Annotated in this window: 58 protein-coding genes (1 of these 58 cut by a window edge); 21 read left to right on the forward strand and 37 right to left on the reverse strand. The window is 71.4% G+C overall.

Annotated features, from left to right (window positions below):
* Both VNE60_11905 and rnz read left to right on the forward strand, forming a co-directional pair.
* Positions 1 to 585, forward strand: a 585-nt coding sequence (locus tag VNE60_11905) for a pyridoxal-phosphate dependent enzyme (protein HVB32224.1), incomplete at its 5' end; no start/stop codon positions are given.
* A 101-nt stretch (positions 586 to 686) separates the two neighbouring features.
* Positions 687 to 1,637, forward strand: coding sequence for a ribonuclease Z (gene rnz / locus VNE60_11910; protein ID HVB32225.1), 951 nt, complete (start codon positions 687 to 689; stop codon positions 1,635 to 1,637).
* On the opposite strand, the gene VNE60_11915 is transcribed toward rnz, so the two are convergent.
* From VNE60_11915 to VNE60_11940, 6 genes are read right to left on the reverse strand one after another with little or no spacing between them, the layout of a single operon-like run.
* Positions 1,617 to 1,925: a hypothetical protein gene (locus VNE60_11915; GenBank protein ID HVB32226.1), complete on the reverse strand. Its 309-nt coding sequence runs from the start codon at positions 1,923 to 1,925 to the stop codon at positions 1,617 to 1,619. The two genes, rnz and VNE60_11915, sit on opposite strands and share 21 nt — an antisense overlap.
* Positions 1,926 to 1,960: 35 nt before the next feature.
* Positions 1,961 to 2,362: a DUF2203 domain-containing protein gene (locus tag VNE60_11920; GenBank protein ID HVB32227.1), complete on the reverse strand. Its 402-nt coding sequence runs from the start codon at positions 2,360 to 2,362 to the stop codon at positions 1,961 to 1,963.
* A gap of 52 nt (positions 2,363 to 2,414) precedes the next feature.
* A complete protein-coding gene (locus tag VNE60_11925) occupies positions 2,415 to 2,918 on the reverse strand; it encodes an acyl-CoA thioesterase (GenBank protein HVB32228.1) in 504 nt (167 codons plus the stop codon).
* Positions 2,915 to 4,126, reverse strand: a complete 1,212-nt coding sequence (locus tag VNE60_11930; protein HVB32229.1) for a hypothetical protein — start codon at positions 4,124 to 4,126, stop codon at positions 2,915 to 2,917. The genes VNE60_11925 and VNE60_11930 overlap by 4 nt, the downstream gene beginning before the upstream one ends.
* A 28-nt stretch (positions 4,127 to 4,154) precedes the next feature.
* On the reverse strand, positions 4,155 to 5,399 hold the full coding sequence (locus tag VNE60_11935) for a cysteine desulfurase-like protein (protein ID HVB32230.1): 1,245 nt from the start codon (positions 5,397 to 5,399) through the stop codon (positions 4,155 to 4,157).
* A 13-nt stretch (positions 5,400 to 5,412) separates the two neighbouring features.
* Positions 5,413 to 6,303, reverse strand: coding sequence for an NAD(P)-dependent oxidoreductase (locus tag VNE60_11940; protein ID HVB32231.1), 891 nt, complete (start codon positions 6,301 to 6,303; stop codon positions 5,413 to 5,415).
* An 82-nt stretch (positions 6,304 to 6,385) separates the two neighbouring features.
* Between VNE60_11940 and VNE60_11945 the strand changes: the two genes are divergently transcribed.
* From VNE60_11945 to VNE60_11955, 3 genes are all read left to right on the forward strand, one after another.
* Complete coding sequence (locus tag VNE60_11945) at positions 6,386 to 6,610, forward strand: heavy metal-associated domain-containing protein (protein HVB32232.1); 225 nt, start codon at positions 6,386 to 6,388, stop codon at positions 6,608 to 6,610.
* Between the two features lie 250 nt (positions 6,611 to 6,860).
* Positions 6,861 to 7,775: a DMT family transporter gene (locus tag VNE60_11950; protein HVB32233.1), complete on the forward strand. Its 915-nt coding sequence runs from the start codon at positions 6,861 to 6,863 to the stop codon at positions 7,773 to 7,775.
* 71 nt (positions 7,776 to 7,846) lie between these two features.
* Complete coding sequence (locus VNE60_11955; protein ID HVB32234.1) at positions 7,847 to 8,053, forward strand: cation transporter; 207 nt, start codon at positions 7,847 to 7,849, stop codon at positions 8,051 to 8,053.
* Positions 8,054 to 8,098: 45 nt separating this feature from the next.
* Here the strand turns inward: VNE60_11955 and VNE60_11960 are convergent, their stop codons facing one another.
* From VNE60_11960 to VNE60_12005, 10 genes are all read right to left on the reverse strand, one after another.
* Positions 8,099 to 9,949 carry an acyl-CoA dehydrogenase family protein gene (locus VNE60_11960; protein ID HVB32235.1) on the reverse strand — a complete coding sequence of 617 codons (1,851 nt, stop codon included), beginning with the start codon at positions 9,947 to 9,949 and terminating at the stop codon, positions 8,099 to 8,101.
* Between the two features lies 1 nt (position 9,950).
* The gene (locus VNE60_11965) at positions 9,951 to 10,676 is read right to left on the reverse strand and encodes an SURF1 family protein (protein HVB32236.1); all 726 of its coding nucleotides are present in this window, start codon (positions 10,674 to 10,676) and stop codon (positions 9,951 to 9,953) included.
* Between the two features lie 62 nt (positions 10,677 to 10,738).
* Positions 10,739 to 11,545 carry a DUF72 domain-containing protein gene (locus VNE60_11970; protein HVB32237.1) on the reverse strand — a complete coding sequence of 269 codons (807 nt, stop codon included), beginning with the start codon at positions 11,543 to 11,545 and terminating at the stop codon, positions 10,739 to 10,741.
* A gap of 42 nt (positions 11,546 to 11,587) precedes the next feature.
* Positions 11,588 to 13,150 carry a hypothetical protein gene (locus tag VNE60_11975; protein ID HVB32238.1) on the reverse strand — a complete coding sequence of 521 codons (1,563 nt, stop codon included), beginning with the start codon at positions 13,148 to 13,150 and terminating at the stop codon, positions 11,588 to 11,590.
* 3 nt (positions 13,151 to 13,153) lie between these two features.
* A complete protein-coding gene (locus tag VNE60_11980) occupies positions 13,154 to 13,849 on the reverse strand; it encodes an ABC transporter ATP-binding protein (GenBank protein HVB32239.1) in 696 nt (231 codons plus the stop codon).
* Positions 13,846 to 15,030 carry an FtsX-like permease family protein gene (locus VNE60_11985; GenBank protein ID HVB32240.1) on the reverse strand — a complete coding sequence of 395 codons (1,185 nt, stop codon included), beginning with the start codon at positions 15,028 to 15,030 and terminating at the stop codon, positions 13,846 to 13,848. The genes VNE60_11980 and VNE60_11985 overlap by 4 nt, the downstream gene beginning before the upstream one ends.
* A 4-nt stretch (positions 15,031 to 15,034) precedes the next feature.
* The gene (locus VNE60_11990; GenBank protein ID HVB32241.1) at positions 15,035 to 15,877 is read right to left on the reverse strand and encodes an FtsX-like permease family protein; all 843 of its coding nucleotides are present in this window, start codon (positions 15,875 to 15,877) and stop codon (positions 15,035 to 15,037) included.
* Positions 15,774 to 16,574 (reverse strand): metal-dependent transcriptional regulator, encoded by an 801-nt coding sequence (locus VNE60_11995; GenBank protein HVB32242.1) that lies wholly within the window; start codon positions 16,572 to 16,574, stop codon positions 15,774 to 15,776. Before VNE60_11995 ends, VNE60_11990 begins: the two co-directional genes overlap by 104 nt.
* Positions 16,571 to 17,026: a universal stress protein gene (locus VNE60_12000; protein ID HVB32243.1), complete on the reverse strand. Its 456-nt coding sequence runs from the start codon at positions 17,024 to 17,026 to the stop codon at positions 16,571 to 16,573. Before VNE60_12000 ends, VNE60_11995 begins: the two co-directional genes overlap by 4 nt.
* Positions 17,026 to 18,375, reverse strand: a complete 1,350-nt coding sequence (locus VNE60_12005; protein ID HVB32244.1) for an Nramp family divalent metal transporter — start codon at positions 18,373 to 18,375, stop codon at positions 17,026 to 17,028. The genes VNE60_12000 and VNE60_12005 overlap by 1 nt, the downstream gene beginning before the upstream one ends.
* Positions 18,376 to 18,612: 237 nt before the next feature.
* Between VNE60_12005 and VNE60_12010 the strand changes: the two genes are divergently transcribed.
* Entirely contained in the window at positions 18,613 to 19,014 is a 402-nt protein-coding gene (locus VNE60_12010) for a VOC family protein (protein ID HVB32245.1), read from the forward strand.
* Positions 19,015 to 19,029: 15 nt separating this feature from the next.
* On the opposite strand, the gene VNE60_12015 is transcribed toward VNE60_12010, so the two are convergent.
* The 3 genes from VNE60_12015 to VNE60_12025 form a co-directional block, all read right to left on the reverse strand.
* Entirely contained in the window at positions 19,030 to 19,644 is a 615-nt protein-coding gene (locus VNE60_12015) for a CoA pyrophosphatase (protein HVB32246.1), read from the reverse strand.
* 19 nt (positions 19,645 to 19,663) lie between these two features.
* On the reverse strand, positions 19,664 to 20,020 hold the full coding sequence (locus VNE60_12020; GenBank protein HVB32247.1) for a rhodanese-like domain-containing protein: 357 nt from the start codon (positions 20,018 to 20,020) through the stop codon (positions 19,664 to 19,666).
* A 138-nt stretch (positions 20,021 to 20,158) separates the two neighbouring features.
* A complete protein-coding gene (locus VNE60_12025) occupies positions 20,159 to 21,061 on the reverse strand; it encodes an LD-carboxypeptidase (protein HVB32248.1) in 903 nt (300 codons plus the stop codon).
* Positions 21,062 to 21,142: 81 nt separating this feature from the next.
* On the opposite strand from VNE60_12025, the gene VNE60_12030 reads away from it, so the two are divergent.
* The 4 genes from VNE60_12030 to VNE60_12045 all read left to right on the forward strand — a co-directional run bounded on the left by VNE60_12030 (position 21,143) and on the right by VNE60_12045 (position 30,057).
* A complete protein-coding gene (locus VNE60_12030; GenBank protein HVB32249.1) occupies positions 21,143 to 22,321 on the forward strand; it encodes a glycosyltransferase in 1,179 nt (392 codons plus the stop codon).
* An 86-nt stretch (positions 22,322 to 22,407) separates the two neighbouring features.
* Positions 22,408 to 24,525, forward strand: a complete 2,118-nt coding sequence (locus tag VNE60_12035) for a TonB-dependent receptor (GenBank protein ID HVB32250.1) — start codon at positions 22,408 to 22,410, stop codon at positions 24,523 to 24,525.
* A gap of 100 nt (positions 24,526 to 24,625) precedes the next feature.
* Complete coding sequence (locus tag VNE60_12040; protein HVB32251.1) at positions 24,626 to 27,835, forward strand: DNA methyltransferase; 3,210 nt, start codon at positions 24,626 to 24,628, stop codon at positions 27,833 to 27,835.
* Positions 27,832 to 30,057, forward strand: a complete 2,226-nt coding sequence (locus VNE60_12045; GenBank protein HVB32252.1) for a DEAD/DEAH box helicase — start codon at positions 27,832 to 27,834, stop codon at positions 30,055 to 30,057. The genes VNE60_12040 and VNE60_12045 overlap by 4 nt, the downstream gene beginning before the upstream one ends.
* On the opposite strand, the gene VNE60_12050 is transcribed toward VNE60_12045, so the two are convergent.
* The 11 genes from VNE60_12050 to VNE60_12100 form a co-directional block, all read right to left on the reverse strand.
* Positions 30,017 to 30,550 carry a hypothetical protein gene (locus tag VNE60_12050; GenBank protein HVB32253.1) on the reverse strand — a complete coding sequence of 178 codons (534 nt, stop codon included), beginning with the start codon at positions 30,548 to 30,550 and terminating at the stop codon, positions 30,017 to 30,019. The genes VNE60_12045 and VNE60_12050 overlap by 41 nt on opposite strands.
* 55 nt (positions 30,551 to 30,605) lie before the next feature.
* Positions 30,606 to 31,367: a phenylalanine 4-monooxygenase gene (locus VNE60_12055; GenBank protein HVB32254.1), complete on the reverse strand. Its 762-nt coding sequence runs from the start codon at positions 31,365 to 31,367 to the stop codon at positions 30,606 to 30,608.
* Between the two features lie 203 nt (positions 31,368 to 31,570).
* Positions 31,571 to 31,969, reverse strand: coding sequence for a hypothetical protein (locus tag VNE60_12060; GenBank protein ID HVB32255.1), 399 nt, complete (start codon positions 31,967 to 31,969; stop codon positions 31,571 to 31,573).
* Positions 31,970 to 31,979: 10 nt separating this feature from the next.
* Positions 31,980 to 32,459 carry a DinB family protein gene (locus VNE60_12065; GenBank protein HVB32256.1) on the reverse strand — a complete coding sequence of 160 codons (480 nt, stop codon included), beginning with the start codon at positions 32,457 to 32,459 and terminating at the stop codon, positions 31,980 to 31,982.
* Positions 32,460 to 32,502: 43 nt separating this feature from the next.
* On the reverse strand, positions 32,503 to 32,859 hold the full coding sequence (locus VNE60_12070; GenBank protein HVB32257.1) for an MGMT family protein: 357 nt from the start codon (positions 32,857 to 32,859) through the stop codon (positions 32,503 to 32,505).
* A gap of 18 nt (positions 32,860 to 32,877) precedes the next feature.
* Positions 32,878 to 33,264 (reverse strand): MscL family protein, encoded by a 387-nt coding sequence (locus VNE60_12075; GenBank protein HVB32258.1) that lies wholly within the window; start codon positions 33,262 to 33,264, stop codon positions 32,878 to 32,880.
* Between the two features lie 7 nt (positions 33,265 to 33,271).
* A complete protein-coding gene (locus VNE60_12080) occupies positions 33,272 to 34,630 on the reverse strand; it encodes a galactokinase family protein (GenBank protein HVB32259.1) in 1,359 nt (452 codons plus the stop codon).
* Complete coding sequence (locus tag VNE60_12085; GenBank protein ID HVB32260.1) at positions 34,627 to 35,457, reverse strand: sugar phosphate nucleotidyltransferase; 831 nt, start codon at positions 35,455 to 35,457, stop codon at positions 34,627 to 34,629. The genes VNE60_12080 and VNE60_12085 overlap by 4 nt, the downstream gene beginning before the upstream one ends.
* The gene (locus VNE60_12090; protein HVB32261.1) at positions 35,454 to 37,241 is read right to left on the reverse strand and encodes a sodium:solute symporter family protein; all 1,788 of its coding nucleotides are present in this window, start codon (positions 37,239 to 37,241) and stop codon (positions 35,454 to 35,456) included. Before VNE60_12090 ends, VNE60_12085 begins: the two co-directional genes overlap by 4 nt.
* A gap of 96 nt (positions 37,242 to 37,337) precedes the next feature.
* Positions 37,338 to 38,432, reverse strand: coding sequence for a DUF2156 domain-containing protein (locus tag VNE60_12095; GenBank protein ID HVB32262.1), 1,095 nt, complete (start codon positions 38,430 to 38,432; stop codon positions 37,338 to 37,340).
* A complete protein-coding gene (locus VNE60_12100; protein ID HVB32263.1) occupies positions 38,429 to 38,740 on the reverse strand; it encodes a hypothetical protein in 312 nt (103 codons plus the stop codon). Before VNE60_12100 ends, VNE60_12095 begins: the two co-directional genes overlap by 4 nt.
* 575 nt (positions 38,741 to 39,315) lie before the next feature.
* Here VNE60_12100 and VNE60_12105 point away from each other — a divergent pair.
* From VNE60_12105 to VNE60_12140, 8 genes are all read left to right on the forward strand, one after another.
* Entirely contained in the window at positions 39,316 to 39,528 is a 213-nt protein-coding gene (locus tag VNE60_12105) for a cold-shock protein (GenBank protein ID HVB32264.1), read from the forward strand.
* A gap of 143 nt (positions 39,529 to 39,671) precedes the next feature.
* Entirely contained in the window at positions 39,672 to 40,349 is a 678-nt protein-coding gene (locus VNE60_12110) for an HAD-IA family hydrolase (GenBank protein ID HVB32265.1), read from the forward strand.
* Between the two features lie 102 nt (positions 40,350 to 40,451).
* A complete protein-coding gene (locus VNE60_12115; protein HVB32266.1) occupies positions 40,452 to 41,021 on the forward strand; it encodes an RNA polymerase sigma factor in 570 nt (189 codons plus the stop codon).
* The gene (locus VNE60_12120) at positions 41,018 to 41,764 is read left to right on the forward strand and encodes a zf-HC2 domain-containing protein (GenBank protein HVB32267.1); all 747 of its coding nucleotides are present in this window, start codon (positions 41,018 to 41,020) and stop codon (positions 41,762 to 41,764) included. The genes VNE60_12115 and VNE60_12120 overlap by 4 nt, the downstream gene beginning before the upstream one ends.
* A 9-nt stretch (positions 41,765 to 41,773) precedes the next feature.
* Positions 41,774 to 42,697, forward strand: a complete 924-nt coding sequence (locus VNE60_12125; protein HVB32268.1) for a DUF4097 family beta strand repeat-containing protein — start codon at positions 41,774 to 41,776, stop codon at positions 42,695 to 42,697.
* A 38-nt stretch (positions 42,698 to 42,735) separates the two neighbouring features.
* Positions 42,736 to 43,506 (forward strand): DUF4097 family beta strand repeat-containing protein, encoded by a 771-nt coding sequence (locus VNE60_12130; GenBank protein ID HVB32269.1) that lies wholly within the window; start codon positions 42,736 to 42,738, stop codon positions 43,504 to 43,506.
* A 32-nt stretch (positions 43,507 to 43,538) separates the two neighbouring features.
* Positions 43,539 to 44,339: a hypothetical protein gene (locus VNE60_12135; GenBank protein ID HVB32270.1), complete on the forward strand. Its 801-nt coding sequence runs from the start codon at positions 43,539 to 43,541 to the stop codon at positions 44,337 to 44,339.
* 89 nt (positions 44,340 to 44,428) lie between these two features.
* The gene (locus VNE60_12140) at positions 44,429 to 45,112 is read left to right on the forward strand and encodes a Bax inhibitor-1/YccA family protein (GenBank protein HVB32271.1); all 684 of its coding nucleotides are present in this window, start codon (positions 44,429 to 44,431) and stop codon (positions 45,110 to 45,112) included.
* 77 nt (positions 45,113 to 45,189) lie between these two features.
* Here the strand turns inward: VNE60_12140 and VNE60_12145 are convergent, their stop codons facing one another.
* Together VNE60_12145 and VNE60_12150 are read right to left on the reverse strand one after the other, a co-directional pair.
* Entirely contained in the window at positions 45,190 to 45,477 is a 288-nt protein-coding gene (locus VNE60_12145) for a 4a-hydroxytetrahydrobiopterin dehydratase (protein ID HVB32272.1), read from the reverse strand.
* A gap of 107 nt (positions 45,478 to 45,584) precedes the next feature.
* A complete protein-coding gene (locus VNE60_12150) occupies positions 45,585 to 47,171 on the reverse strand; it encodes a glycosyltransferase family 39 protein (protein HVB32273.1) in 1,587 nt (528 codons plus the stop codon).
* Between the two features lie 99 nt (positions 47,172 to 47,270).
* Here VNE60_12150 and VNE60_12155 point away from each other — a divergent pair, with 99 nt between their 5' ends.
* Positions 47,271 to 48,389, forward strand: coding sequence for a radical SAM protein (locus VNE60_12155; GenBank protein ID HVB32274.1), 1,119 nt, complete (start codon positions 47,271 to 47,273; stop codon positions 48,387 to 48,389).
* Here the strand turns inward: VNE60_12155 and VNE60_12160 are convergent.
* The 3 genes from VNE60_12160 to VNE60_12170 all read right to left on the reverse strand — a co-directional run bounded on the left by VNE60_12160 (position 48,293) and on the right by VNE60_12170 (position 50,068).
* Complete coding sequence (locus tag VNE60_12160) at positions 48,293 to 48,709, reverse strand: hypothetical protein (protein ID HVB32275.1); 417 nt, start codon at positions 48,707 to 48,709, stop codon at positions 48,293 to 48,295. The two genes, VNE60_12155 and VNE60_12160, sit on opposite strands and share 97 nt — an antisense overlap.
* Positions 48,706 to 49,413: an energy transducer TonB gene (locus tag VNE60_12165; GenBank protein HVB32276.1), complete on the reverse strand. Its 708-nt coding sequence runs from the start codon at positions 49,411 to 49,413 to the stop codon at positions 48,706 to 48,708. Before VNE60_12165 ends, VNE60_12160 begins: the two co-directional genes overlap by 4 nt.
* Before the next feature lie 133 nt (positions 49,414 to 49,546).
* Positions 49,547 to 50,068 (reverse strand): DinB family protein, encoded by a 522-nt coding sequence (locus VNE60_12170; GenBank protein HVB32277.1) that lies wholly within the window; start codon positions 50,066 to 50,068, stop codon positions 49,547 to 49,549.
* 152 nt (positions 50,069 to 50,220) lie between these two features.
* Between VNE60_12170 and VNE60_12175 the strand changes: the two genes are divergently transcribed.
* The gene (locus tag VNE60_12175; GenBank protein HVB32278.1) at positions 50,221 to 51,882 is read left to right on the forward strand and encodes an amidase; all 1,662 of its coding nucleotides are present in this window, start codon (positions 50,221 to 50,223) and stop codon (positions 51,880 to 51,882) included.
* A 62-nt stretch (positions 51,883 to 51,944) separates the two neighbouring features.
* Complete coding sequence (locus VNE60_12180) at positions 51,945 to 52,352, forward strand: hypothetical protein (GenBank protein HVB32279.1); 408 nt, start codon at positions 51,945 to 51,947, stop codon at positions 52,350 to 52,352.
* Between the two features lie 27 nt (positions 52,353 to 52,379).
* Here VNE60_12180 and VNE60_12185 read toward each other — a convergent pair whose 3' ends face one another.
* Both VNE60_12185 and VNE60_12190 read right to left on the reverse strand, forming a co-directional pair.
* Positions 52,380 to 53,474, reverse strand: a complete 1,095-nt coding sequence (locus VNE60_12185) for an ion channel (GenBank protein ID HVB32280.1) — start codon at positions 53,472 to 53,474, stop codon at positions 52,380 to 52,382.
* A gap of 22 nt (positions 53,475 to 53,496) precedes the next feature.
* A protein-coding gene (locus VNE60_12190; protein HVB32281.1) for a prolyl oligopeptidase family serine peptidase crosses the window boundary here: on the reverse strand, positions 53,497 to 56,308 show its 3' portion. The gene runs 194 nt beyond the window's last position; only the last 2,812 of its 3,006 coding nucleotides appear in the window; its start codon lies beyond the right edge, outside the window; its stop codon occupies positions 53,497 to 53,499.

Consider the following 56,308-nt stretch of genomic DNA (forward strand, 5'->3'; position numbering starts at 1 on the left):
CCCGACTACGACGCGGCCATGGACGTGGCCAAGCAGTTCGGCGAGGCGCACGGCATGGCGTTCATCAATCCCTGCCTGGGCGACATGCTGCTGGCGGGACAGGGCACGGTGGCGCTGGAGATCCTGCAGGACCTGCCCGATCTGCGCACCCTCGTGGTGTGCGTGGGCGGCGGCGGCCTGCTGGGAGGGTGCGCGTCGCTGGTGCGACACGACGCGCCACACGTGCGCATCGTGGGCGCGCAGAGCGATCAGACGGCGGCCATGGCCCGCTCCATCGCGGCCGACCGTGTGGTGGAGATTCCCGTGACGCCCACGCTGGCCGATGGGCTTGCCGGCCAGATCGACGAGGCCGCGCTCGACATCGGCCGCCACGCGCTGGACGACATCGTGCTGCTCACCGAAGACGAGATCGCCCGCGCCATGGCCTGGCTGTACCGCGAGCACGGCGTGAAGGCCGAGGGCGCGGGCGCCGTGGCCACGGGCGCGGTGCTGTTCGGGAAGACGCCGATCGGGTTTCCCGCGGGCGTGATCGTGAGCGGGGGCAATGTGGACGATGCGAGGGTGAGATCCGTGCTTGACCGATAGTAGGGTGGTAGGACGGTAGGACCGTAGTTGGTAAACGGCGTTTGGCAGTCATCGGTCCTACCCCCCTACCGTCCTACCGTCCTACCGTATATTCCCCCGCCATGTCTCTCGCCCTCCACCTTCTCGGCACTTCCGCGTCCCGCCCCACGGTGGAGCGCAACGTCGCGTCCGTGGCGCTGGTGCGCGAGGGCGAGACGATCATGTTCGACTGCGGCGAGGGCACGCAGCGGCAGATGATGCGCTACGGCGTGAGTTTCGCGCTGCAGGACATCTACTTCACGCACTTCCACTCCGACCACGTGATCGGCGTGATCGGCCTGATGCGCACGATGGCGCTGCAGGGCCGCACCGAGCCGATGCGGCTGATCGGTCCCAAGGGCGGGGGCAAGCACCTGAAACGCGCCAAGGAATTCGGCGTGGACCGGGTCACCTTCCCGGTGGAGATCATCGAGCTCGACGCGGGCCAGCGCGTGGAATACGGGGAGTTCTCGATCGTCCCCTTTTCCGTGGATCACGGGCCGTCGCTCTCGATGGGCTACGCGCTGGTGGAGCCGGCGCGGAAGGGCCGCTTCAACCCCGATCACGCCCGCGCGCTGGGCATTCCCGAGGGACCGCTCTGGGGACAGATCCACCGCGGGCTGGCGGTCACGCTCCCCGACGGCCGCGTGGTGGAGCCCGCCGAACTGGTGGGGCCGCCCCGCTCAGGTCGCACCGTGGTCATCACCGGCGATACGCGCCCCTGCGACGCCACGGTGGAGATGGCGCGCGACGCGGACCTGCTGCTGCACGAAGCCACGTTCGCCGACGAGGAGGCCGAGCGTGCGCGGGAGACCGGCCATTCCACGGCGCGCGAGGCGGCGGGGGTGGCGGCGCGCGCCGGCGTGCGCAAGCTCGTGCTCACGCACTTCTCGGCGCGCTATTCGCACGACCCGTCGGAGCTGGGGCGCGAAGCGAGGGAGCTGTTCAGCGACGTGGTGATCGGCCGCGACGGGATGATGATCGACGTCCCGTACCGCGACGCGGACGCCGGCTCAGTCGCGCCCGGTGTGTGAGGAGTTGGAGCGCCATGCGTTGGGCACGGGGTCGGGACGGTACACCGGCATCGACCGGCGGAACAACCGGGTGAGCGACTCCTGATCGAGCGACTGCTCCACGAGCTGCGGATCGAGACGCGACGTGACGCTGCGCGCTTCGGGTCCGTGGCTGATGTACCAGTTGTAGCGATCCAGCCGAGAGTGCTGCGCGTCGGGATGACGAAACAGCACGACGGCATTGCTGGACGCAGGATTGGTCACGTGCACGGTGTAGTCGACGCCGTCAGGCGAACGATAGATGAGCATGGTGATGCGATGGTCGAGGGTGGCGCGCCGCGGGGTCAACCCACGGGCGACGGCGAGAGGGGCTGGCGACCGCCGTAGCCGGCATCCGCCTCGTGCCAGAACTGGACTTCGGGCTCGCCCTGGCGCCAGCACAGCAGAATGCGGCGGCCGTCGAGTTCGCTGGGAAAGTCCACGAGGCCGAGCCGCGGATCCTTGAGCTCGATGCCGAGCGCTTCGAGTTCACGCTGGAAGCCGGCGATCTCGCGCGCCAACGCCTGCACCTCGCGCTCCAGCGGCAGCGGCGCGGGGTGTTGGCCCTCTGCCTGCGCGCTCGACGACGCGAGATCCAGTTCCAGGATCTTCTCCCGCCAGGCCGCGTGCTGCCGCACCACATCGGTCACGATCTTGCGAACGAGCGGGAGCGTGGCATTGGCCTGGTCGACCGTGAATAGCTTCATGCTTGATAATAGCCGAATTCGACGGCGCGCCACAACGAGGTCAGCGGTCTCCCTACGCCTCGTCGTGCAATCGCCGCTCGGACTCGCGCTCCTCCAGCCGCAGCCGGCGGCGCTGTTCCGCGGCTTCGTAGCGGCGGAGCTCGGCGGGCGTTTCGGGCTGGAGGGCCGGGATCTCCACCGGGCGTCCGTTGCGGTCCACCGCCACGAAGGTCAGGTAGCACGAATTGGTGTGGCGCCGCCGGCCCGTGAGCAGGTCCTCAGCCTCCACGCGCACCCCCACTTCGAGCGACGTGCGCCCCACGTAGTTCACGCTGGCCTTCATCACGAGCAGGTCGCCCAGGTGGATCGGCTCCCGGAAGTCCACGCGGTCGATGGACGCCGTGACCACGGGCATGCGGCAGTGCCGGAACGCGGCGATCGCGGCCGTCTTGTCCATCATCGACAGCACGACGCCGCCGAACACGTGGCCCATGTTGTTCGCGTCCTGCGGCATCATGAGTTGCGACGACTCGTGCTGGCTCTCCTTCACGGTCCTGGTCAGGCGATGGCTGCTCATGGCGACGAGGCGCGCCGGCGCGCCGGGCGCCGAGCGACGGGCAGGGGTGAGGAGCGGACGTTCGCCGCGGCGCGGAACAGCGCCCGGCCCGCGGGAAGGCGAACGCTGGCCACGCGCGCGTTGTCGTCGTAGAGCACGGCGTCGTCGAACGCGTGGAGCAGTGCGCGGCGCGTGGTGGTGTCCACGCGCGGCTGGTCGAGCCAGAACACGTGGTGCACGGGTATCTGCACCTGTCCCACGCGCCAGACGCGCCGCGCCGAGTCCACGAGGGCCACGTCCATCACGTCGTCGGCGCCGGCCGTGGCGCGCAGCGTGTACCCCGGGCGGGTCCATTCCGCGGTGCCGCCGCGCACGGTGGTGGGCAGCGTGGGCCGCACGCCGGCCCACCACGCCTCGGAGTCCAGCGGAATGGGCGGCAACGGTAGCGCGCCGTTGCCGTCGCGGCGGCCGGCAATGCGGCCGGCAAACGAGACGGCCGGGCGTCCGCGCACGTCGGTGAGCGAATAGCTGCCGGCGTCGAACGCCACCTCGGCCAGTATCAGCCGGACCACGTCGGGCAGTTCGCGCTCGTTGGCGCGCGCCGAGTCCAGCGTGGCGGCATATGCGCGGCGGGCCTGCGCGAGCACGCGATCGCCCGCCGCCGGTCCCACCAGGCTCGCCACCGGCACGGGATGGCCCACGCGCAGGTCCACGAGGGCGCGCCACGTGGTGTGCCATCCCGGCTCCGGCCGGCGCCTGGTGTCGGCGTGGTATTCGAGCGAGAGGAACGGCCCGTGGAGGTCGAGCAGCGTGACGTCGGAGGTGGCGACGAGCGACGGGCGATCGCGGCCCGGCTCGTCGGGATCGAGCGGCGTGTCGTCGGGGTGCGCGGCGGCGTAGCCGTGGGCGATGCGGTCCACCAGCGTGTCGGTGAACACGACCGTGGAGTCATCGGTGATCAGGTCGCGCGAATACACCAGCTGCCCGATGATCAGGGCATCGTCGTACGAGTGATCGTCATCGGCCACGTACACTTCGTGGAAGCGCCCGCCGTACCGCGCCAGGACGATGGACGACCCGCGCATGCGGACGCCGTCCGGGCCGGCGGTCACCCAGTAGGTGGAGTCGCCCGAGACGAGCAGGAAGTCGGCCCGGGGCGGCCCGCCGGCCGGCGGCGCCGCGCAGGCGGCGGCGAGCAGCACGGCGAGGGTGACGAGGCGGCGGGGCATGGATAAAGATATAGGCCAGGGGACTTGGTCATCCCCTGCGCAGTGCCGCCACCACCCGTTCGACGTCCGATTCGGTGGTGTAGCAACTGGCCCCGAGCCGCACCACGCCGTCCGGCGCCTGGCCCAGCCGTTCGATCACCGTGGACGCATAGAAATCCCCGTTCGAGGCGAACAGCCCCTGGCTGGCCAGGCAGTGCGCGACGTCGGTGGTGGCGCGCCCATGCACCACGAACGACAGCGTGGGCGTGCGCGGTTGGCCGGGCCGCGGCCCGAACAGGGTGAGCCCCGGGATCGTTTCCAGTGCCGTCCAGAGTTGGGCCAACAGCGCCTCGCCGCGCGCATGCAACTCGGCGTAGGCCGCGGCGAGCGCGCCGCGACGCCCGCCCGGGGTGCCGGGCGCGGCGAGGCCGGCCAGGAAATCCACGGCCGCCGCGGCGCCCACGATCCCTTCGTGATTCTGCGTTCCAGTCTCCAGCCGCTCCGGCGATTCCTGCGGCGCCGGATCGAGCCGCGGCACGTCGGCGCGCTCGATGAGTTCGCGCCGGCCCCACAGGATTCCGATATGCGGTCCGTAGAACTTGTACGCCGAACACGCCAGGAAATCACAGCCGATGGCCTGCACGTCCACCAGCCGGTGCGGCGCGTAGTGCACGGCGTCCACGAACACGAGGGCTCCGTGGGCATGGGCCAGGGCCGTGGCGGCGCGCACGTCGCTGATCGTCCCCAGGGCGTTGGACGCGGCGCCGATCGCGAGCAGCCGAGTGCGCGGGCCGATGACCCGCTCCAGATCGTTCCAGTCGAGCGTGCCGGTGTCCGGTTGCATGCGCACGGTGCGGACGGTCACGCCGCGGTCCACGGCCAGGGCCCGCCAGGGCGCCACGTTGGCGTGGTGGTCCAGTTCCGTCACCACCACCTCGTCGCCCGGCCCCCAGGCGCGGCCGAGCCCGCGCGCCAGATGGAAGGTGAGCGAGGTCATGTTCTGTCCGAACGCGATCTCGTCGGGGCGGCCGTTCACGAAGTCAGCCAGCGCGGCGCGGGCTCCCGCGATGAGCGCGTCGGTCTCCTGGCTCGTGGGGTACGCCCAGTGCGTGTTGGCGTTGTGGTGCAGCAGGTAGTCGCCCACGGCGTCCACCACGCGCTGCGGCACCTGGGTGCCGCCCGGTCCGTCGAAATACGCCACCGCATGGCCGCGGTACTGGCGGGCGAGGGCGGGAAAGCGCGAGCGGATCTCGTCCACGCTCGCCACGGGAAGTGCCTGGAGTGTCTGTGTCATCGGTCGCTATGGTTCACCGGATCTCGGTATTCGCCAGCCGTTCGATCACCTTCACCGCCTCGACGTGATCGGCTTCCTCGCCCAGTTCCATGTGCGCCATGCGGAACAGCTCGGCGGTGAGCTGCAGGATGGGCGAGGGGACCTTCTGCTCGCGCGCCACGCCGGCGGCGATGCCCACGTCCTTGTCGAGCAGCGCCAGGCGGAAGGTGCGCGGGAACGCGCGGGAGAGCACGCGTTCGGGAAACAGATTCATGGACGTGTTCGACCGGCCGCTCGAGGCGTTGATCACTTCGAGGGCGACGGCCGGATCCACGCCGGCGCGCGCCAGCGCGGCCAGGCATTCCCCGGTGGACCACACGTGGATGGCGAGCATGGCATTGTTCATGGCCTTCACGGCGTCGCCGGCGCCGATGGCGCCGCAGTGCACGATCTTCTGTCCGAAGGCCGCGAGCACGGGGCGCGCCCGCTCGAGCGCGGCGGCGTCGCCCCCCACCATCACCGTGAGGGCGCCCTTCTCGGCGCCGCTCACGCCGCCGCTCACCGGCGCATCGAGGTAGGCCACGTCGTGGCCGGCCAGCCGCTCGGCGATGCGGGCCGACGTGGCCGGATCGCCCGAGGTGCAGTCCACGAACAGGGTGCCGCGCGCGATGCCGGCCAGGATGCCGTCCGCGCCGTCCAGCAGCGACGCCACGTTCTGCGAGGTGGACAGACAGGCCACGACCACGTCGGCGCCGCGCACCGCGTCGGCGGGCGACGAGGCCGCGCGGGCCGCGGTGGTGGCCGCGAACTCGCGCGACCGCTCGCCGTTGCGGTTCCAGACGGTGAGATCGAAACCGGCATTCGCGACGCAGCGCGCCATGGGGCGGCCGATGGCGCCGAGTCCGAGAAAGGCAACGTTGGTCATTCGGGAGGGGTGGAGGCGAAGGGAAGTTCGCGGGCGCGGGCGGGCGCGTCAACGGACCGTGCCGGCGTATATGTTGTGGGCGATGATCACGCGCCTCGCCATCCCCGGCATGATGAGCACCCACTGCGTGACGGCGGTGTTCACCGCGCTCACCGCGGTGGAGGGAATCGCGCGGGCGGACGTCGTGATTGGCCGGGCGACGATCGAGCACGACGGGCGGGCCACGGCGGGCGCGCTGCGGGCCGCGATCGCGGTGGCGGGCTACGAGGTGGCGGAGATCGTGGAGGAGCGGCGGCGGTTGGTCTGAAAAAGGTGCGGGGGGTGCGCCCCCTTCCCGGTGCGCCCCCCCGCCGATCTTTTCCCCCGTATTTCCCTGAACCTCCTGGGCGGGTGCCACTCTGCCGTTGCCCGCAGCGGTTCATGGAGTAGAACCCCTCGACCGGAAATACGTTCCCGCGGGCGTGCCGCCGGGCCCCCGCGGGTGGGCGGGCGCGGCTTGTCGCGCTCACCGCGCGGACCTAACTTCACGCGCCTTTCACCTGGATCCTCTCGCGCGAATGCCCCCCGAACGCGTGACTGCAGCGGCGTCCCCCAACACGCGGTCGAGCACGTGGCGCGCCACGGGGCTCATCGTGGTCAGTGCCTCCGGGTTCGGCGCGATCCCGATCCTCACCACGATCGCCACCCGGTCGGGTGGGTCGCTGCTGAACATCCTGTCGTGGCGCTACCTGATGGGCACCGTCCTGCTCGCACTCCTCGCGGGCACCACGGCGTCGCTGCGGGCGCCGCTCCGGCGCCTCGCGCCGGTGTTCGTGTTCGCCGGCGGCGCCCAGGCGTTGATCGCCTTTGTCAGCCTGTCGGCGCTCGCCTACCTCCCGGCGGCGTCGCTCAGCTTTCTGTTCTATACGTATCCGGCATGGGTGGCGGTGCTCGCCACCGTCCGCGGCACCGAGCGGCTCACCGGCCCGAGGGCGGCCGCTCTGGGCCTCGCCCTCGCCGGCATCTGGGTCATGGTCGGTGGCCCACGCGTGGGATCGCTGCCCCCGGTGGGCGTGGCCCTGGCCCTGGTGTCGGCCATGGCCTACGCGCTGTACATCCCGATGATCGGCCACTACCAGGAGCAGATGTCCGAATCGATCGCGGCCGTGTACTCGGCGCTCGGCGCCGGCGTGATCCTGCTGGCGATCGACGTGCTCACCCACCGCGCCACGCTGGCCCTCCATCCACAAACCTGGATGGCCATCGGAGCGATGGCACTCTGGTCCACGGCCATCGCGTTCATCGCGTTCCTGCGCGGATTGCGCGTGCTCGGCCCGGTGCGCACCGCCATCGTCTCCACCGTGGAGCCATTCTGGACCGCGCTCCTCGGCACCTGGGTGCTGCGGCAGCCGCTCACGCCCACCACCCTCGGCGGGGGCGTGCTCATCGCCGCAGCGGTGATCCTGCTGCAGTGGCGGCGGGCGGCGGAATAGCGCCGCGCCGGCCCTACCCATCCCTCGGCGCGCCGATGCTAGATTTCGCCACGACGCAACCGGAGCACCCGATGGAACAGGTGACATTCAAAATCGAAGGGATGACGTGCCATCACTGCGTGCACGCGGTGACCAGCCGTCTGGCCAAGACGCCCGGCGTGAAAGTCGAGGACGTGAAGATCGGCTCGGCCACGGTCCTGCGCGATCCCGCGCTGGCGACGATCGATCAGATCGAAGAGGCGATCGCGGACGAGGGGTATACCGCGTCCGTCAGGTAGGGACGCTGGACGGGGCTGGGGCGGAGCCGCGGTCGCGGATCGCCCTCAGTCGCCCCAGGCGCTGATCACCCCGTCTTCCAGCCACGCGTAGTCCCCCGCCAGGACCTCCTGGCTCACCCGGTAGATCGCGGCATCGTTCGGCCCCGAGAACCGGCGAAAGGTCTCGTCCACGCGCAGGCTGGCTTCGGCGCAGAACAGATCGGCCAGCGCCACGGCGCCGGGATTGCCGCGCCGCGCGTCGTCGTTGGCGCGGACGCACGCCGCCGCCATGGCGAACAGTTCGGCGCCGATGTCCACGCCGCGGAAGAGCAGTGCCTGCTTCCGCTCCAGCCGGGGGCCGTACCGCACCATCGCGTGGAAGAGCGCGCGGGCCAGCTTGCGGGCGCGGCGCTCCACGAACCGCAGGTGCACGCCCAGCGTGCCGAACTCCCCGTAGCCCTTGAGCCCGGGCAGCCAGAGCCCCGGATACCAGAGCGCGTAGAACGGCGCCGCGCGCAACGCCGCCTTCACGCGCTGTCCGGGCGTGGAGCCGGGACCCACGATCGGAAACGCCAGCTTGAAGTGGTGGTCCACCGCTTCGCGGGCGATGAACAGCCGCATGATCTCCGACGAGCCTTCGAAGATCAGATTGATCCGTGAGTCGCGCAGGGCCCGCTCCACCGGCACCGGCCGCTCCCCGCGGCCGCGCAGCGAGTCGGCCGTCTCGTAGCCGCGTCCGCCGCGGATCTGGAGCGCGTCGTCCACGATCTGCCACGCGGCTTCGGTGTTGTACAGCTTCGCGATCGCCGCCTCGAGGCGAATGTCGTACCCGCCCCGCTCGGCCACCGCCACGGTGAGTCGCGAGACGGCGTCCATGGCGAAGGTGTTGGCCGCCATCATCCCGATCTTCTGCGCCACCGCCTCGTGGCGGCCCACCGGCTGGCCCCACTGCACGCGCTCCATCGCCCACCGGCGCGACACCTCGAGCATGGTCTTGCTCCCGCCCACCGTGCTCGCCGGCAGCGTCAGGCGCCCCGTGTTGAGCGTGACCAGCGCCAACTTGAGGCCGCGTCCCTCGGCCCAGAGGATGTTCCGCCTGGGCACCTGCACGTTGGTGAACCGGATGAGCCCGTTCTCGATGGCCTTGAGCCCCATGAACCGGCACCGATGCACCACCTCCACGCCCGGCCAGCTCGCTTCGACGATGAACGCCGTGATCTGACGCCGCGGCTTGCCGTTGACGAGCTTGTCCGGCGTGCGCGCCATCACCACGAACAGTTCGGCGCGCGTGCCGTTGGTGCACCAGAGCTTCTCGCCGTTCAGCACCCAGTGCGAGCCGTCGGCGCTGGGTTCCGCATGCGACGCCAGGTTGGCGGGGTCGGAGCCCACGTCCACCTCGGTGAGCGCGAACGCCGAGATGGCCCCCTTGGCCAGGCGCGGGAAGTACTCGCGCTTCTGTTCGTCGGTCCCGAACAGCTCGAGCGGCTGCGGCAGTCCGATGGACTGGTGCGCCGACAGCAGCGCGGCCAGCGAGCCATCCTTGGACGTCACCATCGCGATCGCCTGCACGTAGCTGGAGTAGTGCAGGCCGAGTCCGCCGTACTCGGTGGGAATCTTGATGCCGAACGCGCCCATGGCGCGCAGCTCCTCCACGTACGCTTCGGGCACCTCGCCCGTGCGGTCGATCATGTCGGAGTCCACGCGCTCGAGGAACGCGCGCAGTTGGGCGAGGAACGGCGCGGCGCGCGCGTCCTCGTCGGGGTCGGGCGCCGGATACGGATGGATCAGGTGGAGCGGGAATCGTCCCAGGAACAGCTCGCGCACGAGACTCGGTCCCGACCACTCACTCTCGCGCGCGGCTTCGGCAACGTCGCGCGCCTCCTGCTCGCTGGCGGGGGACTGCGGCGCCTGGGCCATGTCACGCTCCGGGAAGACGGGACCCCTCGCGCGCCGCCTGGCGCGCCTCTCGGTCCTTGAGGATCACGAACGTCGCGCCGCCCACGGCGATCAGCGCGAACGCGAACCATTGGATGGCGTAGCTGCGGTGCGGGCCTTCGTCGAGCGGCGGGGGGTCGATGCGCATCGGCACGCCGGAGATCACGGAGTCCTTGCCCAGCGCCACCACGTACGCATCGGCCACCGGATACGGCAGCGCGGCCGCCACGGCCGGATAGTTCACCGTGCGGAGATGCCACGGCTCCGGCGGCGGCTTGACCGGCGTCTGGAACTCCTCCACGTACCCCTCGAACGTGCTGTCGGGCGCCTGCCATCGGAACGGTTCTATCGTGGACGCATCGGGCGCGTACACCCAACCGCGGTTCACCAGAACCGCCGTGTCGTGACCGGCCACGCGGATGGGCGTGAACACGTACACGCCGGGCGACCCGTCGCGCGACCGGTCCACCATGTAGAACTCGTGCGCGAAGTCGGGCGTGCCGGTGACCGTGACGCGCCGGAAGTGCGTGCGCGCGCTGTCGCGGGGCAGCGCGAAGAACGGCACCGGCGTGGAGTCGATGCGCGATTCGATATACGCGTTGAGCGCGCGACGCTCATGGAGGCGGCTCAGCTGCCAGAATCCGAGCCGCGTGAACAGGGCTGCCGCCGCGGCGGCGAACAGCGCGAAGACGAAGAGGCGCCGAGACATGGGGACAAAGGTAGCGGGAATGGCCGACGCGGACGTCGGTGGGGGACGCCGCGCGCGGCCGGTCAGAACAGCGACATCTGTTCGCCGATCAGCGCCGGATCCACCGGGTGCTGATGCAGCAGGCGTTGCAGTTCGCGGGCCGAGGCGGGGCTGTGCCCGGAGAAGTGATTGTTGAAGTAGCCGTACACCGTGCGTCCGTCCTTCTCCAGCCGGGCCAGCACGCCGGCCCAGGCCTCCAGATCGCGCGTGCGGTCCATCTGGACGCGCGAGAAGTCCACGATCTCCCGGTTCCCCAGCCAGCGCACATAGACGAAGTCGGCGGTGAGGCGCTCGGCGAGGGCGAACACCTGCTTGCGCGGAATCCACTTGCCCTCGATGAGCGCCAGCGCCACGCCGTGCTCGGCGAGCAGCGCCAGGACGCCATCGTAGATCCATCCCTTGTGGCGGAACTCCACGGCGCAACGGACGTCGCTGGGCAGCGTGGGCAGGAAATCGGCCAGCGCCGGCAGCTCGGTGGGCGTGAAGTCGGGCGGGAACTGCAGCAGCACGGGGCCGAGCCGGTCGCCCAACTCGCGGGCCCGATCGAAGAACTCGGCCGCCACCAGGCCGGCGTCGCGCAGCCGCCGCTCGTGCGTGACTTCCTGCGGCATCTTGAGGGCAAATCGAAAATGCGGCGGCGTGCGGTCGGCCCAGGCGCGCACCGTCTTCGCCGACGGCACCGCATAGAACGTGGAGTCCACCTCCACGGTGTCGAACGCGCGGGCGTACACGCCCAGGAAGTCCGCCGCCCGCGTGCGCGGCGGATAGAACGGACCCACCCACGCGTCGTAGTTCCACCCCTGGGTGCCGATATGCACGATGCCCGCCATATCACCAATTGGCGCACGCCGAGCGAGCGCTGTCAAGCGCCGTCAGCGGTAGGTCTCGAAGAACCCGGTGCCGTCCCCCCGGATCACCTGTCCGTTCACGCGCCCCGTCAGGTGCATCGTGCCCTTCATCTGGATGAAGTAGGGCCGCGCGAGGGCGCGCGCCGCCAGGGCATCGCCGCGCTCGATGAGCGGGGTCCGGGTGTCGGTGCCGGTGGCGTCTTCCACGTCCAGCACCACGCGCAGCGTGTCGTCGCCGCGGATGTCCGCCATCTCGCCGCGCACCGGCACCTCCACGCGATGCCCGTTCACGACGATCGTCCGGCCGTCGGTATAGTGGATGTCCCGAGGGCGGAAGACGGCAAGGAAGCCGAGCGAGTCGGTGAGGTAGACGAAGAGGGGACGTAGGACCGTAGGGCGGGAGGGAGGTTGGACGGCCACGGCGTTGCGCAGTTCATCCGTCCTCCCCCCCTTCTGTCCTACCGTCCTACCAGCACCATCCACGCGTCCGTACAACACGCCGTACTCCCCCGCCCGGCCCGCGCCCCACTCCCACGTCACCCCGCGCCACACCCCCCAGTTGTGATCGTGGTACGAGGGCGCGGCGTCGTAGCGCTCGCAGCGTGCGGCCACGCAGATCGATCCGCTGGCGTCGGCGCGGAGCGCCGGCACCACGTAGCCCGACACCAGCGGGCCGCTCTCCACGGCGGCACCCGGGAAGTACGCGCCCGCCGACGGCGCGACGACCAGATCCAGCGTGAGTGGCGCCCCGGTCGATTCCTCGCGCGCCACGGCGCGCAGCTTGTAGCGCCCGTCGGGCAGCAGCGTGACCGACGACTGGCCGATGCGCAGGTCGGCGTCGCGGGTGGAGAACCGCACGAGCGACGAGGGCACGGAGGCCACGAACCGGCGCGACGGCCGGTCGTGGGCGTGCAGCGTCACCAGCACCTGGCCGCCCCACCGCCCGTCGGGCACGGCGCCGGCCACGATGAACGAGATGAACGCCCACCGCTGCCGGTCGGGGGACACCACGTTGAAATAGTCCCACTCCGCCCACGAGGGATCGCCGGCCGCCGCCGGCGGCGGCCGATGGAAGTGATCGATCGCGTTGCGCAGTTCGAACGGCGTGGGATCGCGCCACCGGCGGTCGAGCGAATCGTCGCCCCACGCGCCCGCGGTGAGCGCGGCCCCCGCGCCCACCGCGGCGTTGCGCGACGGAATCTGTCCGCTCGCCAGCACCGGCACCTGCCGCCCGTCGGGCAGCGTGAGGTACGCCAGCTTGCCCACGATCTGCGGCGCCGCGGCGCGCACGTCGCCGGCCAGCCGCGGCGCGGCCAACAGCTGCCGGTACACGAACCCCGCGTGATCGATGGACAGGAACATCCCACCCAGCCCGCCCGTCTTCATCACCTCGACGTCGATCCCCTCGGGCAGCACCGTGATCTCGCCGCCACCGATCAGCCGCTCGTTGCGCGCCTGCGTGAGCATCGCCGTGCCGATCGAGAGCAGCACCACCATCACCGCCACGCCCAGGGCGTAGCCCACGAGCAGGAACGCCGTCCGCCAGGGCCGCTGCACCAGATGCCGGAACGACAGCACCGACAGCATGGCTCAGCGCGCCCGCGTATCGGACAGGATCGCGCCGTCCTTCATGTGCACCACGCGCCGCGCGGCACGCGCCAGATCCTCGTCGTGCGTCACCACCACGATCGTCGTGCCGTCGGCGTTCAGCCGCTCGAACAGCGCGATCATCTCGGCGCCCGTGTGCGCGTCCAACTCGCCGGTGGGCTCGTCGCAGAGCAGCAGCGCCGGCCGGTTGGCCAGCGCGCGGGCAATGGCCACGCGCTGCTGTTCGCCGCCCGAGAGTTGCGACGGCCGGTGGCCCGCGCGCGACGCCAGCCCCACGTACGACAGCAGTTCCATCGCGCGGTCGCGCCGCGCGCCCCGGGGCACGCCCGCTTCGGCCATCGGCAGTTCCACGTTCTCCCGCGCCGTGAGCGCCGGCATCAGGTAGAACCGCTGGAACACGAACCCGATGTGCAGCAGCCGGAACCGCGTCGCCTCGCGATCGGTCAGCCGGTCCACGCGCTTGCCGCCGATCTCCACCGCGCCGGCATCGGGACGATCGATGGCGCCGAGCAGGTTGAGCAGCGTGGACTTGCCGCACCCCGACGGGCCGGCGATCGCCACGTAATCTCCCGGCGCCACGTCGAGCGACACGCCGCGCAGCGCGTGCACCGGAGATTCGCCCATCGCGTAGTCGCGATGCAGATCGCGCGCGCTCAGCACCAGCGCCGGGTTGCTCATGCCACCGCCTCCTCGCGCAGCGTGGTCGCGATGGGCAGCGACGCGCCCCGCCACGCCGGATAGACGCCCGCCAGCACGCCGCACACCCCCAGCAGCCCCAACGACACCCAGGCATCGCGCGGCTGGAAGAGAAAGAAATCGATCGCCGCCGGCAGCCCGGGAAAGCTCGACAGGATGCCGTTGAGATATCGCGCCGTCACCAGACCCAGCCCCAGCCCCAGCACCGATCCGGCGAGCATGATCGCCGTGCCCTCGACCAGCACCTGGAGCACGATGGACCGCGTGGCGATCCCGATCGCCCGCATCACGGCGATCTCGCCCAGCCGCTCGTTCACCGACACCGTGACCAGCGTCGTCACCAGCAGCAGACCCACCGTGAGGCTCACCGATCCGAGAATGAAGGCGAGTTGCCGGAAGTAACTCAGCCGCTCGTCCACCTGGCGCAGCGCCGTCGCCGTGGAGATCACGGTCACGCGCGGGATCGCGCGCGCCACCCACCGCTGGACCGTGGCGGGGTCGGCGCCCGGACGAAGCCGCAGCATGAACAGCGACACCGGATCGTCCACCGTCTGTCGCATGGCGCGGAGCGTGGCGATCGGCAGCGCCACCACCCGCGGATTGGCCGGCATGTACACGAAGTGCGCCGTGCCCGCCACCACCAGGCGCCGCTCGCCGATCAACAGGCGCATCTGCGCGTCGTAGCCGCCGGCCACGCGGAGCGTATCGCCCACGCGCGCCCCCGTGGCGGCCAGGAACTGATCGCTCACCACCATCTGGTCGGCCCGCTGGATGTCGTGCCCGGCACGCAGATCGTAGTCCCCCTGCACCGCCGGATCGATGCCGATCGCCACCGCCGCCACGGTGCCCCGCCCGAGCGCCACGTGCACCTGCCCGCCCAGCACCGGGCTCACCGTCACGATGTCGGGGTTGGCGCGCAGCTGCGCCATCACCGCGTCGGCGCTGTCGATCGTGGCCTCGGTGTCGAACGGCAGCGTCCCCTTGGGCGCCAGCCGGAGCGCGAAGCCCCGCGACTCGAGCAGCGACCGGAACGACTCCCGCATGCCGCTCGACAGCATGACCATGTCCAGCAGCAGCGCCGCCGACACCGCCACGCCGATCACGGCCAGCGCCGTGCGGCTGCGACGGCGCCAGAGCGAGGCCCGCACGAGCGTCAGCAGCATGTGGTCATCGCCCGAACAGCACGAGGGGATGCACGCGGGTGAGCCGCCGCGCCGCAAAGAATCCTGCCGCCACGCCCAGCCCCAGCGACAGCGCCACCGCGAAGGCCACCACGTCGGGCGTGACGATCGTGAACGCCAGCGGCGTGCGGTACACGCCGCGGTAGTGGGCGTTCACCAGCGCCGACGCCGCCACGCCGATCCCCACGCCCAGCACGCTGCCCGCCGTCGCGACGAGCGTGGCCTCGAGCACGATCGCCTTGAGCACCGTGGCCGACGAGATGCCCATCAATCGCAGCGCCGCCACGTCGCGCCGCCGCTCGTCCACCTTGAGCAGCATGATGCAGAGCAGGAAGACGGCGCTGGCCACGATCGTGATCACGCCGATGGCGCGGTGGAACCGGCTCACCACGAGAAACGTCTGCGACGTCTCCACCGCGATGTCGCGCGACCGGTACGCCTGGAATCCGAACGCGGCATCGTTGATCCGGGCCAGGGCGCGATCGGTGGCCGCGGCGCCGGCCGTGGCCACCGCGAACCGGTCCACGCGGTCGCCGTATCCGATCAGCGACTGGAGCTGGTCCAGGTGCATGAGCACGCGATACTCGCCGCGCGCCACCTCAGAGGGATCGGCGCTGCGCCGCACGATCGCCCCCACGACCACGGTGTCGCCCAGGCCCGTGGGCGAGGCGCGCACCACCAGCCGATCGCCCACGCGCAGATGCGCGTCGGCGGCCAGCCGTTCGTCAATCGCGATCGTTCGGGGAGCGGCGGCCGCTGCCGCCGCGGCCCTTGGCGGGGCGGCCGGCGGGACGGCGAGTTGCAGCGCGAGCAGCGGAACGAGCAGCACCGGCATCCGTGGAAAGTAGTTCAGGCACGGGCATCACGAGCACGTGGCGCGCCAACTCCGGCCCGATGCTCCGCTCGGCGCCGCCCACGCGCAGCGTGATCGGCCCGCCGAACGGCGCCCGCGCCACGAGGCGGATCCGCGCGCCCGGCGTGATGCCCAGCTCGGCCAGATAGCGCAGCCGCCCGGAATCGTCGTCCTCCACGCGTTGCACGCGCGTGTCCGCGCCCGGCGCGAGATCGTCCAGCGACTCCAGCCGCCGCTCGTCCACCGTTCCGTCGCGCGACGGGATGGGCGCGCCGTGCGGATCGGTGCGCGGCTCCCCGATCGCGGCCGCCATCCGGTCCACCAACTCGTCGGACGCGGCGTGTTCGAGCCGCTCCGCCTCGTCGTGCACACGGTCCCACGGGTAGCCGAGCGCCTGGGCCAGGTAGGCCTCGATCACGCGGTGCCGGCGCAGCGTGCGCAGCGCGGCCCGGCGACCGGCGTCGGTGAGCCGCGCCCCGCGATACGGCTCGTGCTCGATGAGCCCCTGTTCGGCCAGCCGCCGCACCATGCCGCTCACCGAGGCCGGCGCGATGCGCAGCGCCGCCGCGATCTCGTTGGTCCCGGCGGCGTTCCCCGCGCGCTCCAGCTCGTAGATCGCCTTGAGGTAGTCCTCGACCGGCGCCGTGAGCGCCGCCAGGCTGGCCGCGGTCACGGCGCCGGGGTAGGCGGCCGGCGCACGGCCGGCTTGCCCAGCACCAGCAGCACCGGCACCCGCGACGCGTGCCGTACTTCGTTGGCCACGCTGCCGTAGATCAGGTCCTTGAAGAACCGGTGCCCGTGCGTGGCCATCGCGATCAGGTCGCATCCTTCGCGCTCGGCAGCGGCGCGGATCTCGCCCGACGGATCGCCGCCGGCCAGCAGGCAGTCGGCGGGAATGCCGGCCGCCGACAGTTCGGCGGCCACGCGTTCCACGTACTCGCGGTCCTCGCGCATCTCCTCCGACTCGCGCAGCTTGAGCTCCTCCACGTTGCGCGCCGCGAAGCCGTCGGCCACGTGGATCACCAGCACCGAGGCGCCGCTCCACTTGGCGAGGTCGCGCACGTAGGCCACGATCGCCGCGTCGTAGGCCGAATTCTCCACGGGGAGCAGGATCTTCTTGAACATCAGTGCCCCCACCCGCGCACCGTCTGGACCAGCAACCAGGCGTTGAGCAGCGCGATGCCCACGGCCACGCTCCAGGCCAGCCCCTTGAGCCAGCGGCCGTTGACGAACTCCCCCATCTTCTCCCGCTCCGAGGTGAATCGCACCAGCGGGAACACGGCAAAGGAGAGCTGCACGCTGAGAATCACCTGGCTGAGGATGAGCAGTTGGGTGGCGCCGGACGCGCCGTATAAGATGGCGACCACGACGGCCGGCACAATGGCGATGAGCCGCGTGATCAGCCGCCGCACCCAGGGGCGCAGGCGGATATTCAGGAACCCCTCCATCACGATCTGGCCGGCGAGCGTGCCGGTGAGCGTCGAGTTCTGGCCCGATGCCAGGAGCGCCAGGGCGAACACGGTGCTGGCGCCGGCGCCGAGGAGCGGCGTGAGCAGCTTGTACGCGTCCTGGATCTCGGCCACCTGCATGTAGCCGGAGCGGTGGAAGGTGGCCGCGGCCACGATCAGGATGGCGGCATTCACGAACAGGGCCAGCGTGAGCGCGATCGTCGAATCGATGAACGCGAACCGCACCGCCTCGCGTTTCCCGGCCGCGTTCTCCTCGTACCGCCGCGTCTGCACGATGGACGAGTGCAGATACAGGTTGTGCGGCATCACCGTGGCCCCGAGGATGCCGATCGCGATGTACAGCATGTCCGGGTTGGTCACCACCACGCGGCGCGGAATGAATCCGAGCAGCACCGCGTGCATGGCCGGCCGCGACAGCATGATCTCGAACAGGAAGCACACGCTGATCGTGACGATGAGTGCGACGACCAGCGCTTCGAGCGTCCGGTAGCCCCGATGCTGCAGGAACAGCAGGATGAGCACGTCGAACGCCGTGAGCGCCACGCCGATCGGCAGCGGGATATGGAACAGGAGCTGCAACGCGATGGCCGAGCCGATCACTTCGGCCAGATCGCACGCCGCGATCGCGATCTCGGCCACCAGCCACTGGGCGATGGCGGCCGGCCTGGAATAGTGGTCGCGGCACGCCTGGGCGAGGTCGCGACCGGTCACGATCCCCAACTTGGACGCGAGCCCCTGCAGCAGCACCGCCATCAGGTTGGAGATCAGGATCACGCTGAGCAGCGTGTAGCCGAACCGCGATCCGCCCGCGAGATCGGTGGCCCAATTGCCGGGGTCCATGTAGCCCACGGCCACGAGGTACCCGGGGCCGGCAAAGGCGAGCACCTTGCGCCACCAGGACGCGCCGTTGATCGGGATGGTGCGGTACGCCTCGGCCAGGCTCGGCGCCATGCGCGCCCGGCGCCACCCTCGCTCCGCCACGGGCGGCGGTTCGGGGGTGGGCATATCGGGCGGGCCGGAACGGGTCAGGGGCGGGATGGCCATGGAGGACGGCGAGAATGCGTGTAGCCTAATCGCCAATTTAGGTACAACTAACTTTTCCGCAAGCCCGCCCGGGCCATCGGCCCGCCGCATCGCAGCCGGAGAGTGACCGCGGCGCCCGTGAGCGATACCTTGGTGGTCCAACCAACCCGTTGCCCGGCGCGCGACAGGTGCCGCCGGCATCCGCTCCCCGAGGCCGCCATGCCCGATCCCGCCCCCACCCCCGCCGCGTTCGGCCTGTCGCGCATCGGCCAGATCGCCGTCACCGTGCACGACCTCGAACGCGCGACCGCGTTCTATCGCGACGTCCTCGGCATGAAGCTGCTGTTCGCGGTGCCGAACCTCGCGTTCTTCGACGCCGGCGGCATCCGCCTGATGCTCGGGCGGCCGGAGACCGCCGAGCACGACCATCCCGGTTCGATCCTCTACTTCACCGTGGACGACGTGCACGCGGCGTACGAGACGCTCGCCGGCCGCGGCGTGGCGTTCGTGGATCGGCCGCACGTCGTGGCGCCGATGGCCACCGGCGATCTCTGGATGACCTTCTTCAAGGACCCGGACGACAACACGGTGGCGATCATGGCCGAGATGCCGCGGCGCTGACGCGCGGCCGCGGCGTCAGACGGCGTCGCGGTACCGGGCCACGAGCTGCCGCAGCATGAACTCCGTCATCCCCCACACCAGGAAATCGGCGTAGCGGAACACCGGGCGCTCCTCCACGCCGAGCGTGCGGATCGTGATCGGCGCCGTGCCCCAGTTGGCCGGATCGAGCAGATCGCCGAACGGGACCCACGTGGAGGCCGCCACCTCGCGGCTCGGCTGCACGCGCGGCGTTCCGCCCACGGCGGCCACGAACGGGCGCACGAGGATCGGCGGCAGCGCCGGCGTGCGCGGATGGATGTCGTCGAGCGTGCCGATCAGGCGCCCGTGGACGGCGAGGTCGATACCGGTTTCCTCAACGGTCTCGCGGATGGCGGTGGCGGCGAGGTCCGCGTCGTCGGGCTCCATCCGCCCGCCCGGGCAGGCCACGTGTCCGCTCCACGGATCGCGCTCCGCTTCGGCGCGGCGGATGAGCAGCACCTCGGGGGCCGACGCGCCCATGCGCAGCACCACCGAGATGGCGGCCTGGCGCACCGGGATCTCCGGGGTGATGATGCGCCCCGGATGCGCCGCCAGCGCCCGGGCCAGGCGGGCCACGTCGGGGTGGGCGAGCAGGGCGTCGAGCCGCGTCATCGCACCGCTCCCCGTCGCCTCAATCCTCCACGTCGCCGCCGGCGTCCGTCCAGCCGCGGAATCCTTCGCGCAGCGACGTGACGTTCCGGAAGCCCATCATCTCGAGCGTCTCGGCGGCGAACGCCGACCGATTGCCGTTGCTGCAGTACACGATCACCATCGCATCCCGCGGCACCAGGGCTTCGACCCTGGCCTCGAGGTTGCCGCGCGAGATCACCAGCGCGCTGGGGATCCGGCCGAGATTGGTCTCGTTGGGATCGCGCACGTCGAGGAACACGATGTGCTCGCGCCGCCGATAGCTATCGAGGGCGCTCGCCACCGACGTCTCGCTGATGCGTGCCTTGACTTCGTTGAGCAGGTCCTGACCGGTTTTCATATTGTCGCGACTGAAGGGATGCCCGACGGTGCAAGGTAATTCCAGCAGCGGACGACGGTAAGGCGGTCCGCAGGCTCCAACATTGGAGCGTCAGAGCGGGAACACGTGAACACATGAACGCCGCGACCGGTTGACGATCTACGGCTCGATCGTCAACCGCCCCGCGTCCGCATCCAGTTCCCCCAGCGCGCCCAACGGCACCGTCCACTGATCCGCCACGTGCCCGATCGGCGCGCCCGCGATGCACGGCACCCGCAACTGTTCGGCCACTTCCCGCAGCACGGCGTCGAGCGAGCGCGCGCCGCCATGGTCGGGCCGCTCCGACGGGACGTTCGTGAAGGCGCCGAAGACGATCCCGGCGCACGTGGAGAACGCGTCGCCCAGGCGCAGCGTGAGCAGCATGCGCTCGATGCGATAGACGTCCTCGTTCACGTCCTCGATGACGATGATCGCCCGGTCGTAATTGGGCGCGAACGCCGTGCCGGCCAGCGCGGCCAGCAGCGCCAGGTTGCCGCCCGTGATCCGCCCGCGCGCCCGCCCGGGGCGCAACGTTCGCGCGTCCGCCGCCGTGCCGCACGGGTCGGTGCCGCGCATCACGGCGCGCTCCAGCGAGTCGCGCGAGAACGGCGTCAGCTCGGCGCGCGCCACGGGCGCGTGGAAGGTCACGACCTCGCACCGTGAAGCGACGGCCGAGTGAAGGGCGGTGATGTCGGAATAGCCCATGATCGCGCGCGGGCGGCGGCGCAGGGCGCTGTATTCCAGCCCCTCGAGCAGGCGCATCGCGCCGTACCCGCCGCGCAGACACCAGATGCCGTCGATGGTGTCGTCGCGCAGCGCCGCGTTCAGATCGTCCAGCCGCTGCTGATCGGTGCCGGCAAAGTACCCGTCGCGCGCCAGGGCCGACGGGCCGGGCACCGGCTCCCATCCCATGGTCCGGGCGTTGGCCATGGCCCGATCGAGGTCGGCGGGGCCGGCCAGCGGGCCCGAGGGCGCGACCAGGGCCACGCGCGCGCCGGGACCGAGCGGCGGCGGGTGCCTCACGCGGGGCAGCGGACGATGACGAACATGCGCGTGGCAGTGTAGGCGCCCACTCGCGTCCGGTCAACGCCGCGCCCACCTTTCGTGCGTGCGCATCGTCCCCGCGTGATCGCCGCCAGCGTGCTGCTCGCCGCGCTGCCCTGGGCGCTGGCGCCACTGGTCATCGTGGCCCGGGCCCGGCGCTCGCGCGCGCTCGCCGACTGGGCCGATGTCGTGCCGCCCCCCGCGCCCCGCGTCTCGGTGGTGATCCCGGCGCGCAACGAAGCCCGCAACATCGAGCGCTGCGCGCGTTCGGTGCTCGCCAGCAGCTACCCGGAGCTGGAGGTGATCGTCGTGGACGACCACTCCAGTGACGGCACGGGCGAGATCGCGCGCGCCATGGCCGAGCGCGACCCGCGACTCCGCGTGATCATGCCGGCCGCGCTGCCCGCAGACTGGTTCGGCAAGCAGTGGGCCTGCGCCGCCGGAGCGGCCGTTGCCACGGGCGAGGTGCTGCTCTTCACCGACGCCGACACCGAGCACGCACCCGACCTCATTCCGCGCGCCGTGAACGCGATGCGCGAGCGGGGCGCGGACCTGCTGTCGGTGGCCGGCGCGCAGGAGCTGGGCACGTTCTGGGAGCGGGTGATCCAGCCGCAGCTGTTCGTCATGCTGCTGGCGCGCTATGGCAGCACCGAGCGCGTGAGCACGTCCACGCGCCCCAGCGAGGTGATCGCCAACGGCCAGTGCATCTTCGTGCGCCGCGACGCCTACCACGCGATGGGCGGGCACGGCGCCGTGCGCGACAGGGTGGCCGAGGACCTCGCGCTGGCCCAGCGATTCGTGGCGCACGGGCGGCGGATCGCGCTCGTCACCGGCCTGGACCAGCTGTCCACCCGCATGTACACGTCGCTCGGCGAGATCGTGCGCGGATGGGAGAAGAACGTGTACGCGGGCGGCCGCGACGCCGCGCCGTTCGGCGCCTGGGGACGCGCGGCCTACCCCGCCCTGCTGCTCGCCGTCCCCCTGTTCGGTCTCGCGCCGCCGCTGGCGCTCGTGGCCGGACTGGCCGGCCTCGTGTCCACGACCGTGGTCCTCTGGGCGCTGCTGTGCGTGGCGTGCACGATGACGTGGTGGTGTGGCTTCTATCAGCGGGTCGGCCTGCCGCTCTGGTACGGCGTGGTCTATCCGCTGGGGTTGGCGCTCGTGCTGTACATCATCGGCGCCGCGCTGGCGCGGGGACGGCGGGTGGCGTGGAAGGGGAGAACCTACCTGGCGCGGTAGCGCCGCCGCCTCGGTGCGCGTTGCGTTAGCATTCCGGAGACGCATCGCTCCCGCACAGGAACAGGCTCCCCCCAGCCCAACTCCCCATGCGAACCCTTGGCCCGCGCGCGGCCCTGCTCGTCGCGGCGCTCGCGCTCCCGGCCGCCGCGCAGGATTCCACCGCGCGCGACAGCATCCGCGCGCTGCGCGGCGTCACGATCACCGCCACCCGCGCGCCGGCGCGGATCCTCACCACGCCGCTCGCCATCACCACCCTTTCGGCCCAGGATCTGCGCGGGCTCCGCGGGTTCGGACTCGACGAAGCGCTGACCATGGTGCCCGGCGTGGTCGCGCAATCGCGCTACGGCACCGGCGACGTCCGGCTGGTGATTCGCGGATTCGGCGCGCGCGGCGCCGGCGACCGGTCCAACGCCGGCACGTCCCGCGGCGTGCGCGTGCTGATCGACGGGTTCCCGGAGACCGAGCCCGACGGACGCACGTCGTTCGACCAGATCGACCTCGCCGCGGCGGACGGCGTGGAGATCATCCGCTCGAATGCCTCCGCCGTCTGGGGCAATGCCGCCGGCGGCGTGATCAACGTGCGCACCGTCCCGTCGGCGCTGGTGCCGGCGTTCGACCTGCAGCCCATGTTCGGCGCGTTCGGCCTGGCGCGCTACGCCAGCCGCGCGTCGGCGCCGGTGGGCGACGGCGTGGCATTCGTGAACTTCACCAACAGCTCGTTCGACGGATGGCGCGAGCACTCGTCGGCCCGCCGCGCGTTGATCAACGCCGGCATCGTGGGCCGCGTGGGCCCCCACACCCGCGTCGGGTTCTACGCCACCGGCGCCGACAATCTGTTCCGGATTCCCGGCCCGCTCACGCTGGCCGAGGTCGCCGCCGATCCCCGACAGGCCAACGCCACGTATGCCTCGCGCGACGAGCGGCGCTACAACCGGATCGCGCGGCTGGGCGCCACCGTGGAACACGACGTCGATTCCACGGCGTCGGTGTCGGGCATGGTCTTCGTGAGCCCCAAGTACCTCCAACGCTCCGAACGCGGCACCTTCCGCGACTTCACGCGCTACCACGTCGGCGCCAACCTGATCGGCCGCAAGAGCGTGCCGCTGTCGTCCGCGGCGCAGGCGCGCGTCATCGTCGGCGTCGACGAGGCATTCCAGGACGGCGCGATCCTGTTCTACTCGCTCGTCAACGGCGAGCGCGGCACCGAACTGCGGGACAACAAGGGCGAGGGCGCCAACAACTTCGGCCTGTTCGCGCAGGGCGAGCTGGCCATCCGCGAACGGCTGGCGGTGTCGGTGGGCGCGCGCCTGGATCAGGTGACGTATTACGCGCGGAGCTTCATCGATCCCACGCTCAATGACAGCAAGTCGTTCAGGCGCGTGACGCCCAAACTGGGGGCCAGCTGGCTCCTGAACCCCGCGGCGAGCATCTACGCCAACATCGGCGGCGGCATCGAGGTGCCCGCCGGCAACGAGACCGACCCCGCCCCGGGGAGCGCGGGCACGTCCATCAATCCGCTGCTCGAACCCATCCGGTCCACGAGCTACGAGGTGGGCCTCAAGACGGTGGGCGCGCGCCTGGCGCCGCTCTGGGTCTCGTACGACCTGGCGCTGTACGACACCGAAGTGCGCAACGAGATCATCCCGTACAACGGCGGGCGGTTCTATCTCACCGCGGGCCGCGCGCGGCGGCGCGGCGCCGAGCTCGGGCTCAGTGTGCTGGGGTCGCATGGACTGTTCGGGGCCGCGGCGTTCACCTGGTCGCGCAACCGGTATCTGGACTACCTCGTGGACTCCACGTACCTCGGGGCGCCGGGCGCGACGGCGAATTTCAGCGGCCACAAAGTGGTGGGCGTGCCCGACGTGATGGCCAACGTCGAGGTGGGCGCGGAGTTCCACCGCCTCCGCGCGCTGCGCGTGGCGCTGCGCCTCGAACACTCCGGCGCGTTCTATGCCGACGACGCGAATCTCGTGAACGTGCCCGGGTACAGCATCCTCAGCCTCACGGTGGAGTCGCGGCGACCGCTCGTGACCGCCAATGGCGTGGGGCTGGGCGGGTTCGTGTCGGTGCAGAATCTGGCCAACCGCCGCTACATCGGTTCGGCATTCCTCAATCCGGACTACGTGAACGGCGCGCCCCTGGCGTTCGAACCGGGGCTGCCCCGGTCGCTGGTGATCTCGCTCACCGCCAGCCGGCTGCCGTAGCGCCGGTCCGCGGCGCGGCTCCCTCGGCCCCGCGGGATTTTGCGCCGTTCCGCGAGCACGTGATGCCGGCGCCCCTCGCCGCCGCGCGTAGCGTGGCCGCGTGCTCACCGTTCGCACGGCGGCGGCTCTCGTCTGCGCCGCGGATTCACTCGATGCGCTCGCGGCGCTGGTCGCCGCGGTCGGCATCACGGGCGCCCCGCAGTCGCTCGATGCCCCGCACCGCGCCGAACTCAACCTTCCGGTGTCGGTGCGACACGCGCGCATTGCCGCCGGCCCCGGCCTGGCACGCGCCCTGCTCGTGCTGCTGGACGACGGCCCACCGTTGCGCGACCAACTCCCGCGTCTGGCCGCCCGCCTCCAGACGCGCGCCCCGCACGTGTCCTGGCTGCTCGCCGTCACCGATGCCCGCGCGCCCACGGTGGCGCTCGCGGCGTGGACCGCGGAGCGCCGCCCGCCTGCCGTGCGTTGCCTCGTGGCCGACCGCGCCCACCTCGTGGACAGCGACGCCGAGACGGTGTGCGCGCTGGCCGCCGCCGCGTGCGCCGACCACGTCCTGCTGCACCTGCGGTGGACCGAGGTGTTGGGCCGCGACGCGCTCAGCCGCCGCTTCTACGGCGAATTGGAGCAGCGCGTGGCGACGATCGCCCGGTCCGCGCCCGGTAGGGTTCCGCTCGCCGAGCGCCGCGCGCTGGCGCTGCTCCACACCTCGCGCCTGCTGTTCCTCGCCTTCCTCGAAGCCAAGCGCTGGCTCGACGACGACCGGGCATTTCTGGGCAATGCGTTCGATGCCTGCATGGCGCGCAGCGGCGGATTCCACGCCCGCGTGCTGCTGCCGCTCTTCTTCGGCACGCTCAACACGCCCCGCGCGCGCCGCGCCGCCGCCGCCCGCGCGTTCGGCCGCGTCCCGTTCCTGAATGGCGGCCTATTCGCGCCCACCGCGCTCGAGCGGCGCCACCGCGATCTCCGGTTCGGCGACGAGGCCTTCGGCGCGCTGATCGGCGGTCTGTTCACGCGCTATCGCTTCACGGCCCGGGAGGATGCCGCCACGTGGAGCGACGCCGCGATCGACCCCGAGATGCTGGGGCATGCGTTCGAGTCGCTCATGGCCGCGGACGAGCGCCAGGACAGCGGGGCGTTCTTTACCCCGCAGCGCCTCGTGGAGCGCATCACCGATGCCGCGCTCGCCCACGCGCTCGACCAGCTCGACGTGCCCGAGCCCCAGGCCGCTCGGCTCCTCACCCAGGGCGTGGTTCCCGACGGCGACGCGGATGCACTGCGCCGGCGCCTGGCCGGCATCACCGTGCTCGACCCCGCCTGCGGATCGGGCGCGTTCCTCGTCCACGCCCTGCACCGCCTGGCGGAACTTCACGCGCGCCTCGGCGATCGCCGCGCGCTCACCGACGTGCGCCGCGACATCGTCACCCGCTCTCTGTTCGGCGTGGACCGCAATCCGATCGCCGTATGGCTGTGCGAACTGCGGCTCTGGCTGTCGGTGGTGATCGAATGCGAGCCCGACGACCCGATGGCGGTGGAGCCGCTGCCCAACCTCGATCGCAACGTCTGCGTGGGGGACTCGCTCTCGGGCGCGGGCTTCGTCCACGCGCCGGCGGCCGGACGATCGCACGACCTCGCCCTGCTCCGCCGTCGCTACGCGCGGGCCAGCGGGACGCGCAAGGTGGCGCTCGCGCGCGTGCTCGATCGCGGCGAACGCGCCCGCGCCCTGGCGATGCTCCAACGCTCCATCGCCGGCGCGCGCCACGCGCGCGCGGAGCGCCTCGCCGCATGCCGCGCACGCGACCTGTTCGGGCAGCGCCACGGGATCTCGTCCGCCGATCGCGACGAACTGGCGGCGCTCAGACGCCGGGCCGCCGCGCTGCAACGCGAGCATCGCCGGCTGTCCGACGGCGGCGCGCTCCCCTTCTCGTTCTCCGTGCACTTTGCCGATGTGGCCGCGCGCGGCGGCTTCCACGTGGTGATCGGCAACCCGCCCTGGGTGCGGCCGCACCGGGTGCCGGCGGCGGAGCGCGCGTCGCTCCGCCGCGCGTACACCGTGTTCCGCCATGCGGCGTGGAGCGCGGGCGCCGCGGCCGCGCATGCCAGCGCCGGATTCGCCGGCCAGGCCGATCTCTCGGCGCTGTTCGTCGAGCGCAGCGTGGCGCTGCTGCGTCCGGGCGGCGCGCTCGCCCTGCTCCTGCCGGCCAAGCTGTGGCGGTCGCTGGCCGGCGGCGGCGTGCGGCGGTTGCTCCTCGAACGCACGCGGCTCACACGCCTGGAAGATCTGTCCGACGCGCCGGCGGCGTTCGATGCCGCCGTCTATCCGTCCATCCTCGCGCTCCGGCGCGTCACCGACGGTCCGGTGCCGCCCACCACGTTCACCGCCGCCGTGCAGCGCGGCCACGCCACCCACGCCTGGGAGCAGACACCGTCCGCCCTCGCACTGGACGATTCGCCGGGCAGCCCATGGCTGCTGCTCCCGCCCGACGTCCGGCGCGCCTTCCAGCGGCTGGACACGCATGCCACCCCGATGGCGCGGAGCGTGTTCGGGCGGCCCCTGCTGGGCGTGAAGTGCGGATACAACGAGGCGTTCGTGGTGCGCGTGATCGACGCCCACGCCGACGTGGCGCGCATCCGCGCCGCCGACGGCCGGACGGGAGCGATCGAACGCGCGCTGCTCCGCCCCATGCTGCGCGGCGAGACCGTGGCGGCATGGCGCGCCATCCCCACCGACGAGCAGATCGTCTGGCCCTGCGACGTCCGCGGAGAACCGCTCCCGGAGCTGCCGCCGCTCGCCGAGCACTGGCTCAGGCACTGGAAGCGGCGCCTCATGGCGCGCACCGATGCCCGCCGGTCGCGCGCCTGGTGGTCGCTCTTCCGCACCGAAGGCGCCGCCGCCGATGCGCCGCGCGTGGTCTGGGCGGACTTCGGCCGTCGCCCGCGCGCCCTCGTGCTCGCAACCGGCCACCCCGCGGTGCCGCTCAATACGTGCTACGTGGCGCGATGTCCCACCCTCGACGATGCGCGGGCGCTCGCCGCCATTCTCAACTCGTCCATCGCCGCGGCGTGGCTGCACGTGCTCGCCGAGCCCGCGCGCGGCAACTTCCGTCGTTATCTGGGCTGGACCATGGCCCGGCTCCCATTGCCGCGGGACTGGCCGCGCGCCCGGCGCCTGCTCGCGCCGCGCGTCGCCGAACTCGAACAGCGGCTCGATCTCGACGACATCCCGCCGGCCGAACTCACGCGCGCGGTGCTCCGGGCGTACGGACTGCAACCGCGCGCCGTGGCGCCCCTCATCGCGTGGACCACGCCGTGAACTACTCCCGCGTCGAGGCGAGCGCCGCCCGCGCCCGGATCGCCCGGGCCTGGCTCGGCGCGCACGGCCAGGCCACCGTGGGCACGATCACGCTCCACGCCCACCAGCGCGCCGCCGCCGGCCGGCTGCGCGCCCTCCTTGCCGACACGCGCGGCGCCATGCTCGCCGACGCCGTGGGCCTGGGCAAGACGTACACGGCCCTCGCCGTAGCCCGCGACGCCGCGCGATTGGTGATCGTCGCCCCCGCCTCGCTGCGCGCCATGTGGCGCGAGGCCCTCTCCGCGGCCGGCGCGACCGCCACGTTCGTGTCGTTCCAGGCGCTCAGTCGCGGCGGCGCTACGCCCGCCGCCGATTTCGTGATCGTCGACGAGGCCCACCATGCGCGCAATCCGGGCACGCGCCGCTATCGCCGCCTGGCGAGCCTCTGCGCCGACGCATCGGTGTTGCTGCTCTCGGCAACGCCCGTCCACAACCGCGCCGGCGATCTCCGCGCCCAGCTCGCGCTCTTTCTGGGCGAGCGCGCCTGGGTCGTGTCCGAGGAGGAGCTGGCCCGCCATGTCGTCAAGCGCGATGCCGCCGATCTCGAGAACACCGAGCCGGCCGGCGTACTGCCCACGGCATCCGACACGCGATGGATCGACGTGGGCGACGACGTCGATCTGCTGCGCGAGATCGTCGGGCTGCCGGCCGGCGTGCCGGTGCAGGACGGCGGCGACGCGGGCGCCCTCGTCACGCTCTCGCTCGTGCGCCAATGGGCGTCCAGCCGCGCCGCCCTCCGCGCGGCGTTGCGCCGCCGCCTGGCGCAGGCCACCGCGCTGCTCGCCGCGTTCGCCGAGGGCCGGTACCCCACGCGCGCGCAGCTCCACGCCTGGTGCTACGCCGACGGCGCGCTGCAACTCGCCTTTCCGCAGCTCGCGGCCGATCACGTGGTGGAACGTCCCGAGGCGTTGGCCGCCGACGCCCAACGCCATGCCGCGGGCGTGCAGGCGCTGCTGCGCCGCTTGGCCCACGCGCCCGATCCGGACGACGCGCGCGCCGATGCGCTGCTGCGCATTCGCGCCGCGCACCCGGACGCTCCGATGATCGTGTTCGCCGAGTTCGCGGCCACGGTCAATGCACTGTATGCGCGGCTGCGCCGGTACGGCGGCGTGGCCATGCTCACCGCGCGCGGCGGCGTCGTGGCCGGCGGGCCCGTCTCGCGGCGCGAATTGCTCGCCCAGCTGGGGCCGTCGGGCGCCCGCGAGCGCGCGCCGGCGGATCGGGTCACCATGCTCATCGCCACCGACCTGCTCAGCGAGGGCGTCAACCTGCAGGAGGCAGCCATCGTCGTGCACGCCGACCTGCCGTGGAGTCCGGCCCGGGGCGAGCAGCGGGTGGGCCGCGTGCGCCGCCTCGCCTCGCGCCACGCCCAGGTGCATGTCTACGCGCTCCGTCCACCGGCCCCCGCCGAGGAGCTGTTGCAGATGGAGCGCCGGCTCCGCGACAAGATCGCCGCCGCGGCACGCGCCGTGGGTGTGCGCGGCACGATCATGCCGCGGCTGTTCGGCATCGCCGCCCACTCGCCGCCTATGCTGCGCGCCCAGACCGCCGTGACGGCGCTGCTCGACGGCTGGCGGTCGCCCGACCGCGCGGCCACGGCGGCCGCGCCGATCGTCGCCGCCGTGCGCGCGGAGCGCGGCGGCATGCTCGCCCTGCTCACGCGGCCCGGACGCGTGGAACTGGTGGCGGACCTCGGCCGCGGCGTGAGCGACGCGCTCGATCAGGTGCTCGACGCGGCGGGCCGCGCGGCGGGGCCCGATGTGCCGGTGGCGGATGCCGCGGTCGATGCGGCCCTGGCGCGCGTCGCCGACTGGCTGCGCGACCGGGACTCGCTGGCGGTGGTGGAGCTCGCGTCGACCGGCCCGGCGCGGGCGCGCCGCCGGCTGCTGCACCGCATCGATGCGATCGCGTCGGGCAGCCCCCGCCATCTCCGCGGCCGCTACCTGCCGTTGGCCCGCGCCGCCCGCCGCGCCGCCACGTCCACCTTCGGCGCCGGCGCCGAACGGGTGCTGCGCGAGTTGGCCGAGGCGCGGATGCCCGACGACGCCTGGCTCAACGCCGTGCGGACGTTCGCCGATCTGCACGCGCGCGACGACGCGGACGGCACACCGTCCGCGATCGCCGTCCTGATCGTGCTCGTTCCTAGCGCTTGGGCGGCACCGGCTGCGGCGGGCCCGCCGTGATCGCGTCGCCGATGCGCTCGCGCTGCTCGTCGCGGCGGCTGTCCAGCAGCGCGAGCAGATTGGCCGACTGGATGAGCGACCGCTCGGCGCGGATGGTCTGCGGATCGTTGTAGCCAACGAATTGCGTGGTGTCGAGCGCCGCCACCGCCGCCTTGCGCGCCGCCGAGTCGGGAAAGAAGTACAGCGCGAGCGTGGCGCTGCCCACATGGTAGAGCACCCCCGGCGTGGCGACTCCAGGTTCGTGGGCCGCCGCCGAATCGCGCCGCACGCCGAGCCCGGCGCGGATCAGGCGATCCAGCACACTGCACTCCTTCCACCGGCCGTCGGCCGGACAGGGCGCCTGCAATGCCGCCTCACCGGCCGGCGCCTGGACGGCGCTGTCGGCCCGCGCCGCGGCCGACTTGCCAGTCGAGCCGCCGCACGCCGCGACGAGCGTCGCGCCGGCGATTGCCAGCGCGCCCGCGTGCGCGAGCTCCGCGATCGATGGTTTCATCCGCGGAACATGCCACCGCGCGTGCGCCGGCGACAGGCCGGCGCAGCGCGCGCCGTCACACCGTCGCCGGAATGCCGAGCCGCTCCGCCGCTTCCTGCGCGGCGTGGAACAGCAATCCGAACGTGTCGATCACGAACAGCACGTCCTGCACACGATCGATCTCGAACGGCTGCGCGAGCACGGCGTCCACCGAGAACGGCCGGCGGTCGCAACCAGGCCCCAGGGCATTGGCGGAGTCGGCGTGCGACGAGATCAGCCCGCTCCCGTAGACCTTCACCTCCCCCGCCTCCTTCACGAGACCGAACTCCACCGTGAACCAGAACAGGCGCGCCATGCCCTGGATCTGCTCCTCGCGCTCGGCGCGGCAGGCGATCTGTCCGAACCGCTGCAGGTAGTCGGCAAACGCCGGGCTCGCGTGCAGCGGCACGTGGCCGAATACGTCGTGGAAGATGTCGGGCTCCGGCAGGTAGTCCAGCTGCTCGCGCGGCCGCACGCTGACCGTGGTGGGAAAGGTCCGCGCGGCGAGGCAGCGAAAGAACTCCGGCGCCGGCAGGAAGCCCGCCACCGGGGCCGCCTTCCACCCCGTGAGCACGCTCAGCTTCTCGTTCACCACGCTTAGATCCGGCACGCAGTCGGGGCAGAGCCCGATGCGCTCGGCGCCGCGCAGATACACCTCGCTGCCATGGCGCGCCAGGTCGGCCATGCGGCGTCCATAGAGCACCGCCCAGACGTCGTGCTGTTCGGCCGTGTAGTCGTTCCACCGCTGCTCGATGAATTCGGGCTCCGGGATGCGCACCTTCTGGCTGACGTCCAGCATGCTGACCTCGCGTGGGTGAAATAAAAAAGGCGGCCCGTGTGGAACACGGACCGCCTGAGGATTTGCTGCAGCGCTCGACTAGCTACGCCCACGCCTCCGGCTTCGGCCCGTGTGAGAGGTCGAATACCAGTAATAGCGATAGGCGCAGGTCGGCGTCTGCATGGGCCGAACGATGGCGCGCCGGAGGCGGACTGTCAAGCGCGTCACGAGTCGTCGGCTTCGATGTCGAGGTGGAACCGGTGCAGGAACCGGCGCGCCACCGGGGCGAGCAGCACGCCCACCGACGTGATGAACACGACGCCGCTGAACAGCGCATAGAACGACTCGAACCACTTGCCGGCGCTGTTCGTCACCGGATTCACGGGGCCCATGCCCGACAGGATCATGCTCGCGTTCACCAGCGAGTCGAGCCACCCCAGACTCGCCGTGATGTGGTAGCCGCACACGCCGATCATCAGGGCGCCGAACACCATCCCGGTGCCGAGCACGAAATTCCGCACGAGATGGCGGACGAACGTCTGCTGTGGCGGCAGCGGCTTGTAGCGGCGCAGCCGGCGCACCGGCGCGGGGCGCGGATCGTGGAACGGCGGGGGCGAGGTCATGGATGTCGGGTCAGGCCGATTGGCGGGTTGCGGCCGGCGCGCCGCGGACGAAGGCGATGAAGTCGGTGGGCTGCGGCGTGTCGCCCGCGGCCCGCACCAGCGCCGCGATCTGCCCGCGATGGTACGACCCGTGCATCACCACCTGGGTCAGCATCTCCTCCACCGTCGACTCGAACTCCTGCCCCGCGGAATTCCGGTATCGCACCGAACGCGCCAGCCCCGCCGGCTCGAGCGCGCCGAGGAACGCCACGTACGCGGCGTGGTTCTCCGCCACGAGCGCGTCGCACTCCACCGCCGAGAGCGTCGGCCACACCGACATGCGCGCCGGCGTGCCGAGCATGCGATGGAGCCACACGTGCTCGGCGGCCAGCAGGTGGGCGAACAACGCGAGCGCGTGGGCGGGCAGATGCTCGCTCTCGACGAGCGACTGCAGGGTGCGCTCGTCCGCCCACTGCGCGTGGGCGTACAACCGCTTGAAATGCGCGATCATTGAGTCTCCTCCAACGCGGTACTTTCGCGCAGGACGTTAGCGATCACCGGCCCCGCGCGCGAGGCTGCCACCCGTAACGCTCCAGCGACACCCGACCGCCCCCGTCGAATCGCACGCCTTCGCGTTCCAGCAATTGCCGTTGCCGGAGCCCGGCGCCCGGCCCGGCACGCCGCGGGCTCACGCGCCCCTGGACGTTGATCACGCGGTGCCAGGGCACGCGCGTCGCGTCGCCGAGGGCCGCCATCGCGTAGCCCACCTGGCGCGCGTGCCCCGGGAGCCCCGCCAGACGCGCCACCTGGCCGTACGTGGCCACGCGTCCGCGCGGGATCTTCCGCACCACGGCATGGATGCGCTCCTGCGTGCCCTGCGGCGCGCCGGCCTTCGTCGCGTGCGCGGTCACCGGCGTCCGGCCACCGGTTCAGGCCGCGGTCAACTGGCTCGTGCAGTGCGGACAGCGCGAGGCCGCGATGTCCACGGTCATCCTGCAGAATTCGCAGGTCTTGGTCGTGGGCGGCCCCTTGGGCGGCGCCTTCACGAACACCTTGCTGATGCGCCAGGCCACGAAGCCGACGATGAAGAAGTTGAGCACCGCGCTCGCCAGATGCCCGATCGGGAACTTGAACGGCCCCAGCGGCGGCGTGTAGTTCACCCAGTCGCCGCTCGGCTGCGCCACCGCCACGATCGGCATGATGACGTCGTTCACGATCGCCTGGACCACCGTGTTCAACGCCACGCCGATCACGACGGCGATCGCCAGGCCGATCGCGTTCTGTTTGATCAGGAAATCCTTGAAGTCCTTCCACATGTGACCCTCATGGTTGGAGGTCCGCAAGACGAAGCGCCGCCGGCCCGGCGCCCGTGTCGAACGCGTGGGCCGCCGCGCCGGCGTTGGGGAATGCCGCACGATACCGCGTCAACCAGTGGTGCGCGAACGCCTCGGCGTCCGACCGGGCCACGAGCGCCCACACGCTGCCGCCGAAACCGGCGCCGAACGCCGAAGCCGCCGCCGCGCCCAACTCCCGCGCCTGCCGCTGCAGGGCGATCGTCTCGGCAATCTGATTGCCCAGCCAGCGCTCCACGCCGGCCTGCGACTCGTCCACCAGCACGCCGAACCGCGCCAGATCCGAGCGCGCCAGAGCCGCGTACGCCGCCGGGATGATGCGCGTGCTCTCGTCCAGGAACTGCTCGAACCGATCGAGCAGCACGCCCACCGGGTACTCGTCGTCTCCTCCGTCGCGGATCGCGCCGCGAATGCGGTCGGGCGCGCCGGTCCCGCTCACCACGGCGTCGCCCAGCGCGCCGTCGGCACGCCCGGTGGCGGCGTTCCATCGCCGGACGATCACCCGCGTGGCCACCGACGCCCGGTTGTATGCCTCGCGGGCGCCCCCCGCCTTCTCGGCCAGCACCCCGCTGTTGGCGATCACGAGCGTGTGGCCGGCCGGAAACGGCACCGTGCCCTCGCTCCGCACCGGACAGAAGGCGTACTGGCTCAGCGTGTGCGGCCGGCAGCAGAGAATGGCCGTCTGGTCCTCGCTCCCCCCGAACACCCCCACGCCGCGATCGCCGGCCAGCGTGCCGAAGCTCTCGCCGTTCTCCACGCATCCCACATACGAGGCCAGCGCCTCCATGCTCGTGATCTCGCGCCGGTACGCGGCCGCGTCCTCGAGATCGTTCAGCGCCGAGAGCGCCAGGAATATCGCCACCACGAGCGCGCTCGAACTGCTCACGCCGGCGCCCAGCGGCAGGTCGCTCGTGAACGCGATGTCGGCGCCGCGCCGCGCCTCGGGAAAGTTGCGCGCCAGCCGCCGCGCCACCGTCATCGGATAGTTGGACCAGTGCCCCATCGGCGGCTCGATGGCCGCGTCGAACTCGAACACCACCTCCTCGTCCACCCGCGCGTCCACCACCCGGACCTTGCGGTCGGCCCGCGGCACCGCGAGCAGGCAGACGCCGCGCTCCACCGCGCACAACAGGCTCCGGCCCCCGGCGTAGTCGGTGTGCTTGCCCAGCACCTCCACGCGGCCCGGCACGAACAGCGCCAGTGGCTGCGCGGCCTCCACGCCGCGCGCGCGCAGGGCCTGCGCCGCCGCCGCGAACAGCGGGCCCTTCGCGCGCGCCGCGTCGGGCGACATGCCCTCGGCCACCAGCCGCGCCACATAATGGTCGGTCACGGTCTCGCCTCCACGCCGGCCAGCCGTTCGCGCACGCTCGCGATGTCGCCGCGGCTCGACAGATCGAGCACCCCCGCCGCCACGCGCACCACGTCGAACCGTTCACCCAGGTCGTCGATCGCGATCCGCACCGCGTCCTGCAGCTCCAGCTCGCCGCGCGACGACGGCGTCACCCGCCGGCACGCCGCGTAGATCGCCGGCGTGAACACCCACGCGTTCATGCTCACCAGCGCGTCCGGCCCCAGCGCCGCCGCCGTGGCGGCGTCCGGCTTCTCGACGATGCGGGCCAGCGATCCGTCGGCGCGGCGCGCGAGCAGCGCGTACCGCTGCACGCGTGCCGCCTCGATGTTGCTCTCGCGAATCAGGGCCGCGCGCTCGAAACCCAACAGTCCCGAACCCGCCACCGCGCGCAACGCCGAGAGCGCGCGCGGCGGATAGTAGTTGTCCGAATTCACCATCAGCACCCGGTCGCCGGCCGCGAACGCCTCGGCGGCGAGCAGCGCGTCGGCCGTCCCGCGGGGCTCCTGCTGCACGGCGAAGGCCACGCGGATGCGCGTGGGCGGCGACGTGCGGGTGTAGTGGTCGCGGATATCCGTGTGCTCGGGCCCGATCACCAGGCACGCGTCGGTGCAGCCGGCGTCGGCCAGCGCGCTGAGGGCGTAATCCAGGAACGGCCGCCCGATCGGGATCATCGCCTTCGTGCCGCGGGCCGCCACCTCCGCCTGCGCGTCGTCCAGTGCCGCGGCGGCATCCTCGCGCCGCATGCGCGTACCCAGGCCTCGCGCCAGCACCACGGCCTTGGTCACCGGAGCCCAGCGTGGCGTCATGCGCCGTCCGCCGCCTCGGAACCCGGACTGGCCCACATCCGCGGCACCAGACGCAACAGCCAGAGGCCGCTGATCACGAACGTCACGGCCCACATCTCGGCCTGCGGCCGCCGCCCGTACAGGATGCTCCCCGTGCCGAACAGCGCCGAATACACGAACACGCAGCCCAGCATCCAGCCGAGCATCGCCTGCGGCAGGCTGTCGGGCGACGCCCCCACGCCCGCCTCGGCGCGGATCTTCGCCCACCCCGCCCCCGCCGGCCGCACGAGCTTGTAGAAGTTGAGCAGCGTCGCGTGGTCGCTCGGCTCGGTAAGGTAGGTCGTCACCACCCACACCACCGTCGTCGTCGCCACTGTGATCACCAGCGACAGGTCCGCCGCCACCGGATGCCCCATCTTGCCGGCCACGAAGAACCCGAGCGCCACGAGGAACGAACTCAACATCGCCGACACCTCGCTCCAGGCGTTGATGCGCCACCAGAACCAGCGCAGGAGGTAGATGAGCCCCGTCCCCGCGCCCACCGACAGGATGAGGTCGAACGCCTCCTTGGCCGTGTCGAGTTCGAACGTGAGCAGCGCCGCGCACACCATCAGCAGCGCCGTGACCACGCGCCCCACGAATACGTAGTGGCGCTCCGTCCGATCGCGGCGGATGAACCGACGGTAGAAATCGTGCACCAGATACGACGTGCCCCAGTTCAGATGGGTCTCGATCGTCGACCGGTAGGCGGCCAGCATCCCCGCCACCATCAGCCCCAGGAACCCCGCCGGCAGGAAGCGCAGCATCGCCGGATACGCGATGTCGTCGCCCAGCAGCTTGGGATCGAGCCCCGGGAAGGTGTGCTGGATGGACGCCAGGTTGGGATAGATGATCGTCGACGCCAGCGCGACGATGATCCACGGCCAGGGGCGTAGCGCGTAGTGCATGACGTTGAACAGCAGCGTGCCGGTGAGCGCGTCCTTCTCCGTCTTGGAGGCCAGCATGCGCTGCGCGATGTAGCTGCCGCCGCCCGGCTCCGCCCCCGGATACCACACCGACCACCACTGGATGGTGATCGGGATGATCAGCACCGACAGCGCCACCGTCCAGTTGCCGAAGTCGGGGAGCAGGTTGAGCGTCTTCGGATCGATCTGATGGATGAGCCCCGACAGGCCGCCGATCTGCGGCTGCTTGACCGCGAAGTAGGCCACCGCGAACGTGCCCGTCATCGTGATCGTGAACTGGATGGAGTCGGTCACCAGCACGCCCCAGAGCCCCGACACCGACGCGAAGAAGATCGTGATCACCGACGCGATCGACAGCGTCTTCCAGGGCGGCCAGCCCAGCACCACGTTCGCGATCTTGGCCGCCGCCAGGTTCACCGTGGCCATGATCACGCAGTTGAAGAACAGCCCCAGGTACACGGCGCGGAAGCCGCGCACGAACGAGGCCGCCTTGCCCGAGTAGCGCAGCTCGTAGAACTCCAGATCGGTGAGCACGCGCGACCGCCGCCACATGCGCGCGAAGAAGAACACCGTCATCATCCCGGTGAGCAGGAACGACCACCAGAGCCAGTTGTCGGCCACGCCGTTCTCGCGCACCATGTTGGTCACGAGGTTCGGCGTGTCGGTGCTGAACGTCGTCGCCACCATCGACACGCCCACCAGCCACCAGGGCGCGGCGCGGCCGGAGGTGAAGAACTCCGCCGTGCTCGACCCCGCGCGCTTGTAGAAGAACAGCGCCGGAAGGAACGAGACGACGATCGAGACGGTGATGATGATCCAGTCGATTCTCGCGAAATGCATGGGCGGAGGACCGGGAGGCGGGAGAGAACGGAAGTTGCGGCCGCGCGAACGGGGGGAATCAACACCGGGCGCGCGGCGGCGTCCAGCGGCGATCGTTCACCGGCGCACGGTGTCGCGCGCGGCCTCCATCGCCCACCCCGCCTCGGTCCGCGCCGCCCCCAGTATCGCCCGGCCCACGAACCGGATCGGCGACCCGCCGCTGAACGCCGCCGCGATCGCGAACAGCGTGCGCGGCAGCGCCCGCCGGTCGTCGGCGATCGCGTACACCGGCTCCCATCGCGACGGCGCGAACTTGGCCTTGAATGCGTCCAGCCCGTCGAAGTTGTAGAACCGGCGCCCATGCGCGCGCACCCAGGCCAGCACGACCCGCAGCCACGCCGGATTCATCGTCTCGTCCAGCCGCGCCCGCCGCGACAACGGCGACAGTCCCAGCGTCGCGTACTCCGCCCCCTCGCGCGCGAACGCCCGCATCGCCGTGTCGATCAGCAGTTCGTTCGTCCCGTTGGGGGCGCCACGACCGCGGATGATCTGCTCCACCAGCCAGCCGCGCCGCCGCGGCACCGGCGAGGCCAGCAGAAACCCCACCACGCCGCCGCCCGCCACCTCCGCCACGAACACCCGCCGGTCGTCCAATCGGCCCAGCGTCCGCGGCTCCACCAGAAAGTGCATCGGCGGCAGTCCGCGCGTCGCCCCCCACTCGCCCAGGCAGCGCCAGAGCGCGGCGTGATCGCGCGCCTCGGCCGCCGACCACTCGCGTACCGCCACCCGCTTGTTGCGCGCCCGGTTCAGTTGCGCGCGCAGCGACGCGTGCTGCGCGATGATCGGCGGCCAGTCGGCCGGGTGCCACGCCGGCTGCGCCCCCAGCACGACCATGGCCCGTCCCCCGCGCGCGCGCAGCAGCCGTTCGAGCCGGTGTTCGGCGCCGAAGTAGCACACGTGCTGCCCGCGCACCCGGACCTCACGCTCGAACTCATCCACCACGTCCCCCAGCCGCGCCTCCGGGCACACCGGCGCCCCCGCCACGACGTACACGCCGCGCGCGCGCGCGTACCCGAGCACGGCGTCGCCCCCGGCCGAGAACCAGTGCGCGATGCCCGGATTGAGAATCTGATAGGCAGTGGCGTTCCACCCGTGTTCCAGCACCAGCGCCCGCGCCCGCTCGAATGCCCAACCGGGAGGGGGTTCCGTCACCCTCGCGCGCGTTCGAGTGCGGCCGCCAGCCGCCCCAGCCGGGCCTGCCAGAACTTCTTCATCTGCGCCGCTTTCTTCGCCGTCGGGAGCAGCTCCTGATCCACCGTCACGTTGGCGCGTCCCGTCCCGCGCGGCATGATGAACACGCACACGCGCGTCGTCCCCCAATCGCCGCGCAACGAGATCGCCGGCGTCGCGTCGGTGACCACCAACTCGTCGTTGCGCAACCACTGCGCGCGCGCGCCGCCGTCCATCCACGCCGCATACACCCGGTCCACCGTCACGGCGATCGTGCGCGAGGCGGACATGCGAAATCCTTTCGGTGAGTCCGCCGCCCTCGCCGGAAGCTCCTTGCCCGTGGTCCCAGCGTCCAGTTGTTTGCGCTGCGCCATCTGCGCCTCCGATCTCGTGGGGGCGCGCGCCGCGCGCCCAGGGCTGCGGTCCGAGGCCGACCAACGCCCACTTGTATAGTATGCGTCGGGGGACTGCCCATTCGCCATGCCGTCAAGAGGGCCGGCTTTTCACCGACAGACTGCTCGCCCAATGGGGGCGTTTCCGGGTCGGGATTCGAGGCGCAAACCCCATGGCCAGTTGAGGTTGGCGGTCTTCTGGCTCCCACACAATTCCACCGTTGCGCGCTATTCGGAACGCTGATACCTTTTCGCAGCGACTTCCGCGCCTAGCGTGCGGACACGTTCCACGTTCGACCTGGGGCCTGGCTTTCGCTGGGTCCTTTTTTGTCGATCGATGTCGCGCGTCACGTCCGGCAAGTGTCCGGCGCGGCGGGGGCACCGCCCATCGTGAGGGTCTTGGTCACGAACATTGTAGTCGGTATGTACGGCATCACCGGACTCCGACCACAACAACACACAGGAGTACCGCAATGCGTACGACCGGCACCGTGAAGTGGTTCAACGACGCGAAGGGCTTCGGCTTCATCACGCCTGAGAACGGCCAGAAGGACTGCTTCGTTCACCACTCCGCCATCCAGGGCAGCGGCTTCAAGTCGCTGGCCGAGGGTGAGCGCGTCGAGTTCGACATCGTTCAGGGCCAGAAGGGTCCTGCGGCGGAGAACGTCGTCAAGCTCGGCCGCTAAAGGCCATCGCGCCCTCGGGCGCACACGAAGCGGCCGGCTCGGGGAAACCCGGGCCGGCCGTTTCGCATTGCGCGCCGCGCCGCCACCCTCGCGCCGGCGTCCACCCCGGCTAGAGTTCGCATAGGCGCCTTCCACCCCAGGCCATGCTCCACACCATTCTGTTCGACCTCGACGGAACGCTCATCGATTCCATCGAGCTCATCCAACGCTCCAAATCCCACGCCTTCGAATCGCGCGGGCTCCCCGCGCCCAGCGACGCCGAGTGGCTCCCGGGCATCGGCACGCCGCTCCGCGCGATGTTCACCCGCTACGCGGCGGACGACGCCGACGTGGACGCCTTCATCGGCGCCTACCGCGAATATCAGCTCGCCAACCACGACCGCCTCGTGCGCGCCTACGACGGCGCCGCCGCCACGCTCGCCGCGCTCCGCGAGCGCGGCCACGCGATCGGCATCGTCACCAGCAAGTCGGTCGAACTCTCCGAGCGCGGGCTGGCGTACGTGGGCCTCCTCCCGTTCGTGCAGACGATCGTGGGCGCCGACTCCACCGCCCGGCACAAGCCGCACCCCGAGCCGGTGCACGTGGCCCTCGATCGCCTCGGCGGCCGCGCCGACCGCGCGCTGTTCATCGGCGATTCGGTGCACGACATGCATGCCGGCAACGCCGCGGGAGTGGGCACGGTGGCCGCGCTCTGGGGCCCGTTCTCGCGCGCCGAGCTCGCCACGGCGTCGCCGCGCTTCTACCTCGACCGCCTCGCGGACCTTCCCGCGCTCGTCGCCGGGCTCGGCGCGCCCGAAACCCGCCCCGACGCTCCGGCGTAGGCCCCAAAGAGCCCCGCCGGCCGGAACCCGCCGCCGGCCGGGTTCCAACCTTTTGCCCGCGTCGACTATCTCATCCCGTGCACGGACGGAGATCGACGACGCATGACCGCTGTGGCCACACTCGAAACGCCCAACTCCAATCCGTCCGACACCGACGTGGCGCAAGCCGCGGCGGGAGATCGGGCGGCGTTCGAGCGGCTGTATCGGCGGCACGTCGACCGGGTGTTCTCGCTCTGCGCGCGCATGGTCGCCGACCGCGCGCGCGCCGAGGAGCTCACGCAGGACGTCTTCGTACGCGCATGGGAGAAGCTGCATCTCTTCCGCGGGGAGAGTTCGTTTTCCACCTGGCTCCACCGGCTGGCCGTGAACGTCGTGCTCAACGATCGCAAGACCGATTCCCGGCGGCGGGCGCGGTTCGAGGAGGAAGACGAGGAGCAGGGCATGGATGCGCACGCCGGCGTGGTCGGGATGACCCTCCCGCCCGGCGACCTGCTCGACCTCGAGGCGGCGATGACGCGACTGCCACCCGGTGCTCGCCGGGTCTTCACGCTGCACGATGTCGAGGGCTACAAGCACGAAGAGATCGCCGACATGCTCGGCGTCACCACGGGAGCCACCAAGGCGCAGCTGCACCGGGCGCGGCTCCTCTTGCGCGAGGCGTTGAACCGATGAGCGGTCCCACCATCACCTGCGAGATCTTCAGCGACCGGCTGATGGATTTCCTGGACGGCGACCTGGACGGCGCGACGCGCGACGCCATGGCGGCGCACGCGCGCGGCTGCCTGGCGTGCGGAGCGCTGCTCGCCGACCTGCGCCGCGTGAGCGCCCGGGCCGCCGAACTCCCCGTGCTCGCGCCGTCGCGCGACCTGTGGCAGGGCATCGCGGCGCGCCTCGAGACCCCCGTGGTCCCGCTGGCCGGCCGCCGTCCGTGGTGGAGGTCGCCCGCGCTGTTGAGCGCGGCCGTGGCCGCCACGTTCGTCGTCGCGGCGGTGCTCGGCTACGCCACCACGCACCGCGCCGCGCCGCGATCCGCCGCTGGCGGACCGGCCGCGCCGGTGACCGCGCAGCGGGCCCCCGTTCCCGGGCCCGCCGACACGGCGCTCGGCGGACCGGCGCAGGCGCGCCTGGCCGCCAACCGCGCGGCGCGAGCCACGCCCGCCGCCGTCGAGCAGTCGTACGACACGGAGATCGCCGCGCTGCATGCCGTGCTCAACGCGCGCCGGAGCCACCTCGACACCGCCACCGTGGCCGTGATCGAGAAGAACCTCACCGTCATCGACGACGCCATCGCGCAGTGCAAGACGGCGTTGGCGCGCGATCCGGCCAGCCGGTTCCTGTTGCAGTCGCTCACGCAGTCCCTCGATACGAAAGTCCAGATCTTGCGCGTGGCGGCGGCCCTGCCGTCCGCCACCTAGGACCCCATCATGACACGCTCTCTGCTCCTCGGTGCTCTCCTCCTCGCCGCCGCCGCCTCGCCAGTCGCCGGCCAGACCGCCCGCCGCGACGACGGCCGCTGGTTCGATCGCGACCGTAGCGCGCGCCTCGACACCACCGTCGCCTTCCGGCCCGGCGGGATCGTGGCCCTCACCGCGCGACAGGGCGACATCGTCGTCCGCACCGGCACGCGCCCCGAGGTCGTCGTGCACGCCACCTCGGACCACGGGCGCATCCGGTTCGACGCCTCCGACGATCGCGTGTCGGTGGACGCCTCCGACGCCGGCGGCGACGTGCGCCTGGAGATCACCGTGCCGGCGGGCGCCCGCGTCACCGCGCAGTCGCAGAGCGGCGATATCGCCATCCGCGGCACCGGGGGCGCCGTGTCGGCGCACACCCAGAGCGGCGACGTCACCGTCCAGACCGCCGCCGGCCACATCGACTTCGGCACCCTCTCGGGCGACGTCATCGCCGATGGCCTCACAGGCGACGTCCACGCGCGGGCCGTGAGCGGCGACATCACGCTCACCGACGTCACCGGTGACGTGAGCGCCGAGACGGTGAGCGGCAACGTGCATCTCAAGAACATCACGTCGCGGAGCGTGAGCGCGCACAGCACGAGCAGCGACGTCAGCTTCGACGGCGCGATCGCGCCCGACGGCCGCTATGAGTTCGGCACCCACTCCGGCGACGTGATGCTCGCCATTCCGGCCAACGCCAGCGCCCAGCTCACCGTGTCCACGTGGAGCGGCTCGATCGACAGCGACTTCCCGATCACGCTCCAGCCCGGCGAGCACGGCATCGGCAGCGCCACCAGCAAGCGCTTCACGTTCAACATCGGCGGCGGTGCGGCGCGCATCAGCGCCGAGTCGTTCAGCGGCGACGTGGTCATCCACCGGCGCGGCAGCCGGTGAACCTGGCCGCGCGCCCCACACTCTCAACGGATCCCTCCATGCGCACACTCCTCGGAATTGCCCTCGTCGCCCTCGGCACGGCCTCGGCCGGCGCGCAGCAGGCCGACTTCCAATGGTCCAAGGCGGAACCCGCCGGTACCGTCGTCTCGGTGCACGACATCAACGGCGACGTGCGGTTCGCGCCGGCCGGCGGCACCACCGTCGAGGTCACCGGCCACCGGCACGGCAACACCGACGACATGTACGTGGCCGTCAAGGAGTACGCGCAGCATGTGGTGGTCTGCGTGCTCTGGAAGGACTCCGACGAATCGTGCGACGAGGACGGCGCCCACATGCACTCGCACCACAGCAACTGGGGCGATCGCGGGACCGTGGACGTGACCGTCAAGCTGCCGGCGTCGATGCTGGCCGACGCCCATTCGGTGAGCGGCGACGTGGCCATCGACGGCGCCCAGGGCGACGTGCGCGCGTCGTCGGTGAGCGGCGACCTGAAACTGCACGATCTCCGCGCTTCGTCGGTGCGCGCCACCTCGGTGAGCGGCGACGTGGACGTGACCATCGCCGCGCTCACCGGCGCCGGCGACCTCTCGTTCCGGAGCGTGAGCGGCGACGTCACCGTGGCCGTGCCCGCCGCGCTCGACGCCGACTTCGCGATGTCCACGGTGAGCGGCGACCTCGACACCGACTTCCCGCTCACGCTCCACGGCCAGGTGGGCCGCCGGAGCATCAACGCCCGCATCGGCCGCGGCGGCCGCGCCCTCTCCGTGTCCACGGTGAGCGGCGACGTCCGTTTGCGCACTCTCAAGTGACATTCCCGGCGTTCCCGGGTAGGATACCTCATATGCGCCGCTCCCTCGCCCTCTCTCTCGTCCTCGCCACCGGCTTTGCCGGCGCCGCGGCCCGCGCCCAGAACGCGCCCGATCAGAACACCATGACCTGGGCGTGGAAGATCCCCGACGGCCGCTGGATCACCGTGCGCAACATGAACGGCCGGGTGACCGTCCAGCGCGCCACCGGCGACAGCGTGACCGTGACCGCCACCAAGCACTGGCGCCGCGGCGATCCGAGCATCGTCCACTTCGACGTCCAGCATTTCGGCGAGGACAATCAGGACGTGCTCCTCTGCGCGCTCTGGGGCCCCGACGCCCACTGCACGCCCGGCAGCTACGATGCGCGCTACGAGGGACACGAGCGCAACAACGACGTCCGCGTGGACTTCGTGGTCAGCGTGCCCGCCGGCGTCAAGGTGGGCGCGCATACCGTGAACTCCGATGTCTCCGTCACCGGCGTCACGTCCGAGGTGCGCGCCAGCACCGTCAACGGCGCGGTGAACGTGGCCACCGACGGCGGCCCCGTGTCGGCCAGCAGCGTCAACGGGACGGTGCATGCGAGCATGCTCCACTACCGGCCCACCTCCGAGATGCGATTCTCGAGCGTGAACGGCTCGGTGATCGTCGAGCTCGGCAACGACGTGGACGCCGACGTCGAGCTGTCCACGGTGAACGGGCGCTTCATGACCGACTTCCCGGTCACGCTCAACGGCCACATCGATCCGCGCCACCTGCGCGCCACCCTGGGCAAGGGCGGCTCCCGCATCATCATGCGCACCGTGAACGGGAACGTGGAGCTCCGCAAGCACTGAGCCGCCCCCCGCGCCTCCACTGGCACTCGGCCCCCGTTCCCGGGTAGAATTGGAGGCAGGGCTACTCAATTCAGGAGCTGCGTCTCACCATGGGTTTCTCGTCCAGCATCGCCACACCGGTCCGGTCCGGGGTCGAACGGGCCACGCTCGTTCGCCGCACGTACGGCCTCGTCTTCGTGGGCATCGTGGTGTCGCTCCTCGGCGCCGCGTTCGCGTTCACGCAAGCGGCCCTGATGAACGCGGTGGCCGCCCACCCGTTCATCACCATGCTCTGCTGGTTCGCGCCGCTGTGGATGGCGCAGACCCAGTCGCGCAACTATCCGCGCAACATCATCCTCACCCTGCTGTTCACGTTCATCGTGGGCGTCTGGCTCGCCCCGATGATGCTGTACTACCTCAGGATGCAGCCCGGCGTGCTCGGCGAAGCCGGCCTGCTCACCTTCTCCGCCTTCGGCATCCTCACCCTGTACGCCACGTTCAGCCGGCGCGACTTCAGCGCCTGGGGCGGGTTCTTCACCGTCGGACTGTTCGTGCTGTTCGCCACCATGCTCATCGGCATGTTCTTCCCGAGCGTGGGCGGCTCCCTCTGGATCGCGGGCGCCGGCGTGCTCGTCTTCTCGGGGCTCCTCGTCTTCGACACCTGGCGCATCACGCGCTCCGGACAGTTCGGCGAGAACGATTACGTGATCGCCGCGGTCACCATCTATCTCGACCTGCTCAACCTCTTCCTGTTCATCCTGAGCCTGCTCGGCGGCGGCGACCGCCGGCGCTGAACTCACGCGCCGAATACGAAACCGGCCCGCGGGCGATAATGCCCGCGGGCCGGTTTCGTTTGGTGCCGCCGCGCCCGCTACCCCGCGTGCGTCTTCTCGATCCTGGCCGCCAGATCCAGATCCAGCTGCGTGATGCCGCCGGCCGAATGCGTGGACAGCGCGAAACACACCTTGGTGTAGCGGATGTCGATGTCGGGGTGGTGATCCATCGCGTCGGCGATGACCGCTACCTTGGCCACGAACGCGATCCCGTCGCCGAATCGCGGGAAGCTGAACGTCTTGGTGAGCACGTCGCCGCGCCGCGCCCAGCCCAGCAACCCACCCAGCGCGCGCTGGATCTCGAGATCGGACAGCTTCGCAGGCATCGGGTCCCCCCGTTCACACGTGGCACGCAGGCCGGCGGTGCCGGCCGGCCTCCAGGGATTCTATCCGCTCCAACCGCCCCGCGATATGCCCGGGCCGGCGCCGCGGGTCAGCGCGGCGCGGGCCCCAGCACTCCGCCGTCGGGAAACGTCGCCACCACCCGCAAGCCGAGTGCCGACGCGAGACTGTCGGGCGACACGTACGCGGGATTCGGCGCCAGAAAAGCGAGCACGACGCCGCCATGCGCCGCCAGCGTGTCGCCGAACGCACGCAGCGTCTGCGGATCCGCCGACTGCGGCAACCCCCGCGCCGGCCGTCCGAGATAGAGGTACGACACCGCCGGCCAGTTGGTGTATAGCGGGTGCGATCCGCCGTCGGCGCGCGCCCAGTCGAGGATCAGCGACTCGCGCCACGCATCGTTGGCCAGGTCCGTGCCGTGCGCCAACGCGTCGTGCGCATGGCGCCACGATGCCGCCAGCGACCCGCCGCCCCAGGCAACCAGCGCCACGAGCAGTCCGGCGCGCGCCGCGCGGCGCGCCGAGCGCCACCAGGTAGCCGCCGCCACCGAGAATGCCACGGCCACGAGCACGATCAGCGGAGCGAGCAGCCGCCCGTCGAACGTCATGCCCCCGTCGGCGAACAGCCGCGCCGCCAGCAGCACCAGCGCGTAGCATCCCCCGAGCACCGCCGACGCGCCCAACACGCGCGCGGCGATGAGTTGCGGAACGTTCGTGGAACTGTGCAGGGGAATGTCGGCGGGCAGCAGGCGCCACAGCCGGTACGCGCGGCGCGTGCCCACCACGAACATCGCCGCCACGCCGGCCGCCACGAGCAGCGCTACCCAGCCTGCCCCGGGCACCGCGTGCGCCGTGGGCGCGAGCCACGTGGTGAGCGTCCGGGCGCCGCCGGATATCGAGCGTTCCCAGTCGCCGTACACTCCGAGCCGGCGCACCACGTGAGCGCCGGCGCCATGGGCGGCCACCAGCCAGGCGAGCATGAGCAGCAGCGCCGGCGCCGCCGCGAGCACGGAGCGCCGCACGCGATCGCGCGGCGCACCGCGCCGAGTGAGCGCCCACAACACCGCGGCCACCACGGCCGCGATGCCGCTGAAGCGCACCAGTAGCGCCGCTGCCGCGCTCAGTCCCGCTGCCAGCGGCTGGTCCGGGGCCGCCACCATCGTGGCCAGCGTGAATGCCATGCACGCCAGAAACAGCGGCTCGCTCAGCACCGAGAGGTGCACATCCACCGTGGCCGGCATCACGAGCAGCGCCAGGCCCAGCAGCGTCGCCGCCCCCGCCCCCGCCGCGTCGCCCACGATCGCCAGCAGCGCCGCCATGGCGATGAACGCCGACAGCGCCTCCACCAGCCGCGCCGCCTGCGCCGCCGGCAGCCCGAGCGCCGTCGGTCCCGCGATGGCCATCGAGAATCCCGGTGGATAGTGCGTCAGCGACGACGTGCTGTCGGCCGAATTCCACGGCGCCATCGGCACCCGGAACCCGTGGCCCGACACCAGCGATTCCGCCGCGCCGAGATACGACGCCGACGCCGGTTCAAACCCCGGACCGGCCGGCTCCGTGATGAAGAGCACTCCGGAAAACGCCACGCTCGCCATCACCAGCGCCACCAGGCGCACGGCAAACAGCGAGCTTCGCCAAATCGTCGTCGCGTCGCGGCTGAGACCCAGAAGCAGCTTCACGGGGCGAAACATACGACGATCGCGGCGATTCTGGCGAACGCTCGCTCTTGTGGTTTCGGTATTTCTTCGGTATGCATACACCCCTGCTCACCGTCGCCCATGGCCCAACAACTGTCGCTGTTTCCCGATGGCCTCACGCGCCGGCGCGCGCTCCCCGTCATCGGCGAGCAGAAGGACATCCGCTATCACGCCACGCGGGCCCGCGAGATTCTCAACGGCCCCGGCACCACCGGACTCGACGGCTTCTGGTCCATCAACCCGTACGTCGGATGCGCATTCGGCTGCGCGTACTGCTATGCGCGCTACGCGCATCGCTACGCCCTCGAGCGGGCGTTGGCCGCCGACCCCGGCGACGAGGCGCTGCACGAGACGGCGCGGACGCTCCCGCCCTGGCTCGCCTTCGAGCGCGCCATCCTCGTCAAGCGCAACGCGGCCGACGTGCTGCAGCGCACGCTCTGGTACGGCGCCGATCGCTATCGCGATCTTGCGCGCGGGCACCGCATCGTCATCGGGACGGCCACCGATCCCTATCAGCCCGCGGAGCGGCGCTTCCGCATCACGCGCGGATTGCTCGAGGTGCTGGCCCACCACGCCGATCTCCACGTGGTGATCATCACCAAGAGCCCGCTCGTCACCCGCGACACCGATCTCCTGGCGCGGCTCGCGCGCCGGTCGTCGGTCGAGGTCCACGTGTCGCTGATCACGGTCGATCGCGAACTGGCGCGCCGCATCGAGCCGCGCGCGCCCACGCCCGAGGCTCGGCTGCGCGCCGTCGCCCGCCTGCACGCGGCGGGGGTGCGCGTGCGCGTGAACGCGATGCCGGTGCTGCCGGGCATCACCGACGATCCCGCGCAACTCGAGGCGCTGGTGGCGCGCGTGGCCGCGGCGGGCGCCGACGCGATGGTCGTCGGTTCGCTCTCCCTCCACGCCACGGCGCGCCAGCGCTACCTGCCCTTCATCGCGCGTGAATTTCCCGCCCTCGCCGCGCGCTACCGCGCCACCTTCGCGCGCGGCCACGCCATGGGGCCGAGGTATCGCCGCGGGCTGGCCGCGTGCGCACGGGAGTTGTGTGCCCGGTATGGGCTGACGTTCGGGAACGACGAGACCGCCGAGGCGGCGGATCAGACGCCGTCGCGCGCCGCGCGCCGCTCCCAGTACCCCGCGTCGGAGATCAGCACCTCGAGCGCGCGCCCCTCGGCGCCCTGCTCCGACGCGTAATCGGCGATGTGGATGCCCGACGTCTTCACCACCGTGCCGTCGGCCTCTTCGAGCGTGAGCCCCAGCGCGTCGCGCGACCGGTGGTAGCGCTCCAGCTTGGTCTCGTCCACCACCCCGCCGCCGCGCCGCGGCACCGCGTCGGCGAACAGGCGGAACACGAGCTCCACCAACTCGTAACCGATGCCGGGGCGAAAGTGGCCGTGCGCCCGGCCATCCCCCGGCGACGCGTCCTCGAGTTCCGAATACCCGATCACCACGCCCGCCAGGCGCACCACGTGGCGCATGCGCGTGGACGACGCGCGCAGATCCGTGGCGCTCACGCTTTGCCGGGCCCCTTGGCGATGAGCGTGTCGGGTTTGGGCCGCGTGATCCGGAACGTGAACTGCTGCTCCACGAGTTGGCGCACCTTGCGGTTGCCGAGCTTGGCGGCGCGGAAGCGCATGTACGGGAGCGCCTCGCGCACGGCCTGCGAGAACCCGGGGTTGGTGGCGCTGACGATCACCAGCGACGCCGTATCGGCGAAGCCCGACGTGTCCACGATGTACTCGGTGGACACCGTCCCCTGGATGTTCTTGGCGAGCAGGTCCGGCGGATACGCCGGCGACGCGCTGTCGGGATACCGGGTGGCCGTCGAATCCACTTCCAGCACCGACAGCACGGAGTCGTCGCCCTTGGCGGCGTTCGTCACCGGGACCGAGATCGGCGCGTCCCCGGTGCCTGCCTTGGCCACCCGCGCCGCCACGGACGGCCCCTTGTTGAGAGGGGTCGGATCGAACCCCATGTTGCCCGTGGCCGGAAGCGCGATGAAGCGCAGTACCTCGGATGGGCCGTTCTGGGCAATGCGTTGGTCGGGCGGCGGAAGAAACTGCACGCGGCTGGCGATCGCCTCGCGAAGCGCTTCGGGAGCGCCCGCGGTACCGGCCACGGCGGCGCTGATGAGCAGCGCGTGCACCACCGTGCTCAGCACCACGCTGGTGCCGACAGCCGGTGGCTTGGCATAGGCGTTCATCCAGAGGCGCATCATGTGACCTCCCGCGCTGCGTGGCCGGCGACCGCGGCTCCCCTTGGTACTCTATCGTTCCCGGTGTGGACGATCAAGTAAGGGATTAGCCAACCCTTGCCCGGGCCGGCCGGCCCACACGGCTATACCGTTGGTGTCACGCGAGGTAGCGATCCCGGAGGATGCCGACATGGTGCAGTTCGTGGCCGGCCGCGATGTAGGCCAGCGCCCGGGCCGTCACCGGAACCGCGTTCGCCGATCCGGCGCGCCGCGAGTCCTGGGCGCCCATCGCGCCGAACAGCGCCAGCGTCGCGGCCCGCACCGCCTGGAATTCCGCCACGAGATCGGCCAGCGACCGGCGGTCCGCCTGCGCGGCCGCCACGTACGCATCCTGATCGAATCCGGCCAGCGGCGTCGCGTCGCCACGGGAGATGCGGAGCGCGCGATAGGTGAAGATCCGCTCGGTGTCCGTGATGTGGCCCACCACTTCCTTCACGCTCCACTTGCCGGGCGCGTAGCGCGAGCCCGCCTTCGCTTCGCTGAGCCCGCCGAGCAGTTCCGTCACGGCGCGGCCCTGGTGCGCCAGCACGTCGACGATGTCGCCGTCGGGCACGCCGCCCACGTACGTGGCGTAGAACGGCGCGTACTCGTCGGCGGCGGGGCGTTCGATGGCGCTCATGCTGGGATCTCCCTGTCATGGATGGTTTGCGCGGCGGCGGGGTCCGGTGCCGGCGCGCGCGGTTCGCCTGGCTGCAAAGTAATGACAAGGAGGTGGTTGTCATCGCGCCTCGGGCGCCGCAGTTTCCCCGGCGAGCCGAACCCGAGGATCTGATGCGCGACCACGAGCACGCCCCCGACGATCACCAGCCACTCTCCCGCCGCGAGTTCATCGGCGCCTCGGCGCTGGCCGGTATGGCCGCGGTGGTCCACCGCGACTTGCGCCAGGCGTCGGCGCTGGTGCCTGCCGCGGCGGCAGCGCATGCACCGCCCCCACTCGAGGAACTGTCGATCGACGACGTGCAGGACGGACTGCGCTCGGGGCGGTTCACGTCGCGCGCGCTCACCGAGCGGTATCTGGAGCGCATCGCCGCCATGGATCGCACGGGCCCATCGCTGCACGCGGTGCTCGAGACCAATCCCGACGCGCTCGCCATCGCCGACGCGCTGGACGCCGAACGCCGCGCGAAGGGGCCGCGCGGGCCGCTCCACGGCGTGCCCATCCTGGTCAAGGACAACCTGGCGACCGCCGACCGGATGATGACCACCGCCGGATCGCTGGCCCTGATCGGCGCCACGGTGCCCCGCGACTCGCACGTGATCGAGCGCCTGCGCGCCGCCGGCGCGATCGTCCTCGGCAAGACCAATCTCAGCGAGTGGGCCAACTTCCGGTCCACCCACTCGTCCAGCGGGTGGACGGGGCGCGGCGGGCAGTGCCGCAATCCGTACGCCCTCGACCGCTCGCCGTCGGGATCGAGCTCCGGCACCGGCGCCGCGGTCGCGTCCAACTACTGCACGGTGGGCATCGGCACCGAGACCGACGGCTCGATCCTCGCGCCGTCGTCCGCCAACTCGCTCGTCGGAATCAAGCCCACCGTCGGACTGGTGAGCCGGGCCGGCATCATCCCCATCTCGCACAATCAAGACACCGCGGGCCCGATGGCCCGGAGCGTGCGCGACGCGGCCATCCTGCTCGGCGCCATCGCCGGCGCCGACCCGCGCGATCCCGCCACGGCCACCAACCGCGGCCACGTCGAGGCGGACTACACCAGGTTTCTCTCGGCGGGCGGCCTCAAGGGCGCGCGCATCGGCGTGGCCCGCGAGCGCTACATGGGGTACAGCCCGGCCACGGACGCGCTGGTCGAGGCGGCCATCGCCCAGATGAAGAGCGCCGGCGCGATCGTCATCGACCCCGCCAACCTCGCCACCGCCGGCCAGTACGGCGATTCGGAATGGGACGTCCTGGCCTACGATTTCAAGGCCGACGTCAACGCCTATCTCGCCGGCCTCGGGCCGTCGTCGCCGGCCAGGACGCTCGCCGACCTCATCGCCTTCAACGAGGCCAACCACGAGCGCGAGATGAAATACTTCGGGCAGGAGACCTTTCTCACCGCGCAGAAGAAGGGCCCGCCCGACGCCGAGTACGCCAAGGCGCTGGCCAAGAACCACCGCATGGCCCGCACCGACGGCATCGACGCGACGATGAACAAGTTCCGGCTCGACGCGCTGATCGCGCCCACGTCGGGCCCGGCGCCGCTCATCGACCTCGTGAAGGGCGACCCCGGCGGCGGCGGATCCAGCACCACGCCCGCCGCGGTGGCGGGGTATCCGAGCATCACGGTGCCGTGCGGCTACGTGTTCGGCGTGCCGGTGGGGCTCTCGTTCTTCGGCCGCGCCTATAGCGAGCCCGTGCTCCTGCGGATCGCCTATGCGTACGAACAGACCACGAAAGCGCGCGTGGCCCCGCGATACTTGCCCACGGCCGATCTCGATTGATCACGCGGCGCCACTAGGTTCACGCGACCGTTCGCAGTATTCTTCATCGACTTCGCGAAGACGTGATCACGGACATGGCCAGACAACGGGCGAACCCAGCGAAGAAGCGCGGCGCCAAGCGGGGCCGGCCCCCGAAAGGCGCCGAATCCGCCTACTACGTGCAACCCGGCAAGCGCGGCGCCGTCGTCGTGCTCCGCAAGGCGTGCGGCAACCGGGCCACGCCCAAGGTGTGCGGCGTGATGCCCAGCCGCGGCCACGCCAAGGCCCTGGTCGATCAGCTCGAGCGCGCCGAAACCGCGGTGAACGACCTGTTCTACGAGGCCACCGACGACGGCATCGAGGCGCTGGAGGCCGTGCTCGCCGCGTGCCGCGACGCCGTACTCAAGAAGATGCCGGTATCGGCCGCGCGCACCGAGGAGTTGCGGGGATCGGACCAATCGGGAGCACTGCCCGACACGCCGCCAGGATGACGCCGGCGGCGCGCGGCGCCGGCGGCCCTAGCTCTGCGACGACGGCGGGCGGCCCGACCGCGTCGGCCGCTCCCCCGGAGGCACCGGAGGCGGGGCGAACCCCGTGAAGTGTCCCGTGTGGTGCCAGGTGGCCGTGTCGGTGGGGAGCCCCGGATCGGCGTCGGACACCCGCACGATCTCGCCCAGCCGCGACACGTCGATGCTCTCCGATCCGTCGGCGGCGCGCGGATTGTAGATGTTGGCGAACCGCGCGCCGACCACGATCTCGTCCGCCTTGTACGAGGTGCGCGCGTGCACGGTCTGCGCGAACGTCTCGTCGATGCCGCTGAGCAGGATGAGCAGTTCGGCGTCGCAGGCCCGCAGGTCCTCCTGGGAGAGCCCGAACAGCGGGCTCGACGCGTCGATCGGGTGAACCACCGTCCAGCTCAGCGGAAAGAACACCACGTGCGTGCGTTCCAGTCTGAGCTGATCGTAGGCCCGCAGGCGCATGCCCCCACGCTCCGTGATGCGCGAGAAGAGCACCTTCACGTCGAGCTCGATCAGTTGGCTCGACCGTCCGTTGACGAGGCGGAACATGAATCCCGTGCCGCCGCGATAGGGCGCGACCACCGCGAGGTCACTGAAGATGATCCGCGCCGTGGGACGCGCGAACCGCGAGAACAGCACGCCGGTGGACAGCGCGAAGCCGAGCAGGCCGACGATCGTCTCCCCCGTGACGAGGACGTTGGCCGGCACGCCCACGGGCACGACGTTGCCGTAGCCGATCGTGGCGAAGGTGTGCACGCTGAAGAAGAACGCGCGCGCGAAGTTCCCGCCCATCGTGGCCGCGGCGGCGCCGCCCAGCGCGCCCGGCCCGCAGGCCATGAACGCCGCCGCGAACAGCAGGTTCACGAACAGGTAGCCGCCCACGAGCAACCCGATGAACCGCGGCCACGACAGGCTGAGCAGGGCGTGGTACAGACTGAGCGACGCCAGGCTGGGCAGGCCGCCGCGCTTGACGTTGAACGACCCGTCGCGGTTGAGCAGCCGCTGGGCGTGCTCCTGCCCCACGACAGTGCCGAATCCGAGATCCTTCGGCTCCTCCGCCGGGTTCGCCGGCCCGCCCACTTCGGCCGGCGTCACGTCGCGCGCCCCTCCGTGGGGGTCATGGCTCGCGCGCGCCGCCGGCCGCCTCGCGCGAGGCGGCGAGACTCGAGTCCACGCGGGCGCGGATGGCCTTGAGCTCGGCGTCCATCTTGAGCCGCGGCACCCCGTTCACCATCCAGTCGGGCGCCGGCGCGCCCTTGAGGTAATGGTCGAAGAACTGCGCCATGCGCATGGCGTAGTCGCGCTGGTTCACCGGCTTGGCCAGTCCGTGGTTCTCGCCCACGTACGTGAGGAGGATGACGTTCTTGCCCGCGTTGCGCAGATCGTTGTACCAGGTGATGCCCTGGTTGAAGTCCACGGCGCCGTCCTTGTCGTCCGAGAGGATCATCAGCGGCGTCGTCACGTTCTTGGTGTGGAAGGCCGGCGAGTTGCGCACGTAGGCGTCCCAGTTGTCCAGGAAGCTGCCCTTGAACCGGCCCTGGCTGGATTCGAAGATCTGGGCGTCGCCGATGCCGGCGTTCCAGTACACCGACCCATACATGCTCACCATGTCGGTGAGCGGGGCGCCGGCGATCGCCGCCGCGAAGATGTGCGTCTGCGTCACCAGAAACGCCGTCTGGTAGCCGCCCCATGAGTGCCCGTGCAATCCCACGCGCGCCGGATCGACGATGCCGGTGGCGATCGCCGCTTCCACCGCCGGGACCACGCACCACACCGCCGACATCCCGGGATCGTTCACGCGGTACACGATGTCCGGTTCGAGCACCGCGTAGCCCCGGCTGGTGTACACGCTGACATCCGGCGCCCGCGTATCGCTGGGCACCGTGTAGTTGTGCATCCCCTGCGACTCCTTCTCGTAGATCTCCACGAGGAGCGGGTACTTCTTGCCCGGCGTGTAGTGCGCCGGCAGGACCAGCGTGCCCTGCAGCTTGTCGCCCTTGGCGCTGGTGTAGTCGATGAGCCGCGTGCCGCTGGTCCACGCGAACTCCTTCTGCTGCGGATCGGCGTCGGTGAGCCGCGTACCCCCCGAGAACGACGCATTGGCCAGGTACCAGTCGGGGTAGTCGCGCGCCGTGGACCGCGAGTAGAGCACCACGGCGGCGTCCTTGGCCTTGAGGAAGTTGAACGCCGCGTCGTCCCACATGAGACGCACCGCCCCGCCCTTCTCGCCATCCACGCGCGACAGGCCGGCCTTCTTGGTCCATTCGCCGTAGGTCTGGAAGTACAACGGCGCGGACAGATCGATGCTCTTCTCGTCGGCGGCCACGAGCGCGCGGCGCTGATAGCGGATCTGGTCCCTGCGCCCGTCGCCCGTGAGGTTCACCGCGGGCGCCCCGGTGGCCGACACCTTCCACACGTCCCACCCGTCGGAGAGCAGCACCCAGGCGCCGTCCGACGACCAGCCCACCACCGGCTCGGGCGGCTGCACGAGGTTGTAGTGGTCGTCCTCCACATTGGCAAAGGTCACCGGCAAGCCGGCGGTGAGATTGCGCTCCTCGCCGGTGGCCATGTCGATGAGGTGCCAGTTGGCGTCCATCCCCCAGTACAGCAGGTGCGACCCGTCGGATGAGGGAACGACGCGCGTGATGACCTTCCGCACCGGACGGCGTTCGGCCCCCGTGCGCAGATCGATCGTGTAGATGTCCACGAACGCGCGCCCGGTGATGCTCTCGTCGCGCTGGTACGGCGCGTTGCCCATCGCGTAGGCAAAGCGATCGTGCGGGGCGATCGAGACGTCGCGCAGCGAATCGTTGGCCAGCCGGATCACCCGGTTGTCGGCCAGCCGGTACTCGGCCAGGTAGCTGTAGCGCTTGTCCTGCTGCTCCTGCACGATCTGCTGCGACTGGAGGCGCGGATCCTTCCAGTGCCACATGATGAGGGACGGAAGATCCTCGTCCGACGGCGCGCCCGTCTTGGGCTGATTCACGGTGCCGCCCATGCCCGGCGCGCCGGGCTTGATGAGCGACTGCATGTCGTTGCCCCGCCCGGCGCCGCGCGGCAGCGGCTTGGGCGCGTCGCGCAGGCCGAAGTACAGCGTGCGCAGGTCCTCCGACCAGGTGGGACCGCGGTCGGGACTGATCGCCAGCCCGGTCGGCGCGTCGGCGCGGCCGGCCAGATCGAGGTCGGTCTGCGTCGGGCCGCCGGGCCCGAAGCCCGTGAACGCCACCACGCTCACCGCCGTGTCGCGCGCCGCGCTGTCGGGCACGAGGCGCAGCGCCGCGAGCGCGAGGCCGCTGTCGGCCCACGCCAGCCGGCGGTAGATGGCGCGGTCGCCGTCGAGCGCGCGCACGACGCTGGTGCGCAGATCGCGGAGCTGGATGCCGTCGCCCGTGCGGTCACGCGTCTCGATGGTGTACGCCAGATACGTGCCCGTCTTGTCGAACCCGAAGTCGCTCACGTTGCCGATGTTCACGATCTCGCCCGACGACAGGTTGTAGAGCAGCAGATCCGAGGCGTCGATGCGCGCCGGCGCCGCGCCGTCTGCCGCGCCGCCGCGCCCGCCGCCCGCCGCTTCGGCCGCGCCGGCCGCCGCCTCCGGGGCATCGGTGTACAGCGCGATCCATTCGGGGTGGTCGCCCGCGAACGCGTAGCGGCGAATGCGCGGGAACCGCTGCTCCTTGCCCGTGGCCAGGTTCACCAGCGCCGCCTGCGATTCGGCGGGGCGGTGCGTTGCCCGCAGACGTTCCGCTTCACGCGTCGTGGGGGCAACCGCGAACAGCGCCCATCGGGAATCGCCGGAGATCGTGATCGCCGCCGGCCCGCCGCCGCGGCCGAAGCCCGCGGCCGCCACCACGCCCACCGGGAATCGGTGCTCGGTGTCGCCGGTCGTGGACCGGATCACCACCGAGGCGTCGCCGTCGTTGGGCACG

The organism is Gemmatimonadaceae bacterium (genome assembly GCA_035533755.1).
Lineage (GTDB): Bacteria > Gemmatimonadota > Gemmatimonadetes > Gemmatimonadales > Gemmatimonadaceae > JAGWRI01.

Bases quoted from the DNA above. Each gene is read 5' to 3' on its own strand.
- rnz (HVB32225.1), top strand. From the start codon at position 687: ATGTCTCTCGCCCTCCACCTTCTCGGCACTTCCGCGTCCCGCCCCACG.
- VNE60_11915 (HVB32226.1), bottom strand. From the start codon at position 1,925: ATGCTCATCTATCGTTCGCCTGACGGCGTCGACTACACCGTGCACGTG.
- VNE60_11920 (HVB32227.1), bottom strand. From the start codon at position 2,362: ATGAAGCTATTCACGGTCGACCAGGCCAATGCCACGCTCCCGCTCGTT.
- VNE60_11925 (HVB32228.1), bottom strand. From the start codon at position 2,918: ATGAGCAGCCATCGCCTGACCAGGACCGTGAAGGAGAGCCAGCACGAG.
- VNE60_11930 (HVB32229.1), bottom strand. From the start codon at position 4,126: ATGCCCCGCCGCCTCGTCACCCTCGCCGTGCTGCTCGCCGCCGCCTGC.
- VNE60_11935 (HVB32230.1), bottom strand. From the start codon at position 5,399: ATGACACAGACACTCCAGGCACTTCCCGTGGCGAGCGTGGACGAGATC.
- VNE60_11940 (HVB32231.1), bottom strand. From the start codon at position 6,303: ATGACCAACGTTGCCTTTCTCGGACTCGGCGCCATCGGCCGCCCCATG.
- VNE60_11945 (HVB32232.1), top strand. From the start codon at position 6,386: ATGATCACGCGCCTCGCCATCCCCGGCATGATGAGCACCCACTGCGTG.
- VNE60_11950 (HVB32233.1), top strand. From the start codon at position 6,861: ATGCCCCCCGAACGCGTGACTGCAGCGGCGTCCCCCAACACGCGGTCG.
- VNE60_11955 (HVB32234.1), top strand. From the start codon at position 7,847: ATGGAACAGGTGACATTCAAAATCGAAGGGATGACGTGCCATCACTGC.
- VNE60_11960 (HVB32235.1), bottom strand. From the start codon at position 9,949: ATGGCCCAGGCGCCGCAGTCCCCCGCCAGCGAGCAGGAGGCGCGCGAC.
- VNE60_11965 (HVB32236.1), bottom strand. From the start codon at position 10,676: ATGTCTCGGCGCCTCTTCGTCTTCGCGCTGTTCGCCGCCGCGGCGGCA.
- VNE60_11970 (HVB32237.1), bottom strand. From the start codon at position 11,545: ATGGCGGGCATCGTGCATATCGGCACCCAGGGGTGGAACTACGACGCG.
- VNE60_11975 (HVB32238.1), bottom strand. From the start codon at position 13,150: ATGCTGTCGGTGCTGTCGTTCCGGCATCTGGTGCAGCGGCCCTGGCGG.
- VNE60_11980 (HVB32239.1), bottom strand. From the start codon at position 13,849: ATGAGCAACCCGGCGCTGGTGCTGAGCGCGCGCGATCTGCATCGCGAC.
- VNE60_11985 (HVB32240.1), bottom strand. From the start codon at position 15,030: ATGCTGCTGACGCTCGTGCGGGCCTCGCTCTGGCGCCGTCGCAGCCGC.
- VNE60_12000 (HVB32243.1), bottom strand. From the start codon at position 17,026: ATGTTCAAGAAGATCCTGCTCCCCGTGGAGAATTCGGCCTACGACGCG.
- VNE60_12005 (HVB32244.1), bottom strand. From the start codon at position 18,375: ATGCCCACCCCCGAACCGCCGCCCGTGGCGGAGCGAGGGTGGCGCCGG.
- VNE60_12010 (HVB32245.1), top strand. From the start codon at position 18,613: ATGCCCGATCCCGCCCCCACCCCCGCCGCGTTCGGCCTGTCGCGCATC.
- VNE60_12015 (HVB32246.1), bottom strand. From the start codon at position 19,644: ATGACGCGGCTCGACGCCCTGCTCGCCCACCCCGACGTGGCCCGCCTG.
- VNE60_12020 (HVB32247.1), bottom strand. From the start codon at position 20,020: ATGAAAACCGGTCAGGACCTGCTCAACGAAGTCAAGGCACGCATCAGC.
- VNE60_12035 (HVB32250.1), top strand. From the start codon at position 22,408: ATGCGAACCCTTGGCCCGCGCGCGGCCCTGCTCGTCGCGGCGCTCGCG.
- VNE60_12050 (HVB32253.1), bottom strand. From the start codon at position 30,550: ATGAAACCATCGATCGCGGAGCTCGCGCACGCGGGCGCGCTGGCAATC.
- VNE60_12055 (HVB32254.1), bottom strand. From the start codon at position 31,367: ATGCTGGACGTCAGCCAGAAGGTGCGCATCCCGGAGCCCGAATTCATC.
- VNE60_12060 (HVB32255.1), bottom strand. From the start codon at position 31,969: ATGACCTCGCCCCCGCCGTTCCACGATCCGCGCCCCGCGCCGGTGCGC.
- VNE60_12065 (HVB32256.1), bottom strand. From the start codon at position 32,459: ATGATCGCGCATTTCAAGCGGTTGTACGCCCACGCGCAGTGGGCGGAC.
- VNE60_12075 (HVB32258.1), bottom strand. From the start codon at position 33,264: ATGTGGAAGGACTTCAAGGATTTCCTGATCAAACAGAACGCGATCGGC.
- VNE60_12085 (HVB32260.1), bottom strand. From the start codon at position 35,457: ATGACGCCACGCTGGGCTCCGGTGACCAAGGCCGTGGTGCTGGCGCGA.
- VNE60_12090 (HVB32261.1), bottom strand. From the start codon at position 37,241: ATGCATTTCGCGAGAATCGACTGGATCATCATCACCGTCTCGATCGTC.
- VNE60_12100 (HVB32263.1), bottom strand. From the start codon at position 38,740: ATGTCCGCCTCGCGCACGATCGCCGTGACGGTGGACCGGGTGTATGCG.
- VNE60_12105 (HVB32264.1), top strand. From the start codon at position 39,316: ATGCGTACGACCGGCACCGTGAAGTGGTTCAACGACGCGAAGGGCTTC.
- VNE60_12110 (HVB32265.1), top strand. From the start codon at position 39,672: ATGCTCCACACCATTCTGTTCGACCTCGACGGAACGCTCATCGATTCC.
- VNE60_12115 (HVB32266.1), top strand. From the start codon at position 40,452: ATGACCGCTGTGGCCACACTCGAAACGCCCAACTCCAATCCGTCCGAC.
- VNE60_12120 (HVB32267.1), top strand. From the start codon at position 41,018: ATGAGCGGTCCCACCATCACCTGCGAGATCTTCAGCGACCGGCTGATG.
- VNE60_12125 (HVB32268.1), top strand. From the start codon at position 41,774: ATGACACGCTCTCTGCTCCTCGGTGCTCTCCTCCTCGCCGCCGCCGCC.
- VNE60_12130 (HVB32269.1), top strand. From the start codon at position 42,736: ATGCGCACACTCCTCGGAATTGCCCTCGTCGCCCTCGGCACGGCCTCG.
- VNE60_12135 (HVB32270.1), top strand. From the start codon at position 43,539: ATGCGCCGCTCCCTCGCCCTCTCTCTCGTCCTCGCCACCGGCTTTGCC.
- VNE60_12140 (HVB32271.1), top strand. From the start codon at position 44,429: ATGGGTTTCTCGTCCAGCATCGCCACACCGGTCCGGTCCGGGGTCGAA.
- VNE60_12145 (HVB32272.1), bottom strand. From the start codon at position 45,477: ATGCCTGCGAAGCTGTCCGATCTCGAGATCCAGCGCGCGCTGGGTGGG.
- VNE60_12155 (HVB32274.1), top strand. From the start codon at position 47,271: ATGGCCCAACAACTGTCGCTGTTTCCCGATGGCCTCACGCGCCGGCGC.
- VNE60_12165 (HVB32276.1), bottom strand. From the start codon at position 49,413: ATGATGCGCCTCTGGATGAACGCCTATGCCAAGCCACCGGCTGTCGGC.
- VNE60_12170 (HVB32277.1), bottom strand. From the start codon at position 50,068: ATGAGCGCCATCGAACGCCCCGCCGCCGACGAGTACGCGCCGTTCTAC.
- VNE60_12175 (HVB32278.1), top strand. From the start codon at position 50,221: ATGCGCGACCACGAGCACGCCCCCGACGATCACCAGCCACTCTCCCGC.